This is a genomic window from Crocosphaera sp. UHCC 0190 (genome assembly GCF_034932065.1).
GTDB lineage: Bacteria > Cyanobacteriota > Cyanobacteriia > Cyanobacteriales > Microcystaceae > UHCC-0190.
In genome coordinates this window covers 115,344-170,104 of the sequence record NZ_JAYGHP010000010.1, presented here as the reverse complement: position 1 = coordinate 170,104, position 54,761 = coordinate 115,344, and the positions used below count along the sequence as shown (strand labels likewise).

The following is a 54,761-nucleotide window of genomic DNA, read 5'->3' as shown; positions in this document are numbered from 1 at the left end:
GGTTATCTGTTTTATGCAAAAAAGTTAAGTTATATATTGACTCCGCAACGGTTCGGTTTATTTGTTGGTCGCCATTCATCCCCAACTTTTTGAGAAGATGGGGTATTCTGGCGACATTGGGATAAAAAAGATACTATACTTATCTAAATCTTGGCAATATCTATAATCACGGATATGGGAAAGTTTAATTAGCTTTTCGTTCCGCTATTCTCAGCTTTGCAGAACGAGAACGGGGATTTTTAGCCTGTTCTTCTGGTTGGGAAATTAGAGGCTTTTTAGTAATAATAATTAACTCAGGAGAGTCCCGAAAGGCATATTTAACGATACGATCTTCAAGACTATGGAAACTAATAATGGCAATATGTCCTCCTGGTTGTAACCAATGGGGGGCTTTTTGCAGAAATTTCTCTAAAGATGATAATTCATCAAGTTCTGTGGTGGTGTTAAAAGGGCGTTTTTGCACAAGATGACGGGCCAGAGGACGCGCTCGCCTTTCTTCCCCATAGCGATAAAAAAGATCGGCCAGGTCTTTTTCTGACCAATAATTAATAATATCTTGCGCGGTAAGGGACTGTTGACGATCCATTCGCATATCTAGGGGAGCTTCATGGCGAAAACTAAAGCCCCTCTCTGGTACATCAAATTGAGGGGAACTGACCCCTAGATCCGCAATAATTCCCGAAAATTCTGCTTCTTGTCCTGAATAGTCCGCAAAATTTCCCTGCCAAAATCTTAATCTATCTTCCCCGAAGTGAGAGAGAGTCTCTTGGGTAGCGGCGATCGCCTCTTGATCTCGATCAATTGCGGTTACTCTGACATCAGGAAACCCTTCCAAGATTAAGCCGGTATGGCCGCCACGGCCAAGGGTAGCATCTAAATAATGACCACCTGGACAAATTTGTAAGCCAGAAATCAGTTCTTGAGACAAGACGGGAATATGGAGGAAAGGGGAGGTTATAGACTCAACCTTGCTTGTATTATTCATAGGAAAGAACCAGACTAGGATCAACCGGCCAAATACCAATATTCCGGTCTAAATTTTTTCTGGGGATCATAAGGAACTTATAATGCTTAAAATAATTCAAAAAAAAAGAAACCCAGGCGGGGATTTAGTTATTATTATATACTTGGCGGCTCAACGCATGGTGTTTATTCACTGTTCCCTCTTAAATTTGAACAGAACTTTGACTCGTTCTCTAATGTCTAGTTTACTAGCAATTCTCGGTATTCTTCATGGCTGTAATTTTGTTCCCATATTTTCCCCAAGAACTTCGCCGCCAGAGACAAACTTTAGTGATGAAGATATTACCAATTATGCCCAAACGGTGCTGAAGATAGAATTTCAGCGTCAAACCGCTTATCAGAAGATTGAGGAAATTATCGGTAATCCCCCACCGGAAATTGCTTGTGATCGACCACAGACTCTCAAACCGCTACCAACAGATGCCCAAAAAGTTGCGGTTGAATTTTGTAATCAATCCAAAAAGATTGCCCAAGAGAGCGGACTCACTTCAAATCAATTTAATACTATTACGGAAAGCGCGCAAAAAGACGAAACCCTGAAAAAACGCATTCAAAATGCTATGATCCGTATAAGACAGCCCCAGTAAAGAATCAGTAGAAAATGTTAAAAAAATGTGATTGAAAAGTCAAACTATATGAACCTATCCTGAGAATTGTAATTAATTGTAATTTATCAGTCTCTAAGTGTTGAAAATCAAGGCATATTAGAATAGAAGACTGTCTTCCCTTGTCTCTGGCCACCCAGTCCCCCATCTTAGCTCAATGCTTACCCTCCAACACTTTCTTCAACCGGTCCCTCTATGTCACCTGCCTGTGACTGTCCATCAGCTAATTAGCCAATTTCAATCAAGTCAGTATGATAGCGTTGTTTTGGTTAATGAGTATGAGATTCCATTGGGAATCATTTCCAGTCGTCAATTAATGCTGACTCTGATCGAACAGCCTCTGATCACACCCGATCAACTCGATATCAGGTCTTGGAAATGGAGTCAATCTCCAGCTTCCTTTGCGCCTTGGGATTGGCAGACTTGTTTAAGTCCACTGGTGCTGATTCCCTCTCATCTAGGTTTAGCTGAGTTTTTGCCCTACATACAAGACGAGGCAAGAACAGACCCCTCCCAAACTATCTATGGTCTGATCGATGAACGGGGTAGATTTTTAGGGTTGCTCGACAGTTGGCGCATTTTAAAAACTCTCCTCGCTCAAAAAAACACTGTAGGGTCAGAGTCGTTTTCAGTTAACTCGGCCAAGCAACTCCTAACAGAATTATTAGAAGAATTGCCCCTTCCGGTGATGTTACAGACAGAACAGGGCGATATTATTCAACAAAACCGGACTTGGCGGGAACAAATTGGGGAATTTATTCCCCCAGATGATGCTAGTGCCTGCCCTCTCCCCGCTGAACAAATGTTACCGTTACACACCCAGACTTCAAGGGTTAATCGATCTCCGGCTCACGGACAATTTTACTCGGAATGGGTCGCTCAAAATTCTGCCGCAGTGACAGATATTTCCCGTTCTCAATGGTTAAAGTCGCTTCCCTATGGTGTTACGGAATTAGAACCCTCTCCTTACGGAGACGAAATCTATCCCTCCTTTTCCCCAGATTTTAATACTATCCAACCCCAACCCGTTTCTTGTAAAGAACGGGTTTGGCAATTTGTGAAGTGTCCTCTGACCACAGACAAATTCTCGGCGACGATCTCCATTGTGGTTGCTACGGATGTTACATCACAACAACAATTATGTCAGGAATTAGCCGCCAAAAATGCTGATTTAGTGCAACTAAATCGCATGAAAGATGAATTCCTCGCTTGTATCAGTCATGAACTCAAATCCCCCTTAACGGCGGTTGTTGGGTTATCCAGTCTCCTCCAAGAGCAAAAAGTTGGCGAACTCAATGCGCGTCAAGTTCATTATGCAGAATTAATTTATCGCAGTGGTCGTCAACTGATGACCTTAGTCAATGATTTACTGGATTTAACTCGCTTGGAAACGGGGCAACTTCAATTATCATTTGTGCCGTTGACCATTAAAAATCTTTGTGAACGCGCTTATTATTCAATTCAGGAAAAATATCAAGCAAAAACTGACTCTCCTTTGTCTTTCAGTTTGGAAATAGAACCTGGTTTAAATTTACTGATAGCGGATGAATTACGAATCCATCAAATGTTGGTTCATCTGTTGGATAATGCCAGGAAATTTACCCAAGTTGGGGGAAAATTTGGACTGAAAGTCAATCGCTGGGAAAATTGGATCGCCTTTACAGTTTGGGATACGGGAATTGGTATTCCTGAAGAGTGTCAACATCTGATTTTTCAGAAATTTCAACAATTAGAAAATCCCCTGACTCGACAGTTTGAAGGAACGGGACTAGGTTTGGTTTTAACCCAAAGATTGGCCCGGGCCCACGGTGGAGAAGTTTCTTTTGTCTCTAAAGCGGGCCAAGGTAGTGAATTTACTTTGTTATTACCTCCGTCTCCTGGAAAACCAGAAATCAAACCGAATACACAATCTTGTAATCCCTTAGTATTAATTGTTGAAGCGATTCCCCAGGCGATCGAAGATTTACTAGGTAAGTTGACTCAATTAGGCTATCGTGTGGTGATTGCTCGCACGGGGACGGAAGCGGTGGAAAAAGCCCGACAATTGCGGCCTTATGCGGTTTTTCTCAATCCCTTATTGCCCTTATTATCAGGATGGGATGTGTTAACCTTACTGAAATCCGATCCTCAAACTAAAGAGATTCGCATTTTTGTAACGGCTACCCCAGAAAATCAGTCTTTAAAGGAACATAACTACGCGGATGGTTTCTTCCCTGTTGCTGCTGATTTACTAGCCTTACAGAAGATTTTAGAGAATGTACAGCCGACACATATCCCCCAGACTCGCGCTCTAACGATTTTGCGTCTGAACCCTAATTTTCCTCAAGGGAAAGAACAGGGAATGTCCTTGGGATCGCGGTTAGAGTGGACATTGATTGCTCAATTATCTCAGTTTAATCATCGCATTTTGGAAGCGGATGATCTCGAACAGGCAGAAATGTTGACCAATGTCTGGGATATCGATGTGCTGGTGTTGGATGGACAATTTCTTGAAAATCCGAGCCGTTATTTACAGTCCCTATCTCAACAACCTGAATTATCAGCACTACCTTTGGTGATTTTAGATGTCACCACCACAGAAGCGGCAAACCAAATTGACAATTTATCGGTCTTTCCTTGTTTAATTCCTGATAATAAACATCAAATTCAACAACTGTGGGAAGTGATTTCATTTGCTGCCCAAAGCCAAGTTTAATTTTCTGTTAGTTTACTAGCAGGATAATAAACCCATTGTCTATCATCTGGATTAAGTTCGGCCCTTACAATTTTTAAGGACGCGAGATCTTTTAGGCAATGTTGTATCATCGAAACGGGGCGATTTAAGCGATCGCTCAATCCTTTAACAGTGATGCCATGAGGGTGAGTTAAAATGAGTTCTAGAATGCGATCGCTTGTGGTTGGCCCTGGTTTGGGGGCAATAATAGTAAATGGCAAGGTGGAAAGGTTTATATCTGTTTAAATGAGATCATATTTGATGACTTGATGATTTTGTCAATTGTTCCAAACTCTCATATCTGCTTTGACAAGAAGTCTAGATTTCATTAAATGATCAAGAAAAAAAAGAAACTTACTCATTAATCATGAGAAGTTTCACATCCAACTTATAGGTGACAATTATTTAGTTTTGCTTCTTTCTTTTGATGAGCAAAGACAAACCACCAACTGTCAAGAGTCCAAGTAAGGTGCTAGGTTCAGGAACAGAGGTGATAGTAATTCTGAACACAGGAGAAGGAAGGTTAGTCGGACTGGTAAACCCTAATTGTTCTAAATTACCACCAGCAGTAAATCCGGGATGAACCGTAACGACACCACCTTCAGTAGTTCCTGCACCCGCAATACCACTTTGACCAGGAATTGCTGCATTAGGACTGATTTCGTCATTAACTTCTGTCCCTGCGTCCCAAATTTCAAAGGCTGGAACATCAATTATTTGAGAGATAAATTTCCCATTGATGTCAAAAATTTGATACTCTGTTTGGTCATCATTGCCGATAAATGCGTCATTACTGGGGACAAACATCGAAGCAAAATTAAAGTAGCGTCCAAGACTTGGATTAACTTCAAAAATCCCCGAAACAGTCACTCCTGCGGTAATAGGCCCTGTTCCGACACTTCCTGCGACAAAACCACTACTAATTGCATCAGCATTCAAGAATGAGCCATTTCCATCTTCAGCTATTCTTTCAATTCCCAGAGAAGCAGCTTCACCTAAATTAAAATTGTCAAAGCTACCATCATGAAAAATGCTACTAACAGGACTAAAAACACTGTTATTCGTGAGGTTAGTGACAGTGACTTGAATCCTTGCTGCTTTGGAGGGTAAAGTCAGAGAAAACAAGGAACTGAGTGCAACTAAACTGCCTATGATAATTTTATTCATCTTCTGATTATTTTGGTAAAAGCGGTTAACGACGAGATTCATTGACCCACAAGTATCTGAGAATTATCTGAGAATTTCATTAAGGGAAAATTTGTTATTGATTTTTTTAATTTATTCTTTACAATTAAGATAAAATTGCTTTATTTTAGGCTAATTATGTTTGTTTCCTTGCTTTCCAAATAAAAATCCAATCACTTTTAATCATGAATATCCTAGACATAATCAAAAAAGACTACCAAACATTTCCCCAGAACCAAACTTACTCAATTTATGCCGAAAATGTTTACTTTAAAGATCCCATGACTGAATTTACGGGAATTAAACGCTATCAAACTATGATTCAATTTATGTCAACTTGGTTCAAAAATATTGATTTAGAATTACACAATATTTATCAATCTGATAACATAATTCATACAAAATGGACACTCCACTGGACAACCCCCCTCCCCTGGAAACCCTCTATTTCTATCCCAGGAAGCAGCGAATTAAGCATTAATGACCAAAACCTCATTACCTCTCACATTGACTACTGGAATTGTTCCAAGTGGGACGTGGTGAAACAACATTTTTTCCCAAATCCTTCATAATAAAAATAAGTAATGTAAATTTTTCTGAAAAAATCATGCGTGTAATCCTCATGACTGGTAAAGGAGGGGTTGGTAAAACCTCCGTCGCTGCGGCCACTGGCCTGAGATGTGCGGAATTAGGATATAAAACCTTAGTCTTAAGTACCGACCCGGCCCATTCCCTTGCCGATAGCTTTGATCTAGAATTAGGCCATGATCCTCGTTTACTGCGTCCTAACCTTTGGGGGGCAGAATTAGACGCATTGATGGAATTAGAGGGGAATTGGGGGGCAGTTAAACGCTATATAACCCAGGTATTGCAAGCAAGAGGGTTAGATGGGGTGCAAGCGGAAGAATTAGCTATTTTACCAGGAATGGATGAAATTTTTGGCTTGGTTCGCATGAAACGCCACTATGATGAGGGAGAATACGACGTTTTAATTATAGATTCTGCCCCCACCGGAACTGCTTTACGTTTGCTTAGTCTCCCTGAAGTGGGGGGCTGGTATATGAGAAGATTTTATAAACCGTTACAAGGGATGTCCGTTGCGTTGCGTCCCTTGGTAGAACCTTTGTTCCGACCGATCGCCGGATTTTCTTTACCAGATAAGGAGGTAATGGACGCACCCTATGAATTTTACGAGCAAATTGAAGCATTAGAGAAGGTTTTGACGGATAATAAGCAAACTTCCGTCCGTTTAGTCACTAATCCCGAAAAAATGGTGATTAAAGAATCTTTACGGGCCCATGCTTATTTAAGTTTGTACAATGTTTCTACAGATTTAGTAATCGCTAATCGTATTATTCCTGACACTGTGACTGATCCTTTCTTTAAAAAATGGAAAGAAAATCAACAGATTTATAAGCAGGAAATTTATGATGATTTTCATCCTTTACCGGTTAAAGAAGTGCCATTATTTTCAGAAGAATTATGTGGCATGGCAGCTTTAGAAAGACTGAAAGATACTCTCTACAAAGATGAAGATCCTGCGAAGGTTTATCATGAAGAAAACACAATTAGAATTGTTCAAAAAGATCAGGAATATAGCTTAGAGTTGTATTTACCAGGAATTCCAAAAGAACAAGTTCAACTCAATAAAACTGGAGACGAATTAAACATCAGAATTGGTAATCATCGCCGTAATTTAGTGTTACCTCAAGCGTTAGCTGCTTTGAAACCTTCAGGGGCAAAAATGGAGGAAGATTACTTAAAAATTCGCTTTAGTAGTGGAGTTGGGGCCAAAGTTTAACAGGACTTACCCTCTCCTGTACTTATGGTGATAAGCGCATCTTATCGAACAAAGGGCGTATGCAATACGCCCCTACAAAAACGGAATTCATCCCACTGTAGGGCGCAATGCTTGCGCCCACAATGGTGTATTATCGGCAATATCGATTAAAAAAGGTTCTAATCCAGTAATCATATTTATCTTCATATTGACAAATAAGTAAGGTGGGCAATGCCCACCCTACAATTAATCAAACCAACCAATATCTTGATTAGTTAATTCTTTCTGTTGACTGGCAGAAGATGGAGCAGTAAATGCTTCTAATTCTCTCGCTTGTCTCGCTAAAGCAGATTCTTGATATACTTTTTTGGGTGCAACAATTTCCTGAGATTTAGGGGCAGGTTTGATCGTTTTTTGTACTTGATTTAGCTCAGCTTGCAAAGTCTCAATGATTTGTTCCTTTTCTGCCAATTGAGCCGCTATTTCGTCTTTTTGTTGCAGTTGAGCGTATAATTTTTCCACTAACTGTTTTTGCTCATTAACTTCAGTTTTATGTTGTTCCACTTGGGTTAATTGCTCTTGAAGATGACTGACTAATTCATCTTGTTGTTTAACAGTAGTTTCTAAAGTATTAATCTCAGTTTGTAAAGTATTAACTCGCTCTTTTTCAGCGTCCAAAGTCGTTGTTAATTCACTCACAAGCTCATCAAGTTGTGCTTTCGTCATACGACTACGACTGCTAGAAGAATTTGCAGAAATATCAACGGTTTCTAAGGTTTCCTGAACCCCTTGAGAAACCAAAGTTTCAAGTTTAGGATTTTGTGTCGCTTCGTTGCGAATTAAATCAGATAATCGTTGTTTTGTCATAATTTATTCCAATCTCGTTGTAATTCTTCTACCACACGGCGATAGTCTGCTTGAGCTTCCTTCGCATTTTTGCCGTGCCATTCTGTAATAGGAACCCCGTCTAAAACAGCCCGTTCATGAGCTTTATATTGACGTACAAAGGCATGACAAGCGGGAATGCCTAACTCTAAAAGGGTATTTTGAGCCTCTAGGGTTTCCTTTAAACTGCGGGAGTCCACCTTAGTTAATAATACCCGATGGGCGATCTTAAAAGGCATCACTGCTGTTCTCACCGTTTCAATCAGTGCCGTTAAATCCATCGCTGCGGGAGGCGTAGGCAAAACCAAGTAATCAGCAGAAGAAATAACCGCCTGTAGAGCTTCTGAACGCAATGCCGGAGGTGTATCAACCACAATTAAATCATAATCTTGTATTTGACGGAGTTTTTCTAACAGTGTTGGGTTAGTTTCTTCCGTTAAATCAAAATTAACCCCCTCTTTATGCCGTTGCGTCCACCAAGTCGCCGAAGCTTGGGGATCAGCATCGACAAAGAGAACGTTATGTTTCTCCGCTAAAATAGCCGCAATATTAACAGCAGTCGTCGTTTTCCCCACTCCACCCTTTCCATTGATAATGGCGACAACCGTTGTTGATGATGAATCTGATCTTTTGCTACTGTTCCCCTGACTCATGCTGCCTTCTCAACCCATGAGTGAATTATCCTACTTTATCACTAAACTATCCCTACACCCTACTACCTCATTTGCTATAGCATAGAAAAACGTGAGTGCTACAAATGAGCAACCTGGGAGAGCATCGTGAATAATTATCCCCCAAAACTATTATGGCTAAATAACTCTGGTTTAGGCTGTTTATTAAATTTGATTGTCTTGGGACTATTATTAGGGGCAGTGGGTTTAGGTTGGGTGGTCAACGGGTTTTTAATTCTGTTAGGGATTATTATTGTTACCCCGGCGATCGCCTTTTGGGTATTGCGCTGGTGGGTACAAAGGAACTTAGTGGAAGATCAGTGTCCTGTGTGTAGCTATGAATTTACTGGGTTTAATAACACACAATGCCGTTGTCCGAATTGTGGGGAAACCTTAGAAATACAAGACCGCCATTTTCAGCGCATTACCCCGCCAGGAACCATTGATGTCGAGGTGATCGATGTCTCGGTTAAGCAAATAGGAGATAGTGAATCATCTTAAATTTTCTGCCAACTGTTACATAATTTAAAGTTCTGTCACGATTTTCACAAGTATCTTCTACCTCTGCGGTAAACTAGCCCTTAATCCCGACTGTTTTAAGTAGGAGAACACTCGGTTAAGGAGCCGAAAACTCAATGTCACACAAAGTTAAAATCTACGATACCTGCATTGGTTGTACCCAATGTGTCCGCGCTTGTCCCCTGGATGTTTTAGAAATGGTTCCTTGGGATGGTTGTAAAGCCAGCCAAATTGCTTCTTCCCCTCGCACAGAAGACTGTGTGGGTTGCAAACGCTGCGAAACAGCCTGTCCTACCGATTTCTTAAGCATCCGTGTCTATCTTGGAGCAGAAACCACCCGCAGTATGGGACTGGCCTACTAACAAACATGGAATTAAGCGTGTCATCATTAACACACTTTTAAGTACCTATAAATTCAAGAGCATGAGGGAATCTTTTATTCCCTCTTTTTTTTGTTAGGAAATAGACAATAGAGAGTTCAATTCTGCTCGGTTAAGTCCAAAAACTCTATGAGATACGGAGTGTGGGGGGTGTGGGGGGAAAGAAGTTTATTGTCTTCCCACCCGAACCTATCCCTGTCAACAGTAGAAAAACTTGTTAACCTACGCAGTATTGGGGGTCAACGGCCGTTGACCCCTAGCTATATCAATCAAATAATCAAACCAAAGTTATTAAACATTGGAATAGACACTATTGCGTAAAATAGTGTAACCTTTGATTAATTCCCGAATACCCCGACCTAACGGCCATTCAGGTTCAAATCCAGTTTTGAGAATACGAGCATTAGAAACAATATAATCCCGTTTATCAGGATCTTCTCCAATAGGTGCTTCTAAATACACGAATTTTGGTAAATACTTTTTAATTTCAGCGCACAATTCCAACTTCGATAAATTGGCATCCTCTAACCCCACATTATAGGGTTTACCTTTCATGGTTTCAAAATTTTCAATCCCATGAACAAAGGCTTTCGCCACATCCCGAATATGGATATAATTGCGTTTAAAATGCCCTTCAAAAATGACAACTGCCCGATCATAAAAGGCACGGTAAACAAAATCATTCACCAATAAATCTACCCTCATCCGAGGGGACATCCCAAAGACAGTAGCGAGTCGGAAAGTGATACTATTTTCCCGATCTAAAACCGCCTTTTCTGCGTCAACTTTCGTCGTACCATAGAGAGAAATAGGACGTAAAGGAGACTCCTCGGTGCAGAATTTACCCGCTTCCCCAATACCATAACCACTATTGGTAACAGGCATTAAAATTCGTTGTTCTGGACTAGCCAAATCACAAATCATTTTAACCGCTTCATAATTAATGGTTTTGGTCCCAATTTCATCCCGACTACAAAGGGGCGCACCCACTAACGCGGCCAAGGGGATAATAATATCAGCATCTTTGAGTAATTCTTTAATCAAAGACTCCTTACGACAGTCACCCCGTACCACATTAAACGTATCGTAATGACAACAATCAGCCAAACTATTTTGACCAAAGATAAAACTATCTAAAACCGTTACTTCGTGGCCCTTAGCCAATAAGGTTGGGGTTAAAATTGAGCCAATATAGCCGGCCCCGCCTGTGATTAAAATTTTCATAGATGAGTCTGTAATCCTATGTCTGAACCTTCTTGAACTGCTGTGAGATAATGATGAATCGTTTCATCTGTATTACCAGCAAATCGAATTTTACCGCGATCTAGCCAAATTGCGCGATCGCAAGATTGTTGAATAAACTCTAATCCGTGGGAAACCACCAAAATAGTTGTATTGTTGCCCCAAAGTTTATCCATCCGTTTTTGGCATTTATTTTTAAAACTCTCATCCCCGACGGATAAGACTTCATCAAGAATTAAAATATCCGGTTTGATATCCGTGGCAATGGCAAACCCTAAACGGGCTGTCATCCCTGACGAGAGGGCTTTGACGGGGGATAATTCATAGTCAGTCAAATCCGCAAAGTCCAAAATTGAAGCAACACGGGCCTTCATTTCTTGACGAGAAAAACCTAACATCACCCCATAGAGAATAATATTATCTATGACCGATAATTCTCCGTCAAATCCTGCCCCTAACTCAATCAGTGGGGCAATTTCCCCTTTGACGCGAATTTGTCCCGATGAGGGTTGCAAAATTCCCGTAATGACTTTAAGCAAGGTGGATTTTCCCGAACCATTGGAGCCAATAATCCCGATTTTTTCACCGCAGTTGACCGTTAAATCAATCTTGTCAAGAATTAATTTTTTGGATGGTTGGCGGTACTTTCCCTCCAGCATGGATAAGACAGTTTTCTTCAAATCATAAGAAAACTCTTCTTGGGTTCTACGCCACAGAGAAACTTGATCCAGTCTAATTACTTCTATCATTTAACCTATTAAAGCAAATCCATAAAATTCTTTTCCCAGGCTCGAAAGCAAATCCAACCTAACCCCAAGAGAATAACCCCATTTAACAATGAATGTCCGATTAAAGAAAGCTCAGGTAAAGTACCTTTGAGAGAAATCTGGCGAATACTGTCAATAATAGGGATGAGTGGGTTAAGGAGTAAAAAGGGTTGCACCGCTTTGGGAACAATTTCAGACGGATAAAAAACGGGTGAGCTAATCCACAGAACAAAACAAACTAATTCGTAAAAATAGGGCAAATCTCGAAAGAAAACATACAAAGCACTGACTAAAAACCCGACTCCGGTACAAACCAGACTGAGAGCAATAATAGGAAAAATTAAGGCGATGACATTCAGGGGATTTTTAGAAATAAATAAGGTGACAATTGCTAATAAAGGTAAAGGCCCCATGACAAATTGAAAGACATTAGCCACAACCATAGAGACAGGAAAAATGGTCATAGGAAGGCGAACTTTATTAAGGAGTGAGCCATTCCCTACCACACTGGACAAGGCTTGAGTCGTAGCAGATGAGAAAAAATTGATAACAATTAGCCCCGTAAATGCCGCTAAAATATAGTTTAGGGTTGAATTATTAAAATAACTGGCAAAAGTTGCGCCAAAAATCGCCGTGTAGAGGCCTGTCATAATCAGGGGATTGAGCAATGACCAATAAACCCCTAAAAACGAGCCTCGATAACGTCCTTTTAAATTTCGTTCTACTAAAATGTGTAGTAGCTCTAGATATCGCCTCATCGACGATCCCTGGAGGCTTGCTTTTAGTGATAAGGTCATAATAGAGATTGATTAATGACAGGTCAGGATTTAAAGGCGTATTGTATTAAATGTCAGGTACATTTGTCGAGTTGTTCCCTCATGGTACGATAAAACTTTCTTCTTCACCCAACCCCCAAAGAGGGATAAGATGAGGCCAGATTCCGCTACACTTAGGAATGATTCATTAGCATATTAGTGTAATTGGGAATGGAAATCGGGCAGAAAGTTCAAGTAATTCGTCTTAGAGATCGTGTCTCCGGTGAAGTCGTCAATAAGCTTGGCAAACAAGGCATCATCAAAGACTTTAAAATGACAGATGGTAGCGGCATTGGTGCCGTGGTTGAGTTTGCCGATAAAACCGCCACTTGGTTTTTTGGGGATGAACTCAAACCCGTTGAATAATCACGAGAACCCTTATTAATTCTCATGGCTTTGATTTTGACCTTTTTAGGAAAAGGCGGTAGCGGTTGCTCTACAGTGGCGATCGCTACAGCTAAAAAGTTAGCATTAGCTGGCTCTCGCGTTCTGCTTGTTTCTCAAGATTTGACTCCGGTATTAACTACCTTACTCGGTACGCCAGTAAACTCCTCCCCTACGGAAGTGGCCAGCAATCTTCAGGTGGTTAGCTTACAATCCGCTCAACTCCTATCACAAGGTTGGGAAGATGTCAAGGATCTAGAGGCGAAATATTTGCGATCGCCGACTCTCAAAAATGTCTACGGGCAAGAATTGGGGATCTTACCAGGGATGGATGGGGCCTTAGCCCTTAATTCCCTGCGAGAATACGACAAAAGCGGCAAATATGATGTCATCATCTATGACGGCGATAGTGCCTTAAATACCCTGCGAATGTTTGGCATTCCAGAGATTTTCAGTTGGTATGTACGGCGGTTTCGTCAGATATTTACCGAGTCAGATGTGGGTAAAGCTTTATCTCCTTTTGTCCAACCCATTACCAGTGCCATTTTAAATGTGTCTTGGAGTGCGGATGATTTAGCCAATACCCAGGCTAATGATATCCTAGAGGCCGGAAAGGCTGCTTTGGGGGATGGCCAGCGCGTCGCCGCTTATTTAGTGACCACAGAAGATGAACTGGCGATCGCATCAGCTAAATATTTTTGGGGAGGGGCCCAACAAGTGGGCTTAACAGTGAAGGGCGTTATCCTCAACCAAGAGCAAGGAAACAACCCCTTAGCCGCAGAATTTGACCCCTTAAAGGTGTCTAACCTACCCCAAAGGTCAGGTGATAACTGGCAACCTTTAATGGATGCCCTACCGGACTTTTTCGGGGAATCTCAAGTCCCTAAACCTGTGACCATTGATCTTGCAGCCCGTCAAGTTAAGGTGTTTTTACCTGGATTTGCCAAAAACCAAGTCAAGTTAACCCAATATGGCCCAGAATTAACCATTGAAGCGGGAGATCAGCGGCGCAATATTGAGTTACCCTCTCCTCTCGCGGGACAGTCGGTAAAAGGGGCAAAGTTCCAAAATCATTATCTAATTGTTTCTCTGTGAAGTGTTCTCTAGGGGCATCATTGCCCCTAATATTATTATTACAATTAATCGTTTATGTCTGACTCTTCTACCACTAATGGGACCGAAAAAAGCGGAAAAACCCGCCAATTATTAGGCATGAAGGGGGCCACCTCTGGGGAAACCTCTATCTGGAAGTTAAGGTTACAGTTAATGAAGCCTATCACCTGGATACCCTTAATTTGGGGTGTTGTCTGTGGTGCAGCTTCTTCGGGGGGCTATAGCTGGACACCAGAAGATTTTCTGAGGGCTGCGGCTTGTATGTTATTGTCAGGCCCTTTGATGGCCGGATATACCCAAACCCTCAATGATTTTTATGACCGGGAAATTGATGCCATTAATGAACCCTATCGCCCCATTCCGTCGGGTGCTATTTCGGTGCCGCAGGTTGTCACACAAATTTTCGTGTTATTAGGGGCAGGGTTAGCCTTAGGCTATGGATTAGATGTTTGGGCGGGCCATGACTTCCCGATTATGCTTTGTTTGACCCTAGGGGGCGCATTTTTGGCCTATATTTATTCTGCTCCTCCCCTCAAGTTAAAGCAAAATGGTTGGTTAGGAAATTATGCTCTCGGTGCGAGTTATATCGCCTTACCTTGGTGGGCTGGCCATGCTTTATTTGGTGAGTTAAATTGGACAATAATTGTCTTAACTCTGTTTTATAGTTTGGCTGGTTTGGGTATTGCAGTGGTTAATGATTTTAAGAGTGTGGAAGGGGACAGTCAATTAGGCTTAAAATCTTTACCTGTGATGTTTGGAGTTAACACAGCAGCTTGGATTTGTGTGATTATGATTGATGTGTTTCAAGCCGGAATTGGAGCTTATTTAATTTATATTCATCAGAATCTTTATGCGGCAATTTTGCTGTTGTTGGTGATTCCTCAAATTACCTTTCAAGATATGTATTTTTTGCGTAACCCCTTAGAAAATGATGTTAAATATCAAGCCAGCGCACAACCTTTCTTGGTCTTAGGTATGTTAGTCGCAGGTTTAGCTTTGGGACACGCAGGAGTGTAACGAAGTCAGAAGTCAGAAGTCAGATCTAAAATCTATCATTAATAAAGAGTTTAAAATCGGTTCTCGTTTAATTATAACAATTGACCGAACACAATGGAAGGACAAAAATGTTTTTGTCGTAGCTGTCATTTGGAAGAAGCGAGCTTTACCTATTTATTGGCATCTTTTAGACAAAATATCTTGCTCGTCTAACTGAAAAATCAAGACGCGATAGAAGACACAGTAATTTTTGGATAGGACTTTATGGCAGCCTCTGGATTAATGCCTGGGATTTTTGCTCGGATTTTGTAAACATTATGATCATGAATAATCCCCAGAAATTAAGCAATTATCAAAGAGGTTTAAATGCCATGTCTTTGATAGAATTTTCTGCTTAATATTCTCTTCTTATTTTAACTTAAATTAACCTTTTTTGAGCTTGATATCTAGTTAAATATTTTTCCCATTTTTGAATTTTTTGCTAAAAAATTCAAGACATATTCAACCCCTTCGTGTTGACTAAAAAATCAACACGAAGGGGCGGCGGCGCACCGCCCCTCCATTCTCAATAATCTGCAAATTTTTGACAATTTTTTTAGGTTTCGCGGTTGGCTAAATCTCAGTCCTCCTCACGGTTTCAACGAGCTTGTCACCCCGTGAGATCAGGTTCTCTTGATATTTTTTTAAAGTTTAATGATGATGTGGGTTTAACACTGTTAAACCCCTACAATAGAATGATTTTTTAAAAGTTAAGTTTATCGAAAAAATGGCTAAACTTTGCCAAACCGTCGTTCCCGTTGTTGATAATCTAATAAAGCTTGATGTAGTTCTTCCCGATTAAAATCCGGCCAAAGAGTTTGGGTAACATAAATTTCCGCATAAGCTAATTGCCATAACAAAAAATTACTCAACCGCATTTCGCCACTGGTACGAATTAATAAATCAGGATGAGGAATACCTGTGGTGTATAAATACTTCTCAAATAAAGCCTCATTAATGTCTTCCAGATTAATCAACCCTTGTTTAACTTGATCGGCGATCGCCCGACAACTCTGGACAATTTCTTGACGGCCCCCGTAATTAGTCGCCACAGAAAATTGAATTCCCGTATTATTTTCCGTATCCTTCATCGAACGGTCAATTTCCGCCTGTAAAGAAGATGGTAAAGCCGCCAAATTACCCACAAAACGGATTCTGACATTTTCTGCCATCATCTCCTGTAATTCACGGCGTAACACCCGTTCAAACAGGGTCATCAAAAATTCCACTTCTTCTAGGGGTCGCCCCCAATTTTCCGTGGAAAAGGCATAAGCAGTCAGGGCCGGAATACCCCAATCTCGACAACAGCGCAGTAAATCTTTAAGGGTATCCACACCCCGTTGATGGCCCATAATGCGGGGCAGGCCACGATGCTTGGCCCACCGTCCATTGCCATCCATAATGACAGCAATATGTTTTGGTAGGCGAGTTGAATCGAGATCAATGGGTAAATCGTTTAACACAATAGGCTGTTTAACAGTCATTTCTTCTCTTCTGGTGAGTTAGATGACGAGATATGAAAGATAGATTCCCAAAAGCGTCTTCCCTGTAAGCCAAAGGTACGGCTGAGAAGACCCCAACCAGGGGCAACGGATTCTCGCTCAACCAGTAAGGAAAATCGTTGATCCAGTAGCTCTTTTAGTTTACTGCTAGTTAGGGGACGATCCAAGATACCCCCTTCCGCTAAGGAAATGGAACCCGTTTCCTCAGAAACGACAACACAAAGGCAATGATCTACCCTTTCCGTAATGCCCATGGCGGCCCGATGTCGCGTCCCTAATTGACGGGAAGCGGTTTTATCCGATAGGGGTAAAATCACTCCTGCCGAAACAATACGAGATCCCCGCATAAATACTGCCCCATCATGGAGTAGGGTTTTCGGTTGAAAAATCGTTTGTAAGAGTTCCTTAGAAATTTCGCCATTAACCGTTACCCCAGGATTCACAAATACCCTTGTATCTATCGAAGCCGAGGTTTCAATCACGATTAAGGCCCCAGTGCGGTTTTGAGAAAGTTCTCGAATCGCTTCCACCAGTTCATCTACCACACTATCGGGTTTAGCTGTTGGTCGCCGTCGTTTAAATAATTGCATAAGTTGTCCCCGTCCCAACAATTCCAAAAAGCGTCGAAACTCTCCTTGAAAAATGACGGCCATGGCCACGGCGGCCCCTAAAACTAATTTTTCCAGAACGAACTTCAGCAGTGTCAATTGGAGCTTTTCGCTGATTACTGCTGCGAGCATTAGAATAATTAGCCCCCGAACCATCCACAAGGTACGACGCTCCCCAATGGCGAGAAGCATCAAATAGGTCAATAACAACACTAACCCAATATCAAGGCCGTTATGAATTAGCCCAGGGGGTATCCAGTGATGGTCAGGAGGCTCACCCGACATGATGGAGGATGGCAAGATGAATGATGAATCAGAACAAGGACAATAATAGAATAGGAACTCAGTTAGGCTAGAAGCCTTTGGGGTAAACAATCTTGTCGAATTAGATCCTCATAGGTTTCCCTCTGTAGGATCAGGTTAGCTTCTCCGTCATGAACTAAAACGGCAGCCGGCCGCGACAAACGATTGTAATTAGAAGCCATACTATAGTTGTAGGCTCCTGTCCCCATTACTACCAGGATATCCCCTGGGTGAGTTTGAGGCAACTGAGCATCTTTAATTAAAATATCTCCAGATTCACAATGTTTGCCGGCCACTGTGACAGTTTCTGTGATGGGGACTGACATTCGATTGGCAATAACGACACGATAAAGGGATTGATAGGTGATAGGCCGGGGATTATCGGACATTCCTCCATCCACTGCAATATAGGTACGCAGTTGGGGAATTTCTTTGCGACTGCCTACGGTGTAAGCGGTAACACAAGCGGGACCAACTAGCGATCGCCCTGGTTCAGCAATTAGTTTCGGTAGGGCAATTTTCTGCCCTTCACAGGCTTTCATGACGGCTTCACTGACGGCTTTGACCCATTCTTCGATACTGGGGGGATCATCGGCTTCTGTGTAGCATATTCCTAAGCCTCCGCCAATGTTTAATTCTGTTAAGGGCAACCCGTAATCTTGTGCTTTTTTCAGCCATTCCACCATCACACCTGCTAAGTCTTGATGGGGTTGACGTTCAAAGATTTGGGAACCAATATGGGCGTGTAATCCTCGACAATTAAGACAAGGGTATTGGGCAACATAGGTGAATACGGCTTCAATTTGATTGGGATCAAAGCCAAATTTACTGTCAAGGTGTCCGGTACGGATGTATTCGTGGGTATGACATTCAATACCTGGAGTGAGCCGCAACAAAATGGGAATGGTGACGTTTGGGGTGGCATTGCCTAATTTGACTAGGGTTTCTAGTTCTAGCCAATTATCCACAATAATTGTGCAACCGATGGCAATGGCTAATTGTAATTCTTCTAGGGATTTATTATTACCATGAAAGTAAATTGTTTGAGCAATTTGTTGAGGAGAATAACCCATTTTTTCTAAGGCTTTTTGGGTGGTATACAGTTCTCCTCCTGACACGACATCAAAGCCTAATCCTTCACTGGCAATGACACTAACGACGGCGAGACTACTCCAAGCTTTTGAGGCATAAATGACTTGAGATTCTCCTTGATAGTAGGTTTTAAAACTGTCTCGATACTGTTCACAAGCAGTTCTTAGGGTGACTTCATCCAGAATATACAAAGGTGAGCCAAATTGTTCTACTAGGGTTTTGAGATCACAGCCTCCAATTTCTAACAGATCCTTATCTTTGATCTTGGCTGTTAGGGGAAGTAAAGACTGGTTAGGCGATCGCCTCGGAGATTCTGTCGCGCTTTTCTCCAAATAATCTTGTCCCGAATGGGGCGTTCTGATCTCTGTAGATATCATAGTTTACCCTTGGTCTTAGGTGATGAGACGGTTAAGTATTTGGGGAGACTTTGAGGACAATGGATCACTCACACTCAATGATGCTTGAAAGACTCATCAAGTCACAGCCGTCTAATCATGGGTTAGGACATCGGTAAAAGTTGAAACCTTTGTGGAGTCATCTTTTGCCTTTTGCCTTTCCCGTAGCTGTATACTCCCTTTACCAGTCTACATCTAACTTTCTGAAACATTGTCATCTATTGCCTAGATTTCCACGGCTTAACAAAATTTTCCACTTTTTTCTGCTTCAATCCATTGTCTAATGACGTTAGATTTGGGGATTTCTTGGGCAACCTAAAGTTGTAGTCAAAATCTTGGTCAACTGGGTAAGTCAGAGAAAACTTGGTTTTTATGGAACCAGGATCATGATCTTGAGCCTACGTTAATAACGCCCAAACCCTATGAAGTCTGCGCTCTTAGAGGAGAAACCCCATGAATAATACCCCTGATACTTCTACATCGATTTCCCCAACCCCCCATGATGCTACTAAAGATGTCCCTTGGTGGAATCGTAATGTGATTGGTGAAGATAGTCTGGTTGATGAGCTATTTGGCAAATTGAGTAAGCCAGAAGTGTCTGAGAGTGCTAAGTTTCTTCATAATCGGGAAATGACGGATGTGCTGGTTTTTGCCAAAACGGCCCAAGCGATCGACAATGAGAAATTTGGTAAAGAAGAATTTCTGATCTTTGTCAAAATGAAATATTTGCTTGGACGAGATCTGAACGAGTATGCTGGACTTTATCGTAGTTTACAACTCCTGAAAGTGGCCATTGAAGCCAAAGATAGTTTCATTTCTATTGACCAAACTGAATTACGCTATCGTGGTACTAAACAACAAGAATTTTATCAATTAGTTGAGAACTTATTAAAAGATCACGAAAATAAAGAAGCCTTTCGTCAACAATTACAAGAAAGCCTAGCTGATCTGCTCCCCCAAGTTAAAACAGAAGAAGGAAAAACTGCTTTACAATCTTACGCCAAACACCTGGATAAATTATCAGAAAGTGAACTGGGATTACAATTGCTTTCTCTCTTCAAAACCTATCAACTAGCTGACTATTCTATTTTGCGGATCATTTCGGAAATGATTCAAAATTTGGGCAAAAGTGATTTACAGGATTTTAAGAGTTTAATGGCTTTGGTGGTAGTTAATTATAGTGTTTTTGAAAAACTAAGACAGATTATTGGGCTGGCTGAGCGACAAAGTAACCCAGAAACTTATACGTTGATGATTCAATTTATTGCTCTTTCTAACAGACACGCGATTTCTTATCTCAAGTTTGATGAGTTGATCAAGGTGATGCGGAAATGGTTTAAGCCTTATCATGCCATCATCAGTATTCGTCTAGAACATCCTCCCACAGAATATAAACAACCCAAAGAATTCCAGGAACCCATTCCGGGGATTGAAATTTATGAAAAGTATCAAAAATGGCTTACCGACAAGAAAACAGGAATGTCTTATATTGATTTTGGTGACGAGAATTAAATAATCGTTTAACTTGACATCTATCAAAATTATCTAGGATAATAAGGGATTGTGTGTCTAATTCCTGCTCGGATCAGGTATGGCATCGATAAAAAGCAGTCTGTGATCGTTAAATCTTTCCCTTTCTGCTACCTGTACGGCAACTGACCAAGGATAAATTTATGAGTTACGCAATTATTGAAGCGGGTGGTACACAACTCCGCGTTGAAACAGGGCGTTTTTATGACCTTAATCGTCTCTTCTCTGATGAGGGCGATTCTTATACCATTGATAAAGTGCTGTTGATTAACAATGATGATGAAATCACCATAGGACAGCCTTTTATTGAAGGAGCAACCGTTGAAGGAACCATTTTAAGACATCGACGGGGACGTAAAGTGATCGTCTATAAAATGCAACCCAAGAAGAAAACCCGCAAAAAACGGGGACATCGTCAGGAATTAACCCGTCTGATGATTACTTCCATCACCCTTAACGGTTCCGTCATTGCAGAAAGTTCTGTAGATCAATCAGAACCAGTCTTAGTGACAACAGTAACCGATGAGGAAGAATAAATCTACAATAGAAACAATCAACAGGAAATAGATAAGAAGGAATTATGGCTCATAAGAAAGGAACGGGTAGTACCAGAAACGGGCGTGACTCTAGATCTCAGAGACTAGGGGTTAAACGCTATGGTGGCCAAGTTGTTAAAGCTGGCAATATTCTAGTTCGTCAACGGGGAACCAAAGTTCATCCTGGGAATAATGTAGGACGAGGCAATGATGATACCCTGTTTGCTTTGATCGATGGTATCGTCACCTTTGAACATAAAACCAGAAGTCGCAAACAGGTCAGCATTTATCCTGTGGCCGCTGAATAACTTAAGTTAGCCTCTTTGTCGAAGCAATAAGACACCCTAATTAGGGTGTCTTTACGTTTATTAACGGGTGTGACAGGACTCGAACCTGTAACCGACGACTTAGAAGGTCGTTGCTCTATCCTTTGAGCTACACACCCATGTTTCCCATTGTAACCTGTTTTTTAGCGCAATCAGAGCTAAAACTCAAATTCATTTAACCGTTGTTGTAGCATTTGGGGGAACTTTCTATAATATCGTTGATTGAGGGGGGAAGGGTGAGGCAAAGGAAGTAGATAAACTTGACGCTGACACGACTTTCCTTGATCATCGCTCCCTTGGAGGGTAATAGGGAGTTTAGCTTCATAGCGATCGCTGCGTTGCCAAAAGTTATCCATCTCTGCTTTTGTCGTATAGGGGGTAAACCATTTAAACGCTTCTGTCCCCAGAGTAATAATTTGAGTGCCTTGCCAATACAGGACTAATAGTTGGGCCACAAAAGGGCGAAATCTTTCCTTAACTTCGGTAGAATAGGCTTTATTACCTGGGGGTTTGTAAGGAACTGTGTTGGTCAATAAAACGCGATCGCAAACAGTTTGTAAGTCAGCTAGATTGGTGGGGGTTTCTTTATTCATGGCCCAATAAAAACCTTTGCGTACCAGGGTTCCTGCTGCGCCAATTAAGGGTTGTCCGGCGTGAACTTCATCCCGTCCCAAATCTCGGCCAAAAAAGCAGATCTGACTCTTAAGATTTCCCGCATATAATATAGCATCAGCAGGGTTTTTCCCTGCCGCCTGATAAATAGGAAGATCAACGGGAAAGGGTTTTCGTTCTGCTTCTTGACGAATTTGCACTAACAGGGTTTCAATCTCGGACATTAATTTATTAAGTCTAGAATGACGGCAATCAGTACCATACCATGTTAGGTTACATTGATCATTATAAACTTTATTGATGAGGAAATATGAACAATATCATGGGTTTTATTCTGAAAATTTTAATGATCTCTTTGGGATTTTCTCTGATAATTAAATATCTTGCTCCTTTGATTCCTGTGGTTCCTAATCATATTAATGCCACCATTTTTGTCATGGTTCTTCCCCTAAGCATGACTTTATTATTGGTGTGGCGAATCAAGGAGAAATCTTCTCATCTATAAATCCTTTCTTAGACAAACACTTAATCTCTAAGTTGCTTATGACGTTCTCTCAATGGCTTGGCTTTATTATCCTAGCAATTTCCCTCTATATACTCTGGCAAATTCGTCAGTTATTGCTGTTATTATTTACAGCAGTTATTATTGCTAATTCCCTAAATCATGCTGTTCAAAGGTTCCAAAAATGGGGCATAGGTCGCAGTTATGCTGTTCTCTTAGCTATGAGCCTTTTAATCGCTACTTTAACGGCATTTTTCTGGATTATTATTCCTCCTTTTGCTGAACAATTACCTGAGTTATTAAAATTAGTTCCCCAAGGTATTGATCAATTAATTATTACCCTAAAAGAATTTGTTTCTCGCCTCGATCCTGAATTAATTCAATCCTTACCAACCACAGACCAATTGCTCCAACAATTACAACCATTAGTACAGCAAATTGCAGGTCAAGGTTTAAATGTTTTCTATATGACATTAGGAATCCCTTTGACTTTTTTATTGTTATTAGCTCTTAGTTTAATGTTATTAGCAAATCCTCACGCCTATCGTCAAGGATTTATTCGTTTATTTCCTTCATTTTATCGACAGAAAATTGATCAGGTTTTAACGGAATGTGATGAAGCATTACAAGGATGGCTATTAGGGATTTTATTTAATATGACAGTTATTGCTATTTTGAGTTTTATTAGCTTGTCAATTTTGGGAATTCGCCTCAGTTTAGCTCAAGCAATGTTAGCTGGAATTTTAACTTTTATTCCTAATATTGGCCCAGCTTTAAGTGTGATTCCCCCCATGGCTATCGCTTTATTAGAAGCTCCTTGGAAATCCCTGACAGTGCTAATTCTTTATATTACTATTCAGCAGATTGAAGGGAATATTTTAACGCCTTTAGTCATGGCTCATCGAGTATCTCTACTCCCTGCTATGACCTTACTCTCTCAGGTATTTTTTGCAACAATTTTTGGATTTTTAGGATTATTTTTAGCTCTACCTTTAGCAGTTGTTTGTCAAGTATGGTTAAAAGAAGTGTTAGTTAAAGATGTTTTAGATCAATGGCAACTTGAGTCAAAAACATCAAAAAATACAACTGAATCCTTTCAACTATCTTCGAGAGAAGAAGAAGCAGAAAATAAAAATATTGAATAATATTATTGTGGTATAACTTTTTTATTTCATTTAACCAATAAGCAGTTTAAATACACAATGGCTTATCAATAAGCTATGATGTAGATCGTAATCAAAAATGACTGTTCATTACTTCCTTTTTATCAAATGATCGTAAATTATGATTTAATGACTGCCAAACATAAAACAAAAGGTTTTATTGCCTTAAAATATATGTTAGGAATTGTCAGTGCTTTGGTGTTGAGTGTTGCTCCTCTCTTGGCTCTAGAAATAGGCAATGGTGTTACTATATTTAATAAATCCCCTCGTCTTGTTGATGTGGCGACAACTTTAAGTAGCATTAGAGTTAGAGGTGCTAACTATTATTTCACCCTAGAATTACCCGAAAATGTAGGTGAACCCTTACAAAAATTGACGATTCAACAAAGTCAAGGCCCAGATACAATATATTTTTATCTGGAGGAAACTTTTGCCTTTGAAGGTAAACCCATTAATAGAGGTGAAAATTTAACTGTTGCTGAAGTGAAACGGAATCTTGACAATAATAAAATTACGATTAATTTTGAGCCACCTATCCCACCAGGAAAAACTTTTAGCATTGGACTTAAACCTCAAAAAAATCCTCAAATTGCTGGAAATTATCAATTTGGTATTACTGCTTATCCAGTGGGAAAAAAAGCCCAAGGTTTGTATCTTGGCCCTGGAAGATTAAGATTTTACCCCCATAGCGATCGCTTTCCTTAAGGGAGATCACATAGATTGCTTAATAGTCAATTCAGCTAACAGTTCATCCCAGGAATAAGGAAAGATATTGGGAAAATCAAAGTCATATTTTTTCTCTTAATTTAACTAACTGCCCTATTTATCCATATACTTTTTGATAATAGTCTTGATATTCTTGGGATAATAGAGGTTGCCACCAAACTTGATTATCTAAATACCATTGAATGGTTTTTCTTAACCCTCCTTCTACGGTTTCTTGAGGTGTCCAACCTAATTCTGTTTTAATTTTAGTGGCATCAATAGCATAACGGCGATCATGGCCTGGCCGATCTTTAACAAAGGTAATTAATTGTTTAGCAGGTTTAACGGGTAAATTAGGGGCTAATTCATCCATTAACTCACATAACATGGTCACTAAATCGATATTTTTAACCTCATTATTTCCCCCAATATTATAGGTTTCTCCTGGTTTTCCTTGATTAATTACTGTCTCTAAAGCTGAACAATGATCCCCTACATATAACCAATCTCGAATGTTTTGTCCATCTCCGTATACAGGTAAAGGTTTCCCTAATAAGATGTTAATACACATCAAAGGAATTAACTTTTCAGGGAAGTGATAAGGGCCATAATTATTAGAACAATTAGTAATAATTGTTGGCACACCATAAGTATGATAATAAGCTCGTGCTAGGTGATCACTCCCTGCTTTTGAGGCAGAATAGGGACTATTAGGAGCATAAGGCGTAGTCTCTGTAAAAGCTGGATCATCAGCTTCTAAACTACCATAAACCTCATCAGTAGAAACGTGAAGAAAACGATAATCTTCTGGCTTATTTTTATCATTCCAATAATGACGAAAACTCTCTAATAAGGTAAAAGTTCCGATCACATTGGTTTGAATAAAGGCATCAGGGCCAAGAATAGAACGATCAACGTGAGATTCTGCGGCAAAATGGGCGACAATCTTGATATTTTCTTCTTTTAAAAGCTCAGCAATTAAAGAGCGATCACAGATATCTCCCTTAACAAATTTAAAGTTTTCTCTGTCTTCTAAACTGGCTATATTTTCGAGGTTTCCCGCATAAGTTAAGGCATCTAAAACGACAACATGAGCATCAGGATATTGGTGACACCAATGATGAACAAAGTTAGAACCGATAAATCCCGCGCCGCCAGTGATTAGGATACTTTTTTTGTCTTCAGATAATAACATAAGCTAACTCAAAGATTTTTTTTTCTTTTCGACAGAAGCTATCAATTCATGATAGATTTGGGCTATTTTTTTTGCTTTTTGACTCCATTCAAATTCTTGAACTCGTTCGTAACATTTAGCTGACATTTGATGTCTTAACTGTTCATTTTGTACTAAAATTGTTATTTTGTCTGTTAACTCCGTAATTAAATATTCTCTTGATTTGGGATCAATACTAAATCCGGTTTCTTGATTTACATATTCACCAATTCCTCCATTATTAGCAACAATACAAGGTAAACCACAAGCCATAGCTTCTAAGACAACAGCACCTCCAAATTCTCTAATAGAAGGAAAGCAAAAAATATCTGAATTCTGATAATATTCTAAGGTTTCATGTTGTTTTACCCAACCTGTAAAATTGACAATATTTTCTAATCTCAAATTTTTAACTTGATCGACTAAAATATTCTTTTCTGAGCCATCTCCGACAATGGTTAATTTTACTTTATTTTTAACCTCTTCTGCTAAATTATTAATGGCCTCAATTACCATATCAGCACCTTTATAGGGAACTAAACGACCGACAAATAAAAGATTAATATATTGAGCATCTGCGTTGACTTGTTGCTTCTTAAAAAAATCTTGAGAAATACCATTTTCATAGAAAAGATTAATCTTATCATCTGAAATAGCGAACAAATCTTTTAATAAGTTTAAGGTATAAGTTGAGCCAGCTAAAATTTTATCAGCTTTTTTATAGGTTTCAACATAACCCGGTATTAAATATCTTCCAATAGCTCTGAGAAAATTAAAATAAGCAAATTCTTGTCTAGCTACTTTTTGGAAACCAGTAGGAAAAGGTACACCCCCATTAACTGGGCCTAATAAAAAAGGCGTATTTTGACAAGCATTAATAATTTTGACTGGATATCTGGGCATCATTGGAGTGATAACATGAACAATATCATATTCCTTTTCTAAAACTTTATCTTTGAATTTCTGATAAACTTGCTGATTAAACTCCCCATAAATGGGATAACTCAATGCTATATATAGTGGCCAATTTTTTCTACCGATAGAAGTTAGTGTTGCTATGATTTTATGATAAATTTTGCTAAATTTACTTTCGTAAATATAAACAATATTTTGATGTTCTGGATGTTTTTCTAATGCTTTTTTATTTCTCTCATGAGTGACTAAAGTAACATCAGAAAATCGACTAATTTCTTGATAGAAATTATAGGCAAGTAAGGGGACTGATGACCAATCAGGATTACATTGTTCAATAATTAGTAAGACTTTTAGTCTTCTGTTATTCATAAATAATGCCTCAAAATTGTTTCGAGTATTGACAATTTTTCATTAATTATATTTTTACCTGATTAAACTAACTCAATATGAGAATCATCTCCCACCATAAACCTCAGGGCTTTCGGCCTTTGAGGAGCCATTTCCAGTTTAGCACGTCGCCCAATTAAACTGTCAACAATTCGTTGATGAATTTCTAAGATTTTTGCTCCTTCTAAAATTACGCTGTGTTCAATATCGGCATCAATTAAAGTCGAGTTATCGCCAATACTTGTATAGGGCCCAACAAAACAGTTTTCTATATGACAATTCTGACCAATAATGACAGGACCGCGAATGGTACTATTAATGATTTTAGAACCCTTGTCAATATGTACCCGTCCACTTATTTGACTTTTATCATCAACTTCTGCTTCAATAATTATCTCGAATTTGTTATCTAAGATAATCCGATTTGCTTCTAATAAATCATCTTTTTTACCTGTATCTAACCACCAGCCTTGAAGTTGTAATGCTTCAACATTGTTTTGAGTGTTAATCAATTCTTGAATCGCATCAGTAATTTCTAATTCTCCCCGTGCTGAAGGCTGAATTGAAGCAATAGCTTTATGAATGGTAGGGGAGAAAAAATAAACCCCTACTAAAGCTAAATTGGAAGGGGGGACTTTGGGTTTCTCAACTAACTTTAAAACTCGCCCTTTTTCATCGACTTTTGCTACACCAAATGCCGTAGGATTAGGCACGGAACGGAGTAAAATTAAACTATCAAGCTGTTTACTTTTAAACTCATCTAAAAAGCTATTTAAACTGTCTTGAATTAGGTTATCTCCCAAATACATAATAAAGGGAGAATCACCTAAAAAGGGCTGAGCAACTTTAACAGCATGAGCTAACCCCAAAGGATGATCCTGGACGATATAAGTAATCTTAGCCCCAAATTGTTCACCTTTTCCGGTTTGATATTCAATTTCTTCCCCAGTTTCGGGACTAATAATAATACCAATATCGGTAATTCCTGCTGCTACAATTGATTCAATTCCATACCATAAAATTGGTTTATTTGCCACAGGTACTAATTGTTTGGCTCCCGTATAGGTTAGGGGCCGCAATCTAGTTCCTTTTCCACCGGAAAGAATTAATGCTTTCATTGAAAAAATCCTCTATTGTGTTTTTTGTCGTTTAGTTAAGTAGGGCATTTTCAGGGGCATTCCAGGCATCTATTTGTCTACCTAGTAAGTTAAATAAATTTTGATTCTCTTGTTCATAAACCTTGTATAGTTTTTCCCTGGTAGCTTGACTCACAGATAGACTATAGGTTTTATGTGGTAATAGTCGGTCAAGCTTCATAATCGTTGGCCTAACAGAAGAAGGCAGATAATAGGCTAAGCTCATTCCTAAGAATGATTGATCATGTTTGTGAGTTTTTCGATTAGCATTTTCAAAGTTAAATTGTGGATCAATTTCTAAAAATTTACAAGTTTTTGTCAATGCAATTGAAGGATCAATTGCAATATCTTCTTCATTGATTAAAATTAGTACATCTTCCGGTTTAAAGAACTGATAATAATTAGTCAGATGTTGATAGTAAAATCCTCTCTCAATAATTGTTGATTTCGGATCAAAAATTAGTTCATCAATGTTTTGATGGGGGGAACATACCCCTGAGCGAAACAAATGATTAAGATGTGATAAGGCACGGGTAACAGGATTTCTGAGGACAGCAATTGATTTGAGATGAGGTAAATAATCAGCAATGACTGAATGTATATGTTTTTTAAACATATATTCAGGAGTTTTTTCTCCAATTGCTAGGTAATTTTCCGACCCTGAAAAATGACTTTGATACCAATTTAATCCTTGATTAAAGTTGTGAGGTTTATCAAAAAAGTGAACTTCATCATCAGCTAAAAATACCTGTGGATGTTGTTCTAATTTATCTACCAACCAAGTTGTGCCTGCTTTTTGTGCTCCAATAATCAGAAAATTAGGTAATGTCATTAATTGCTCCTCTTAAGTATTTTAAATTCTATCTTTTCAGTAAATTTCAACAAAATTTATTGAGCATTTGTTTAAGAGAATTACGCCAATAAGGGGGATAATTCCCTAAGATAGAGGTAATTTTTTGTCCTGATAAAACTGAATAAGCAGGACGTTTAGCGGGGGTGGGATAATCAGCCGTTGTAATCGGAATTACTTGCTTAACCTGAATGGGAAAACCCAGGTTTTCAGCTTCCTCAAAAATGGCTACAGCAAAATCATACCAGCTAGTGACCCCACTATTCGTAAAGTGATAAATTTCTGAGGTTTCTGTTAAGTTAACGGTTAACAATAATTGAGCGATCGCCTCGGCAATATCTCTGGCCCAAGTCGGACTACCTACTTGATCAGCGACGATACGCAGTTCTTCTCTTTCTTGCCCTAACCTTAACATCGTTTTAACAAAATTTCCCTTACCATAGGTTCCATAAACCCAAGCCGTTCTCAAAATTATATAGCGATCGCTCGCCTTTTGTATTCCCGTTTCTCCGATAAGTTTGGTTTGGCCATAAACACTCAAAGGATGAGTCAAATCATCTTCTAGATAGGGAGTATTTTTTGTCCCATCAAAGACGTAATCTGTAGAAATATGCAGGAGAAATGCACCAATTTTTTGTGCTTCTTCTGCCATAATAGTTGGGGCAGTACCATTAATAGCTAAAGCCAAATCGGATTCACTTTCAGCACGATCAACGGCTGTGTAAGCTGCCGCATTAATAATAATATCGGGTTTGGCTTCTATAATGACTTGACGGATCTGATTGGGATCAATTAGGTTCATTGTTTGACGGTTGACACTGATCACTCTTCCCAGAGAAGTAAGTGTGTCTTGTAACTCTCGCCCCACTTGTCCATCACTACCTATCAGCAAAATTGTTTTCATTGATTATTAAGGCAAGAAGTTAACGACAAGTCTACAAGATTTGGGGACATTTTGTGAACAACTAGTGCAGGTTGGCGAAAATAACCCGCCAGTTGCCAAATTCTCAAATCCTTACTAATCCATCCTTTTGCCTTTTGACTTCGGCGCAGCGGCACTAGACGGCTAGATGTCAATGATCAGGAAAAAGTAGGGGTCAACGGCCGTTGACCCCTACAAATAGGTTTCAGTTGTCATAGGGGTAATTCATGAATTACCCTAATATTTAATCCCTAAGCATCAGCGGCCACATAACAGAAACTCAGATGTAAAAGATTGCGTTTCCAGGGATGGGCTTGAATTTCTTTGATGACAGCATTACCATTCCAAGAAAGATCGGGAATTGTCACCTCAATCACTGTTTCATCGACTTTCACACCCCTCAACATCAGGGCCGCTTCTTTTTGATTGACCATCAACTGCATTGATTCTGTGCCATCATGGCCATATAAGGTGGCGGGTATTAAGCCTTCACGACGTAAGGCGTTAGGTTTGCTGCCTTCGGGTCTTTTTTGACATTCAATGGTTAAAGACATAGGATTTACTCACTAAAAGGTTAATAAAGTTTATTCATCAGTGGTGACACTAAGGGGATCACCATTCACATCAAGCAAGGCCCGTTTAGGCCCATGAATCGGATCTTCAACGATAATCGTTTGATCACGACTGGCCCCCAAAGAAACAATGGCAATGGAAACTGCCATCAGTTCGGCCAAAAACTTGAGATAGTTCAAGGCTTCCTTGGGTAAGTCTTCTAAGCTTCGGCAATCTTCCGTCGATTGTTGCCATCCTGGTAAGGTTTCATAAATGGGGTTACAACGGGCAAATTGACTGGCATTACTGGGAAAATGATGACAGATTTGGCCATCGAGTTCGTAAGCAACACAAACTTTGATTTCTGCTAACTCGTCTAGGACATCAAGTTTGGTAATGGCTAAACAGTCTAATCCATTGACCCTCACTGCATAGCGACCAATCACCCCATCAAACCACCCGCAACGTCGTGGACGGCCGGTGGTAGTGCCAAATTCAGCCCCGCGATCGCCTAATAATGCGCCGATTTCCCCATGTAATTCAGTGGGAAAGGGCCCTTCACCGACACGGGTTGTATAAGCCTTAGCCACCCCAATCACGCGATCAATCACTGTTGGGCCAACACCCGCCCCCACACAAGCCCCACCCGCAATGGGATTTGAGGAGGTAACATAGGGATAGGTTCCGTGATCGAGGTCTAATAGAGTTCCTTGCGCCCCTTCAAATAGAATATTTTTACGTTCTATAATGGCTTCGTAGATTTTCAGAGAACTATCCACCACATAGGGCCGTAATTGTTCTGCATAATCTAGATATTCGTCAATGACGCTTTGAGGGTCAAGGGGTGCTAGGTTATAAAGCTTTTCTAAAATAGCGTTTTTATAGTTAATTGTCCATTCCAGTTTTTCTTTGAGTTCATCAGGGTTCATTAAATCGACGACCCGAATGCCTGTCCGTTCTGATTTATCGGCATAAGTTGGGCCAATTCCCCGTCCCGTTGTCCCAATTTTTCGTTTACCCCGTCTTTCTTCGGATGCTTGATCCAAGAGACGATGATAGGGCATGGTAACATGGGCGGTCTGGGAGATAAAGAGATTCTTGGTAGAAACTTTTAGGGTGTGGAGTTGGGCCAATTCTTGGAGTAGGACTTTGGGATCAATAACTGTCCCTGAACCAATAATACATTCCGTATCAGGATAGAGAATGCCTGATGGAATGAGGTGCAATTTAAAGGTTTGTCCCTGAACAACGATGGTATGGCCGGCATTTACCCCCCCTTGGGGTCGCACCACTACATCCGCTGAACGGCTCAATAAATCGGTGATTTTTCCTTTTCCTTCGTCGCCCCACTGAGCGCCGATGACAATTACATTAGCCAAGAGTTTATAAATAGCTAGAGTTCACACAATCTACTATTATTGATAATTTATGGCCTTTTTGTCAAGTTAATTTGTGAAAGATAGGGATTTAACAAGCTTAAAAGAATATTTAGATAAATAATGCCGGAGAAACATGAAATATTTCAGCCAAAGTTTTCGCCTAAGACTTACTAATAGAACGTTTTCCATACTCTTGATATTCTGCTTCAGTTTCAATGACTTTTGGTTGAAATTTAACTAAGAGTTGGCTATAGAGAGCTTTTAAGAAACCCTAGTTATCTCTGGACTAGAAGTGGCTAATGCTGCTAGTTTTAACACAGTCTTGACTTTGGATACTCCCAGTGGTACACCTACTGTAGATTCAGCAGTAATCATGTGGTCAACCTCCTTACTGGCATTACTTATAATTTTGGTGGGAATATCTCAAATCTTTTTATAGATGCTTTACAAGATGGTGTAAGAACTAATTTGGTTTTCATTGGTGGTTCACAACTGACAACCCCGAAAGAGACTCAATCTGTACCTGAACCTAGCACAGTGGTAGGATTAGGATTATTGGGATTAGGTTTATTAGGAAGCAAGAAAAAGAGCAAAGTTTAATTAACGTAGGGTGGGCAATGCCCACCTAAACCCCTAAAAATTGCTATCATTAAGAGAAAAGCATTTTAGACTGAAAACTAATGATAACTAATATTGAAAAAACGGTTCTTGATAAGTTTCGTAAACTTTCTAATGAAAAGCAAAAGGATGTTTTAGAGTTTTTAGATTTAATAGAGCAAGATGTATCAGAAAAAGCCACCAACTTAGATAGAGAAGAAGCTACAGCAATTCTAAAGAGGGCAAAAGAACGCACTCAATCTAATGTTTCTAAATCTGTTGATGAATTATGGAATGATTTTAATCAAGTTAAAGATCAGATTGCTTCAGAATTTGAAAATAAACAAAGCTAAATATTGATTACTTTTTTAAATGTTAAAAGTCGTTTTAGATACCTCAGTTTTTGTATCAGCTATTTTGAGTAAAAATAGAGAAACATCTCCATCAATTATTTTAAATAAATGGCAACAAGGAAGTTTTAGTTTAGTGATTTCTCCTCAGTTACAAGAAGAATTAATTCTTGTTCTTTTACGAAAAGGAATTAGCTCAGAATTGATTGAAAATTTAGTGATTATTATTGAAACTTTAGCCTTAAAGATAGAAGGCGTTTATCAAGCAACTATTTTAGATAAAATAGATCCCAAAGATAATATGTTTTTAGCAGCGTCTTATGAAGCTAAAGCTGATTATTTGGTATCCCTTGACAATCATTTACTATCTTTAAAGTTTTATCATGGAACACAAATTTTAACCCCAAGTTTATTTTTAAAAGTTTTGGAAACATAGAATTAAATTATTAGTAAAGTAGGGTGGGCAATGCCCACCTAAACCTCTAAAAATTACTATGATTAGTGATAGCATCGGTTAACTTTTCTATCACTTCATCAACAGTCATTATTCCTAATTCTCCTGATGCACGAGTCCGAATACTTAAACTATGAGACTCCACTTCTTTGGCCCCAACAACTGCCATAACTGGGATCTTTTCTTTCTCCCCATTGCGAATCATTTTACCCAGTCTTTCACCAGAAGTATCAGCTTCAGCACGAATGCCTAATAATTGCATTTTCTTGACCACTTCTTTAGCATAATCTAACTGGACATCACTAACAGGTAAAAGACGTATTTGAATGGGTGATAACCACAAAGGAAAATCCCCTGCATACTCCTCAATTAGAATACCAATTAACCGTTCTAAAGACCCAAAAGGCGCACGGTGAATCATTACAGGCCGTTGACGAGTGCCATCTTCTGCTACATATTCTAACTCAAACCTTTGGGGTAAATTATAATCAACTTGAACAGTTCCGAGTTGCCATTCTCTTTCTAAAGCATCTTGGAAAATAAAGTCAAGTTTTGGCCCATAAAATGCCGCCTCTCCTTCAGCTTCAAAATAGTTCATATCCAAAGTTTGCACAGCGCGACGGATGGCATTTTGTGACTTTTCCCAAGCTTCATCTGACCCAATATATTTATCAGAATTAGGATCACGAAAACTCAATCTTGCCTTAAAATTCTTCAGTTGCAAACTCTTAAAAACGGAAAGAATTAAATCCACAACACTGAGAAATTCATCATCCAATTGATCGGGAGTTACAAACAAATGGGAGTCATCAACGGTAAACCCGCGAACACGAGTTAACCCTCCTAATTCTCCTGATTGTTCATAACGATAAACCGTTCCAAATTCTGCTAATCTCATCGGTAAATCACGATAAGATCGTAACTCACTTTTATAAATTTGGATGTGAAAAGGACAGTTCATCGGTTTTAAAGCAAACCCAATTTCTTTGAGTTTTTCCTCCTCATTTTCGGCCATCATCGGAAACATATCTTCCTTATAATTTTGCCAATGACCAGAAATTTTAAACAAGTCAACTCGACCAATATGGGGAGTCACCACCTGAAGATAACCCCGTTTAAGTTGTTCTTGCTTCAAAAAATCTTCCAAAGTAGAGCGAATAATAGTCCCTTTAGGAGTCCAGAGGGGTAAACCAGGCCCAACGGGGTCAGAAAAGATAAATAACCCTAATTCCTTCCCTAACTTGCGGTGGTCACGCTTTAATGCTTCTTCCTTGCGTCGTTTATACTCGGCCAACTGTTCGGGAGTTTCCCAAGCAGTCCCATAGATGCGTTGTAGTTGCGCTTTCGTTTCATCTCCTCTCCAATATGCTCCTGCAACCGATTCAATGTCAAATGCTTTGGGGTTTAACTCTGCGGTGGTTTCCACATGAGGCCCCGCGCATAAATCCCACCATTGATCCCCTAAATGATAGAGGGTGATGGGGGGTTGTAAACCTTCCAGGATTTCCAGTTTATAGGGTTCTTTAAGCTCTGTAATCCGTTTTTTTGCTTCTTCAAAGGTAACTTCTTCTTTGAGGACGGGAAGTTTTTTGTTGATGATTTTGATCATCTCTTTTTTGATGGCCTTTAAGTCTTGTTCGGTAAAGGGTTCAGGAACATCAAAATCATAGTAAAACCCTGTTTCAGTCCAAGGGCCGATGGTGACTTGCGCTTTCGGAAACAATTTTTGTACGGCCATGGCCATCACATGGGACATGGTGTGACGGATACGCTTTAGGGTATCAGATTCGCTGGTGCGCGGTAGTTTGATGGGTTGTTGTTCGGATACTTCCGGTGATGCAGTCTGTTTAACCATTCACATTTACTCTATTTAACGCTTTATCTAGTTTATTGTGTATTAGGGAATAGGGAATAGTTAACTAGAGGTTTAACTCTTCTCGCAAAACTCGGCGAAATGTCTCTTCTAAGGATTCATTGTGCTGTTGAATATGTTGACGTAATGCTTCATTAATTAGGGTTTGATAATTTCCTCCTCCTGTTAAATGAATTTGTTGACGAAACCAGTCAATAATATCATTATCTAAATTAAGAGTAATCCGTGTTTGATTTGATGATATAGGATCAATTGCTCCTCTTTTACCTTTGCTAAAATCGTATTCAGTTTCCATATTTATCTATCCATATATTGTTGACGTTCAGTACGAGTGGCTTTACGGGCTGAAATTAGACGGATATCACTACCTCGCCAAGTGTGGACAATAACAAGAATTCTTCCAAAAAAATCAACCCCAATGGTGATAAATCGCTCTTCGTTAAACCTTTCATCTTCTATAGTAATAGCAAGATCATCAGAAAAGACAGAAACTGCATCAGCAAAGTCAATCCCATGCTTACGCAAATTAGCATTAGCTTTATCTGGGTTCCACTGATAGGTCATTAATTTTTCACTTTCCTTTGATCATGGTTGTTATAATACTTTGGTTAATACAGCTTGTTTAACCATTCACATTTATACAATAACTCTTTATCTAGTTTATTGTGTCTGGGGGAATATTTGTTTTTAAAATAATAGGACGCTCCGATATTGTTGTGTATAGTTTGACTTCTATGTTTACCTTAGAATTATCAATTATTTCCTCCTCTGATATAGATGAGAATGCAGACAAAGTAACCATTCCTGGACCTCTGATAATTATCTCATTGGTTGTATGTTCCATCATTAAATTTTTTGAGTTGGCTCGATAAACTCCTCCTCCTAGTGCTTTTGGTGGCAAGACTGATCCACCAAAAGCAACTATATTTAGCTCATTACATAAAATATTTTGATCTATATTTCTAGTCGAAACAGAAATGATTGCTTCACAACGATGAAAAGGAATAGAAAATATAGTCATATTTTTAGGGTTAATATATAATTGAAGCTCACAGTTTAAAGAAACAGTTCTATTTATTTGCATAGAACCAGGACAAATTTCAAACTTTTTACTAACTATCTCAACATCGGGTAACTTTTCTATAGGAGACAATAACAAAATTAAATCAGAACGACGCGCTGATCTAACTCTAGTGCCTTCTCGCCAAGGAACCTCATTAAAATTCGTATCTTTTTGATTTTTGACAACAAAAGGACTGCGATCTGTTTCAAACCCTAACGCTAAGATAATCTTGTCATCTATGGGAACATTAACAGTAGTTAATTTAGGAGAAAGTTCAATAAAATGTTTTTGTACAGAAGGATACCAGTTAGCGAGATCAATATCATTATTAATCCCTTTTATTTTATTTATTTCTGATTTTTCATCAATACCAATTAACCATAGTATATTTTCACCCCTAGCTGCATTAGCGTGTCCAGCAATACGACGAGCAATTTTAAAATTATCTTCAGGTAATACTGTTTTTAATTCTACCAAATCATCTTCTTGATAATTACCTGATTTAACGAGATCAATAACATTTAATGCCCAAATTTCTAGTTGTCTTGGATTCATATTAATATCTCTCTTATATAGGTTTATTTTTTATGCTGATCTATCCATATATTTTTATTATAGAAGTTTCTTAAACTCTTGAACTGTCATTCCTGAACCTTTAATAATTGCTCCCATTGTATAACCATTAATCGGATTTGCTCTAGGAATGATTAAAATATGTTCTCCATCAGTCATAGTAATATGTTTACCCTGTCGAATAATCTGAAAACCTGCTTTTTCAAATGCTTTGATTGCTCGTTGATGATTAATTCCAGGAACATTAGGCATGATTTAATTCAACTTCTACATAAAAAGATTCAATCCCATTATTTAATTCTTTAGACACTTCTAAATAAGAAATAATTGCATCTTGAATATTCTCAAGAGCTTCTTCTTTTGTTATTCCTTGAGAAGCACATCCAGGTAAACTAGGACACCAAACTGCATACCCTTCTTCTGTTTGTTTGAGGTTGACTTTATATTGCATATTTATTTATAATCTGAGACTATGATACCAACTAAATCATTATAGCCTATACTATAAATATAAGTTATGGTAATCACCTTTAAATTATGGGAATGCGTTCTTTATCTTATCAAGAAGCAGAAAATACTTTCACAAACACCCTAAATCATGTAGCTTGTGGTTTAGAACATATTAAAATTCAACAGCCTGGACAAGAACCAGTTTACATGATTCCCGCAAAAGACTATGAACTCTTTATCAAACTTGTAGAACAAGCAGAAGACAAAATTGATCTTGAAGAAGCAGAAAAAAGGATGAATAATCCTGAAGAAGAAAGACTGACCTTTGAGCAATTTTTTAATGAATTAGAGGTTAAAAGTGAGTCTGCACAGAATAGAATTTGATAAGCGTGTTAAAAAAGATTTCCGTAGCATTACCATTGTTCCAAATAAAACAAAGTCGCCACTGTAGTATAAATGATTTAAAAAACAAATCCTTTAGTATTCTAGATAACATCCTGTCACAAAATCCCCCAACTTTTGTTACAGTGATAAAATAAACAAGCAATCTACCATTGACTTATGAGTGACTTAATTGCGATCGCTTACGATGATGAATACAAAGCAGAAGAAGTCCGTCTGACTTTAGCGAAACTACAAAAAGCGCATTTAATTGAACTTGAAGATGCTGCGGTTGTAGTCAAAAACGAAAAAGGTGAAATTAAACTCAAACAGGCCATTAATTTAACTGCTGCGGGTGCGGCCAGTGGAAGTTTTTGGGGTCTTCTCATCGGAACCTTGTTTTTGTCCCCCTTGGTTGGGGTTGCTGTAGGTGCTTTAAGTGGTGCTTTAAGTGGTGCTTTAAGCGATATTGGGGTCGATGATGACTTTATGCGGGAATTAGGAGAAAACCTCACCCCAGGAAGTTCTGCTTTGTTTGTTTTACTCACCAAAGTTACCCCGGATAAGGTACTCGAAGAAGTTGCACCTTTTGGGGGAAAAGTGTTAAAAACATCCTTAAGTAAAGATGATGAAACTCAGTTACAAGAGGTTTTAACTAACCGAGGAATTAAACCTCAAGCCATTGATATGTAGTTTGTTAAACTGTCAAAAAATGTAGAGACCTTCTATACAATGTCTCTACATAATATATACCTAATTTTGTATTCCTTTAACTTCCCATGTTCCTCCATCAAATATTTCTAATAATTGTTGATGGTATTGGGTTAAGGTTGGCCGATGACCGACACTAATATAAGTCGTTCCCATGTGGGATAATTCTTGATAGAGTGCTTCTTCATTTTTGACATCTAAGGCACTTGTCGCTTCATCTAAGATAGCATAGCGAGGTTTAGTAATCAAAATTCTCGCAAAAGCAACCCGTTGTTGTTCGCCTAAAGATAGCACATTTTCCCAGTTTTCTTCAGCATCAAAACCCCCAACTTGTTCCATTAAATTAGGTAAATTAACTGTTTTTAAAACGCTGTTTAATTGTTCATCATTAATCTCATTTTTGGGATTAGGATATAACAATTGTTCCCGCAAAGTTCCGACGATCATGTAGGGACGTTGGGGTAGAAATAGGATGTCTTCGGGTTGGGGACGCAGAATTATGCCATCTCCTGAATTCCATAATCCTGCAATGGCCCGCAGTAGGGAACTTTTTCCTGTTCCACTTGCTCCCATAATTAATAAATTGTTGTTAGAACTAACAGCTAAGGACAAATTTTCAATTAAAATCCTGTCAGAATTTGGCGGCTGTAATGTAACGTTTTCTAGAGAAACGTTAGACGAATCTTGAGTATTAATAAAGCTAGTTTGTGACTTCTCTTTCTTGAAAGATTCGGGGTTTAAAGACTCATAAAATTCTCCTAAACGGTTGATACTAGCAGCAAATTCTGTAATATCTTGAATTCTATTTGTAACTAAAGAAAGGGCCCCTAAAACTAAACTAAAAGCCACACTTGCTTGAGCGATCGCTCCAAAATCTAAGTCTCCCTTTAAGTATAAAGGAGCGATAATAATATAGGGGATTAAACGAGTAAAATAATTATATCCCAACTGAAACAAACTAATAATTGATTGCCAAATAATTAACAAATCAAAGTTTTTAATAGCGGCTGTCAATTGTTCAATAACTTGCCGTCTTTCTAATCCTTCCCCCCGGTAAAATGCAATAGATTCTGCATTATCTCTGACCCTTACCATACCATAACGAAAGTTTGCTTCTAACCGTAATTGATTATAATTGATACGCACTAAACGACTCCCCACGATTAACGCAACTGCTGTTCCAAACGCAGCATAAACTAATAAACCCCAAGTTAATTCTTTGGAGATACTATAGAGAATGACTGTAAAGGATAAGAGAGTTAAAATTGAGTCAAGAATATCGAGAATAAAATCTAATGTAACCCCCGTAAAAGCTTTAATATCTTGGGTAATTCGTTGATCGGGGTTATCTACTTCTGTATTAATAGAATTGGAATCTAATTCATAATAAGCTCGATGTTCAAAATATCGTTTTATAAAATGCTTTGTTAGCCATTCTCGCCATAATAAACCTAATTTTTGGCGTAAATAACGGTAAGAAACAATAATGGGAACAGCCGCCACTAAAACAATGCCATAAAGGATCATAAATTGCCAGAATACGGTAGCATCTTTTTCATTTAAAGAAGTATCAATAAACCGGAAAACATAACTGAGTATTACATTTAATCCATTAACGACAAATAACAGAAATAAGAGACACCATAAAAGTGACCATTGTTTCCACTTATCTCCTATTTTAGATTTTTGAGAAAGGAAAATCAACCCACTAATTAATAAACCTGCTATGGCAAGATAAGGAACATTAGAATTAATCAGATCATTAACATTTTTTACCAGTCCATCAGCAACAGCACTAAAAAAATCAGGAAAAATAACATTACCTAATAAAGTCAATCCAACTGTTAAGAAAAAAGTAAAACTAATAACAGCAATGACTAAAACCCCTAACAGTCCAAAAAATACCCAACTTTGTCGGAAGTCAGTGGGGAAAAAATAGGGTTGTGCAGTCTCAATAAAATGAAAGACAAGTTTACGATTAAATTCAAAACGGGGCTTGGGCATTTTGGTAAAATAATTGTTTGGTGTCTATTATAATACAAAACTATTCAGAATTAACATTACAGACTATTTAGGTCTTTTTGTCATTTCAAATAAATTGTTGCTCTGACTATTCAGAAACCATTGAAATAAATATTTTTGACCATTAACATCAGTTAAATATAGTTTTATAATAGGTGATTTATAGAAAAAATCCCCCTAATAAAATCATGAAAATTTTAAGTTTGTTGTCATTTTTACTATTTTAGATAACCAGGGTTTATCTTGTCGAAATTCAAGCATAACCCAGATATTTAAACCAATGCAAACCGTAGACAAAGCGAGTAAAATAAAGGTAGGAGCTTGTATCACCCCTACTATCCACCAACTGACTACATGAAGGGATAAAATAAGAGCAAAACTCATCGCTATGACGACAGAAGTCATTAACTTCCAACGGGAAGGTTTAATCACAACAAAAATCAAGCTGAGTAGGGTAGTAAGTAAGTTTGCTGGAACTAAAAAAGCGCAAATCCCAACACAATTATTACGAGAGAATTCACCAAGAGAGATAATATCAAACATTAATTTAACCCAAGGGGTAATAGGCAAAGTCTTTAGTTATATTATATAGTAAGTTTGCCAAAATTATTGTCAAAAATCAGGCAAAACTTTCAGAAATTAAAATGATCCTAAGAATTTGTAGCTATTTACACCATCGTAGCGGATTGGGGAAAAGTCAACTATTTTTGATGATTCATTCCTTAAAAAGATGAACAATTCTTGAAATTCTATATACACTAGGGACAGGATAAATAATGGACATCAAACAAAATTTCTGATTTCATCATGACTTATACGACTCAACAACTGATTAAAATTCTCGATCAAGAATTACGGGCCACCTGGAAAGGGGAACGGGTTGTCTTATCCTGTCAAGATCGTATCAATAATCCTGTGATTGCCAAAGCCTTGAATCAAGATAAAATAAATCAAGTTTTTGCTTATCAAGACTTTCGCCGTCAAATTCATAAATATCAGATACAGCATCGGGTTTCAGGTATTATTTGGCGTAGCTGTACCTATCAAGGACAATCTATCCGTTATCCTGAATTACATAATCAATTAATTGCTGTTCCAGGGGATAAAGAAATTCTACTGAATGCTAAAGAATCTGTCATCAATTTTTGGTGGGAAATGACCCAAGGGATGAATTTTTGGCTGTCGGCCCATCATCGTCGTCCTATTTCTTGTGATTCTATTGAAGACTTTATCACAGAGGTGGAATGGGCCGAAATTGATGCCGCTAGAACTGAATTATACTTAGGATTATGTTGGGGAAATCCCCAAGAATATCAGTATCAATGGGCTAAACCTGATTCCGGTTGTCATCGGATTATTGCTGCGGTAGATGAACCAAGTTCTATTAAAGTTTAGTCGGAAAAAATGACTGAAACTACTGTGATTCTAACGACGGATAATCATCAAGAATGTTCTTTTAATCGATATCAGTTAAATACAACCCCAACACTCAAGACTTGATATCCTATAATATAGGATAGTCTTTCTAGGACTTGTTTGACTGTTCTTTTTGGGTGCTACGGTTTTCCCAACACCCTAATTATCTAGCCAAAACCCTGCCCCACGGGAACAATTGCTGTCATGACAGAAACTGTGGCAACCACTCAATGTTCTAAACCTGAATGCCAAGCTGCAAACTCGCTAGACAACAAATTCTGCGAACAATGCGGAACACCTTTGCTTAAGCGTTATTTATGGCCCTTAGGTAATTGGATAGAATCCTACCAAGTTGGTCAACTCATTGATGAACGGTATCTCCTCAAGGCCGAGAAGATTGTTTTAGACACCAAACCAGGAATTCCCCCCACATTTAACGAAGACATCCCCGATAAACTCAGGAATTATTTAAGATTATTTCCCTATCGTCTCCATTTGCCGCAAATTTATAGTTATTATTCTTTAATCAGCGAACCCGAAACCGTTGAAGAAACTCCCCCTCCGGTAACGGAAGAAACTCCTCCTCCAGTAACGGAAGAAACTCCTCCTCCAGTAACGGAAGAAACTTCCCCCAAGAAAGCGAAAAAGAAAAAATCGAGAAAACCGCCAAGAATTCTCCTTCAAGAATTTGATCCTGCTGCAGTGTGTTTACTGGAATACGGGACTATTCCCTTAGATGAGGCAGGAGAACCCTGTTATCCTACTTTATTACCTCAATTAACCGAAGTTTGGGCAGATTATCAAGACAATCCTTTGCGACAATTAAACTGGTTGTGGCAAATGGCCAAATTGTGGCAACCCCTAGAAGGACAGCGCATGGTGTCTAGTTTACTCAATCCTTTTCTCGTCAGGGTTAATGGGGGCAATATTCAACTGTTGGAACTCCACAAAGACGAACATAACTATCACAGTATTAAAGAATTAGGTCAGTTTTGGTTATCCTTGGTTGACGACGCATCTCCCCTGATTGTTGATTACCTAAAAACCCTTTGTGAATACCTGCAACGGGGTAAAATTCCCCATCCTGAATATCTTCTCCATTACTTTGACAATGCCTTAACCTATTGCGGACAATGGTACGAACTACAATATCAAATTTTTACCCAAACCGATGCCGGGCCAACGCGCCATCATAACGAAGATGCTTGTTATCCCCAGTCAGGAGAATTTAACCAACCCTCTCCAGAGTTTCCCAATTTTACTTTGGTTTGTGATGGCGTTGGTGGACAAGATGGGGGAGAAATTGCTTCTCAATTAGCCATTGATACCTTAGTCCAGGAAATTCCTAAACTCCCCGTTTTCCGAGAAAGTTGGAATTCTCAACACTGTCTACAACAGTTGGGAGAGGTGATCGCTTTAACTAATAATCTCATTAGTAAACGCAATGACGCAGAACACCGTCAAGATCGACAACGGATGGGAACTACCCTAGTTTTAACTTTAGCTCGTGGCCCTGAAATTTATCTAGCTCATGTGGGAGACTCCCGCATCTACCAAATCACTACCACCGGTTGTCATCAAGTCACCATTGATGATGATTTAGCTTCTAGAGAAGTTCGTCTAGGCTATTTATTCTATCGAGATGCTATTAAATATCCCAACTCAGGGGCCCTGGTGCAAGCTTTGGGCATGAGTAATTCCACCAATTTGCATCCTAATGTGGAACGTCTCATCATTGATGAGGATTGTATCTTTTTATTGTGTTCCGATGGGTTAAGTGATTATGATCGGATCGATCAATATTGGGACAGTGAAATTGCCCCTATCCTCAAAGAAAAAAAAGATCTCTCGACAGTTGGTAAACAATTAATTGAGTTAGCTAATGAGAAAAATGGCCATGACAACGTGACTATTGGCTTAGTTTATTGTCAAGTAAAATTAACTAATCTTAACCCAACGCCTCTGATGATGGCAGCCATAGAAACATCCCTCGCCAGTTTAACGGAAGGAGAACCGACCGAAGACAGCCTAGATGATACTTCCCAGGATCTCATCCCTACAGAACCCCTTAGCCCGTCTGCGGTTGCTCAACCTCAACCCCAAAAAATTTCACCACTTTTACTCAGTGCCTTCGGGCTATTAATTCTTATTATCGCTGCTGGTGCTTATGGCTTTGGACAACTTTTCAAACCCAATGACACCCCCTCCCCTAACCCATCCCCTTCAAACTCTGTAATCTCCCCTGTTCGGCCAAACTCTGGGAAGTGAAGTACCCCAACTAAACTTCATTGTTGATCTTTTTGTAGTATTTTTAGGTAGGGACTTCTGCCAACATTCTGTTAAACAGTTAATCGATAATTTGGATATCTTCTAGATTATTTATAACTCTAAGTTTGTTCGCTTTTTTTTATTGTATAGAGATAACTTTTCGATTTCGCACCCATAGGGCAAATACTGCGCTGGTGACAAACATTAGTAAACTATATATCCCGGCCGGAATCGCCATACTGGGTGTGTTTAGCAAGGTGCTGGCAATGGCGATCGCTAATGTCCCATTTTGGATACCGACTTCCACCGTGATTGCTTTAGTAATGCTATCATCAAGCTTGGCCACGGTGCCAATTCCATAACCAATAAGCATCGTCACTACATTCAATGTTAATGTTACTCCCCCCACTTGTCGTAAAGAATGAAGAACATTAGCACGTTCTTTTAGCAGTAAACCAAAGATGATTAAAGCTAAGAAGAATAGAGATAGCCATTTAACTGTTTTTTCAACCTTAGTAGCAAATTGGGGTGTGTAGTAGTTCAGCAACATCCCTAAAGAGACAGGAATTAGGGTGATCACCGCAATTTGCATAACGGTTTTTAAGATAGGCAACTGTAGGGCCGCTTCTCCTCCCATAAAGCTCTCCATGGCTAAGTTAACAACCAAAGGAATTGTAAAGACAGTAATTAAACTACTAATAGCCGTCAACGTAATTGATACGGCCACATTGCCTCGAACTAAATATGTGATCATATTGGAAGTAGCACCCCCAGGACAAGCAACTAAAATCATTACTCCTACGGCTAATTCTGGGGTGAGGGGGAAAATTCCCGCTAACAAAAAGCCCACTATGGGCAGCAGAATTAACTGAGCAATTAGTCCCAGTATTACGGCTTTGGGTTCAACCAATACCCGTTTAAAATCATCCACTTTCAGCCCTAACCCCATGCCCATCATAATGATAAACAGGGCAAGAGGGAGAAAAACCGCAGTAAGAAAATTAGACTCCATAATCACTCCACACACAGACGACTGCTGGCTATTTTACAATAACTTTCACTACAACGTCCCCTTAAACAGTCCTTGAGGACGCACCAACAACAGCACAATCATGATCAGGAGGGCCACCCCTAATTTGTAATTAGACCCCAACCAAGGCACACTTAACTCTTGGGCCACCCCAATGACTAACCCCCCGGCGATCGCCCCGTAAGGGTTGCCAATGCCCCCTAAAATAACGGAAGAAAACATCGGTAAAATCAAAAACCAGCCCATATTGGGGCGCACAGTAGTAGTAATTAAGCCAAACATGACACCCCCTAAGGCCGTCAAAATTCCTGTAATTACCCAAGTCCAGCGCACTACTTGTTCCACATTAATACCTGAAACCCTTGCTAAATCAAGATTATCCGCCACGGCCCGCATCGCTTTGCCAATTTTAGTCCGTTGCAATATCAAGTGTAAAATAAAGATAGCAACCACAGCCAAGATAATGGCCCATAGACGATCTGTTGCTAATTTTAAGCCAAAAATTTCCTGAGCCTGCACAATAGGGATATTATATCTTTGGTTATTGGCTCCCCAAATCATTAAAATACCATTGCGAAGAAACAGAGCTAAGCCAATAGAGATGATAATGAGGGTGGTTGATGTCGCTCGGCGATCGCGCATCGGTTTCCATAACAGATATTCCGAGATTAACATGGCCAAAACCGTACCCGCGGCCCCAACCACCACCGACAGTCCTAAATTTAGCCCTTGACTATTGACTAACCAAGTTAAATAAGCACCCAGGGTCAAAAAATCCCCGTGAGCAAAGTTAGACAGTCGCAAAATGCCATAGGTTAGGGTTAACCCTACGGACGCTAAAGCGATCACACTGCCAATGGCTAACCCGTTAAATAGGTTCTGTGCTGTCTCTAAAATGAGTTGTGATGTATCCATTCCCCAAATTGTCAATCCATATCTGTCTCAATGAACCATACACCATCTTGGGGAATTTCGGAGGAAATAACCAGCTATCGAGCCAGCAAAGATGATTGAAACCGCAGTTTTAAGGATGTTCCTTCTCCTGGGGGGGGATAGATGCAGATTTTAGTATTTGGGGCAAATTCTGCTAAATATTTCCTTAAAGATGGGAGAACTTTCAAGATTTCCCAATTACGTCTGTTATCAGGACAAATGATCACCAGAGTTAACGCATTGCTACAGGTGGTAAGATACCATCCACATTGGGATAATGGGGCTTTGGTATAGCGATCGCAGATGTCAGAGAAATATTGGGTGACAGCTTGATCAAGCTTCCGTTGTAGGGAGTCGTCTACAGGAACTTGGGAGGGCAAGTCTTCGGGAGGAAGGTAAGAATAGCTCATAGGAGCAATTGTCAGCAATTGATTACTTTTATAATTAAAATATTTACCTCTAAGTGTCACTGCTGTCAATCCCTACAAATTCAAGGGAACGGGGAACGGGGAACAGCCTCGGTGAGCAAATGCCCACACTTAAAAGACGCGATGCTCTGTGTGCTTGATCCTGTAAAATACAATGTGGCAGACAATTGATACTTTCTTGCCCCTGCTATCTTCAGCAGCAATATCAATAACGCTTTAACACTGTAATTTGGGAAGGCCGCTCCATGATTCACGACATCTTCATGCCTGCTTTAAGTTCCACCATGACCGAAGGAAAAATCGTCTCCTGGGTTAAGTCTCCAGGGGATAAAGTCGCCAAAGGGGAAACAGTGGTGGTGGTAGAATCCGATAAAGCAGATATGGACGTAGAATCCTTTTATGAAGGTTATCTCGCCATTATTTTAGTCGAAGCCGGACAAGAAGCCCCCGTGGGACAAGCGATCGCTTTAATTGCAGAAACCCAAGAAGAAATCGCTCAAGCGCAACAAAAAGCCCCCTCTAGCCCCTCAAAAACGGCTGAACCAACTCCACCCCCACCCCCAGAAACAAAGGCGGAGACGACCCCAACAGTCATCCCTAGCGCAGCCCCGGCTCCTTCCCCCAATGCTCATAATGGCCGCATTGTGGCTTCTCCCAGAGCCAAGAAATTAGCACAAGAATTAAAAGTCAACCTCAACGCCGTTGAAGGTAGTGGCCCCTATGGCAGAATTGTGGCTGAAGATATTGAACGGGCCGCAGGAAAAACCCCAACCCCTACCGCTACCTTACCTCAGTCTCCTGCACCCATTGCTACCCCGAAACCAGCACCCGCGGCCTCTCTACCCGTAACAGCAGGAGAAACTGTACCCTTAACCACGTTCCAAAAAGCAGTGGTACAAAACATGGTAGCTACCCTACAAGTGCCGACCTTCCATGTGGGTTATACTATCACTACCGATGGCTTAGATAGGCTTTATAAACAAATTAAGTCCAAAGGCGTGACCATGACGGCACTCCTTGCTAAAGCGGTGGCTGTGACTTTACAAAAACATCCTCTCGTTAATGCTAGTTATAGCGATCAGGGCATTCAATCTCCTCAATCGATCAATGTGGCGATCGCCGTGGCGATGGATGATGGGGGCTTAATTACACCCGTTTTACAAAATGCCGATCAGGTTGATATTTATTCCTTGTCCCGCACTTGGAAAGATTTAGTGGAGCGGGCCCGCACGAAACAATTACAACCCCAAGAATACAATAGCGGCACCTTTACCCTTTCCAACTTGGGAATGTTTGGGGTAGATCGCTTTGATGCTATTTTACCCCCAGGACAAGGCTCTATTTTAGCGATCGGTGCTTCTCGTCCCCAAGTCGTAGCAACACCAGAAGGGTTATTTGGGGTGAAACGTCAAATGGCAGTCACTATTACTTGTGATCACCGTGTTATCTATGGGGCCCATGCCGCAGCCTTTTTACAAGATTTGGCTAAGTTAATTGAAACCAATGCTCAATCTTTAACGCTTTAATCATTAAAGCCTGACACACAAACGAGTATCAATTGTCCCACCAATAGCTTGAAAAAGGCAGAAAGTCTTGCTCAGCTTAGGTGGGTTTTCTTTCAAAATGTTTGTTAAATTTCTTGAGTTTGTTTCACACTTGCTCCCTGAAAAATGAGAAGGTAAGTTGTATTAGCGATCGACACAGCTTTGCTATTTCATTATTGATGGCCGCAAAATTCTATGACAGCAACTTCATTTCAATCTCAACCTAATTTAGCCTCTCGCTTAGTTAATGGCATTTTATCTATTAAACCTCTCGCTAAGTTGGCTAAACATCAAGCGAGATCCATGATGATTAACCGGGCCGAAAAAATTGGGGTTCCTTGGCGGGAAAATGTGCGTCAACTTCGTACCCACAACTGGGAAAAGGAACTCGTTAGGGTGGAAAATCCTAATTTAGTCTACCCTGACTATTATCTTTGTTCTTTCCATGCCTATGATAAGGGTAATTTAAGCTGGGAATCTGCCCTAGAAGTGGAATCTGCAGCTTATGCGGTTCATGCTAGTATTTGGCCTGGGGCCGGGGTTAATGGTGATCCTCGGTTGCGTCAAAATTATCATGAAATATTGAAGCAACAATTACCTCTCACACCTCAAGCGATCCTTGATCTCGGATGTAGTGTGGGAATGAGTACCTTTCCCTTACAACAAATTTATCCCCAAGCTCAAATTACAGGAGTAGATTTATCTCCTTATCATCTTGCGGTTGCTCAATATCGCAGTCAACAACGGGATCTTTCTATTAAATGGTTACACGCAGAAGCAGAATCTACGGGTTTACCGGAGACATCTTTTGACCTGGTTTCTACCTTTTTGTTGTACCATGAATTGCCTCAAAAAGCAGCTAAAGCTATTTTTCAAGAAGCCTATCGCTTGTTACAACCAGGGGGCTATTTTACCATGATGGATATGAACCCTCGTGCGGAAGCTTACCAGAAAATGCCTCCTTATATTCTGACTTTACTCAAGAGTACGGAACCCTATTTGGATGAATATTTTTCCTTAGATATCGAAACAGCTTTGAGGGAAACCGGGTTTGAGTCTCCTAAAATTACTCCTATTAGTCCCCGTCATCGGGCCATTGTTGCTAGGGTAAAAAAATAGATAGTCAGTAGTCAGTAGGTTGGGTTTAAGCATCAAACCCAACTCAAACTCAATCTTCAACAATTATCAATTATCAATTGATAACTCAAGCTCCTTTATCATTAAAATAAGTTCATTATTTTCTAACCATGATTACCACACAAGCTAAACTGATAACTGATACTTGGATAACTATTACTTGGGAAAACTATTTACAATTATGTGATGATCCCAACTATGAAAAAGCTAGGTTTTATTATTATAATGAACAAGGAAGAATTGAAATGACACCTATAGGAAATGATCACTCAAGAGATCACTCAATTATTACCTATGCTATTCATCTTTACGCTGCACTTAAAGGACTTTATTTAAACGGTAATGATAATTGTAGTTATCGTAAAGCAGGAAAAAAAGAAGCACAACCTGATTTATCTTTTTATATTGGAGATAATGTTAATGTTATTCCTTATGGCACTTCTATTGTTGATTTAAACATTTATACTCCCCCTAATTTAGTCATTGAAGTCTCTAATACTTCCTTGGCAGATGATAAGGGAGAAAAACGTCTTTTATATGAAGATTTAGGGGTACAAGAATATTGGATAATTGATGTGAAAAATGTCAATATTATTGCGTTTCAAATGGAAGAAAAAGGCAGCAGACGCATTACTCAATCTCAGGTTTTACCAGATTTAGAAATGAGTATCTTAGTTGAAGCTTTACAGAAAAGTAGAGAAAGTAATCATTCTGAAGTTAGTCGCTGGTTACTGCAACAATGGCAAACAAATTAATCCATAAATCCCTCTGTTTTCAGGGCAAACCGCCGTTTGCCCCTACAGGTGAAATCTATCCGAGACGACGACGAGAAGCCACGCCTAACGCACCAAGAGCAATTAAACTGATGATACTACTGGGTTCGGGTACTGATTCGCTTACAATAGGATTAACATCCCCATTAATAGCTACAAATCCACCCCCGTCAACATTGGCGGAATTTTCAGCGATGAAGAAAACAGTGTCAGTATCCGCATTAATTCCATAGAAACGGAATTGCACAGGGCCTGTTTGGGGTGCTAAACTACTCAAATCTAGGGTATAGGTTGCAAAACTGCCAGTCAAGTTGATACTCCCTAAGTCACTGGTGAAACCATCAATACTAGAGCGCAACACTAAATCTAGATTAGTCTCATCCATTTGCGCGTTGAGTTGCAAATTGCTGAAGTCCATCTCAAACCCAGCATTAGCCTCTACCTGAAATTCTAGGTATTGACTGAGATCAACTGTAGCACCAGTATTCCAACTGCCAGATGAGCCATCAGAAGCCGTACCCGCTCCACCGAGTCCAAATGCCGGTAAGAACAGATGTTGTATATTAGCAGTATCTAAGCCTGTGGTGGATATATTCCCATCACTGGTATCTGCTGCCACTGGATAAGTTGCTCCCCCTGTTAAAAATTGATTCCAACCAGCTATGACAGCAGCGTTGGCGGGTGTCGCTCCTGCTACCCCAATTAAGGCTAATGGCGTTAAAACTGTCAGTAATTTTTTCACCGATTTCACTCCTCTTAAGTTAAAACAATTTTGGCTAAATTTGGGTAAATTCACCTAAATTTACTACCAGACACTAGCAGAAATCGGGGGGGGGTCAAGAGGTGTTTGATATAAATTTTAAATGTTTTGATATTAAAGCAATAAAAAATAATTATACAATATGGTTGTTCTAATTATTGGGAAGGATAATCTAGCCAAATTAACGACCATTACAGTCTAAAGCCTGATACTATAAGAACAAAGGCTGTCTGCACAGCCTCATTAAGCGTTACGGCTCAGAGATTCTTCCTAGAGCCTCGCGCGGTACACAAAATCATTGTTTTTGTCTCTAAATCTCAAAAAAAAATTGCCAAATTTTAGCTTCAATGATCCAAAGGGGCAAGTTTTATGATATACTATTTTATAATGGGAAATAGTGGCTTTTTTGCTTTTTGAAGGTTATGTTTCCACTATGAAGTATTATTTTTAATAATTGCACAAACTTTCCCAAAAGTCAAATAAATCTAAGTCTCAATCTCAGTAGATCAAAAACTCCCAGCTTAAAAAACCCGATTTTTAACCAAACAGTAACGAAGTCATGCTTGGTTTGCTGTCTTTAAAAATCGGGTTTTTGTGATTTTTTCATCATGCTTAGGGCTTAACTAATCTTGAGCCACAATCACCACAGTAATATTATCAGAACCGCCGCCATCCTTAGCCGCTTCAATTAAGTTTGTGGCAATTTCCTCGCAAGATTTACCATGCTCAAAAATCTCTTGAATAGCTTCATCGGCAACTTCTTCCGTTAACCCATCACTACACAATAATAGTTGATCCCCTGGCTGTATATCTAACTTGGCAATTTCCACCGTATTAGTATCCTTACGCCCCAAACATTGGAATAAAACGTGCCGCCAGGGATGAGTTTTTGACTGTTCTGGGTCAATATCTCCCATTTTTAAGGCCCTTGCCACCCAAGTATGATCTTCCGTAATTTGCTCTAAATTGCCGTCTCGGAGACGATAGAGGCGAGAGTCTCCTACATGGCCCCGTAAAGGTTGCTCTCCCCGGAACAACACTACCACTGCGGTCGTTCCCATTTCCCGTCTTTCAGGATGACTTTGTTGGTCTTCTAAAATACCCTGATTAGCCTTTAAAATCGCTTCTTCGAGAATCTGATGGGAGGAAGCTTCAGATTCCCAGTAACTATCAAGGTGGGTTTTAATCTGTTGTGTAGCAATGAGACTAGCTTCTTGTCCCCCTGCATGGCCACCCATCCCGTCGGCTACAATGAAAAAACGCCCATCAGGGTCGATATAAAAGTTATCCTGATTGACCGATCTCAACAGTCCTGGATCAGTAAGACCCTTGAAACGACGATTTATCATTGGTGAGTTGGTTAGTAACGATTAACAATAGTAACGCTGCTTTTAGAACATCCGATCTAAGCGATTGATGCGACGAAGCAGGCGAATTAATGCCCATGCTGGAGCTAACCCTATTATAATAGCGGCGATAGCAACTTGAACATAAGCATTCACAAACAAAATAGTAGCACAAACCCCTAAAGCACTGATAAAAAGGGCATAATTTGTTGCCATTTGCATCATGCTTAAGCGGCGTAACAGGCGATCAGACTCGACTGAGCGCACCCGTAAGCGAATGTCTCCCCGATCTAACTTTTCAATGGTATCCTCAATCCGTCGTGGTAATCCCAAAGCGGTATTACTCACTTGAGTTGCTTGACGGGTAATTTCATCAATAATACTGTTGGCCGTGTTTCCATCCATATCAGCAATTAAGTTCATAGCAAAGGGTTGGGCGACTTCCATAAAGCTAAAATCCGGATCTAAGCCTTTACCAACTCCTTCTAAAGTTGAAAAGGCCCGCATCACAAAGGTAAAGGTGGCCGGAAAGCGAAAGGGTTGATCGTAAGCAATTTCGTACAAATCATCACTAATTTGGGCCACAGACTGTTCTTCAAAGGGTTTATCCATGAAGTTATCCAGCATAAATTGAACGGAACGACGCACTGGCCCCATGTCATCCGTGGGACTCAAAGCACCCAGAGCAACGAGAGATGTTACCACGCGATCGCCGTCTTTTTGTGCGACACCAAAGAGGGTATCCATCAACTTTTCTCTGACATTGGTTTCAATGCGTCCCATCATGCCGAAATCATAGAAAATCAAGGCCCCATCAGTATCAACGGCAATATTACCAGGGTGGGGGTCAGCATGGAAAAAGCCATCATTGAGCAGTTGACACAAATAAGCTTTGGCTCCTAATTTCGCCAACAACTTGCGATCTAACCCTGCTGCTTCTAATCCTTCATAATGACTGATTTTGATGCCGGGAAGATACTCTAAGGTGAGAACACGGGGGGAAGTATAACGCCAGTATACCCTGGGAACTTTGACCCAATTTTCTCCCCGAAAATTGCGGCGAAAGGTATCAGCATTTTGCCCTTCATTCAGATAATCAGTCTCTAACCAAAGAATGCGACAACATTCTTCATAAATACCGAGCCAGTCCCTTCCTTTACCCCAACGGGGATGATTTTGGAAATAATAAGCGATTTTTTTGAGAATAGCTAAGTCGATGGTAAATAATTGTTTCAGGCCGGGACGTTGTATCTTAACAACGACTTCTTCGCCACTATGAAGTTTGGCTTTATGAACTTGTCCTAAACTTGCTGCTGCAATGGGAATGGGATCAAAACTCCGATACAGTTTTGAGAGGGGTTTGGCAAAATCTTTTTCAATAATGGCGGTAACTTGCTCGTAAGTAAAAGCAGGAACCTCGTCTTGAAGTTTGGAGAGTTCATTGACATATTCAACAGGGAATAAGTCGGCACGGGTTGAGAATAATTGCCCTGCTTTAATAAAAGTGGGGCCCAGGTTGAGCAAGTTTTGTCTGATCCAAAGAGCTTGTTTTTCTCGCCGTACTGCTAATTTTTCTTCTGTGTAGCCCCCTCGATAACTCCATTTCTTGCCATTGAGCCAAAATTGAGATAGCAAGGTGAGAACGAACCGCCAAATATCAAGACGACGACGGGTAATAGAGTAGTTTTCTTGATTCCAACGGTATTTTTGGGCCGTTTCTAATGGGGTCATACTTTTGGAGACAGAGGAACTTTTCTGGGCAGCAAGAGCGGGGTTGACGTTTGAAGACAGGGCAGACACTCGGTTTCTGGTTGATGCTAACTTAGGTTTTTAAGGGATGAGAGGTAGAAAAATCGGGTTAAACTTGTTGACTACGATAATTTTTGAGTTCTGCTTTGAGACGGGCAATTTCTGCTCGTAAATCATCAATAGTCTCTTGGAGATCTACAGGGGAACCGTCCTCTGTGGTTGTGGAACTTGTGCTGTCTTGAGATACATCTCTCTGGGCCCGATACTGCACTTCTTCGATAAACTGGCGCAGTTGTTCCCGTTGCTCAGCATCAAATTTTCCCAGTTCACTGAGGGCGTTGGTTAAGGAATCTTCGACTTTCTCACTGAGGACTTCAGCGAAAGCTCGACCTAAAAAGAAGGCATGAAGAACAGGATTACTCATTTAGCAAATTTTGTTAACGCTTTTGTAACAAATTATATACTGCTTCTTGGAAGTGTGGGAAGTTTGAGGAATAAGGGAGCAGCGATCGCAGTATGAAAGAGTTGGGCTAAATGAGTTAAATTAAAGTTGAGGGTTACAATTATGAGAAAATACGATTGGGATGGCTACACAATTAATCTCTATCGTGATGATGATGGTGATTGGTTAGCTTATCTGGTAGATTTTCCGAATGTCTCAGCCTTTGGTGATACACCAGAAATTGCCCTTGATGAACTTTATGAAGCATGGGAAGGAATGAAAGATTGCTACAAAGCGGACGGCGAAGATGTCCCTATAGCACCACGCAGCAAAGAATACATTAATTCAAGTACCATCTAACAAAATAGAAACCTAAGTCATAAGTCTTAGGTTTCTTCTGAATTATTAGGGAAAGATGGTCAAATTTGACGCTTCTCAGGATCAACGGGAATAAACACTTTGGATTTTCTCAGATATTTCCAGGCAATGCCATCAGGATCTTTACTCTGACTCCACTCAGAAAAATTGGCTTCTCCTTTACGCCGACCAATGGTACTGGGGGTTGTATCTAACCGCTTCGCCAAATCTACTTGAATTAGGGTAAATTTCTGTTTTGTCTCAGGGTTAGTAACTGTTTCCGTTTCCTGGGGTGGCGGTGGTTCGGGGGTTTCTTCGATGGGGAGTAAATGGTCTGATGAGATCTCTGAAACGGGGGT

At 39.7% G+C, this 54,761-nt stretch carries 61 protein-coding genes and 1 tRNA gene (1 of these 62 only partly in view); 26 read left to right on the top strand and 36 right to left on the bottom strand.

Translation table 11 applies throughout. The annotated features are described in order from the left end of the window. Positions 1-184 precede the first annotated feature (184 nt). The gene (gene rsmH, locus VB715_RS15315) at positions 185-958 is read right to left on the bottom strand and encodes a 16S rRNA (cytosine(1402)-N(4))-methyltransferase RsmH (protein ID WP_323302089.1); all 774 of its coding nucleotides are present in this window, start codon (positions 956-958) and stop codon (positions 185-187) included. Between the two features lie 109 nt (positions 959-1,067). Here rsmH and VB715_RS15310 point away from each other — a divergent pair, with 109 nt between their 5' ends. Beyond that, a complete protein-coding gene (locus tag VB715_RS15310; protein ID WP_323302082.1) occupies positions 1,068-1,610 on the top strand; it encodes a DUF4168 domain-containing protein in 543 nt (180 codons plus the stop codon). 226 nt (positions 1,611-1,836) lie between these two features. Then, positions 1,837-4,323 carry an ATP-binding protein gene (locus VB715_RS15305; RefSeq protein WP_416336941.1) on the top strand — a complete coding sequence of 829 codons (2,487 nt, stop codon included), beginning with the start codon at positions 1,837-1,839 and terminating at the stop codon, positions 4,321-4,323. Here the strand turns inward: VB715_RS15305 and VB715_RS15300 are convergent. Then, positions 4,320-4,562 (bottom strand): helix-turn-helix domain-containing protein, encoded by a 243-nt coding sequence (locus tag VB715_RS15300; protein ID WP_323302080.1) that lies wholly within the window; start codon positions 4,560-4,562, stop codon positions 4,320-4,322. The two genes, VB715_RS15305 and VB715_RS15300, sit on opposite strands and share 4 nt — an antisense overlap. Positions 4,563-4,746: 184 nt before the next feature. Beyond that, positions 4,747-5,550, bottom strand: a complete 804-nt coding sequence (locus tag VB715_RS15295) for a PEP-CTERM sorting domain-containing protein (protein ID WP_323302079.1) — start codon at positions 5,548-5,550, stop codon at positions 4,747-4,749. 161 nt (positions 5,551-5,711) lie between these two features. On the opposite strand from VB715_RS15295, the gene VB715_RS15290 reads away from it, so the two are divergent. After that, positions 5,712-6,098: a DUF2358 domain-containing protein gene (locus VB715_RS15290; RefSeq protein ID WP_323302078.1), complete on the top strand. Its 387-nt coding sequence runs from the start codon at positions 5,712-5,714 to the stop codon at positions 6,096-6,098. A 35-nt stretch (positions 6,099-6,133) separates the two neighbouring features. After that, positions 6,134-7,327 (top strand): TRC40/GET3/ArsA family transport-energizing ATPase, encoded by a 1,194-nt coding sequence (locus VB715_RS15285; protein ID WP_323302077.1) that lies wholly within the window; start codon positions 6,134-6,136, stop codon positions 7,325-7,327. A 225-nt stretch (positions 7,328-7,552) separates the two neighbouring features. On the opposite strand, the gene VB715_RS15280 is transcribed toward VB715_RS15285, so the two are convergent. Both VB715_RS15280 and VB715_RS15275 read right to left on the bottom strand, forming a co-directional pair. Further along, positions 7,553-8,173 (bottom strand): hypothetical protein, encoded by a 621-nt coding sequence (locus VB715_RS15280; protein ID WP_323302076.1) that lies wholly within the window; start codon positions 8,171-8,173, stop codon positions 7,553-7,555. Next, the gene (locus VB715_RS15275; RefSeq protein WP_323302075.1) at positions 8,170-8,844 is read right to left on the bottom strand and encodes a ParA family protein; all 675 of its coding nucleotides are present in this window, start codon (positions 8,842-8,844) and stop codon (positions 8,170-8,172) included. Before VB715_RS15275 ends, VB715_RS15280 begins: the two co-directional genes overlap by 4 nt. Positions 8,845-8,970: 126 nt before the next feature. Between VB715_RS15275 and VB715_RS15270 the strand changes: the two genes are divergently transcribed. Together VB715_RS15270 and psaC are read left to right on the top strand one after the other, a co-directional pair. After that, positions 8,971-9,363, top strand: coding sequence for a hypothetical protein (locus tag VB715_RS15270; protein WP_323302074.1), 393 nt, complete (start codon positions 8,971-8,973; stop codon positions 9,361-9,363). Between the two features lie 134 nt (positions 9,364-9,497). Further along, on the top strand, positions 9,498-9,743 hold the full coding sequence (psaC, locus tag VB715_RS15265) for a photosystem I iron-sulfur center protein PsaC (protein ID WP_008276077.1): 246 nt from the start codon (positions 9,498-9,500) through the stop codon (positions 9,741-9,743). Positions 9,744-10,052: 309 nt separating this feature from the next. Here the strand turns inward: psaC and VB715_RS15260 are convergent, their stop codons facing one another. From VB715_RS15260 to VB715_RS15250, 3 genes are read right to left on the bottom strand one after another with little or no spacing between them, the layout of a single operon-like run. After that, a complete protein-coding gene (locus VB715_RS15260) occupies positions 10,053-10,985 on the bottom strand; it encodes an NAD-dependent epimerase/dehydratase (protein WP_323302073.1) in 933 nt (310 codons plus the stop codon). Then, a complete protein-coding gene (locus VB715_RS15255; protein WP_323302072.1) occupies positions 10,982-11,752 on the bottom strand; it encodes an ABC transporter ATP-binding protein in 771 nt (256 codons plus the stop codon). The genes VB715_RS15260 and VB715_RS15255 overlap by 4 nt, the downstream gene beginning before the upstream one ends. Positions 11,753-11,760: 8 nt before the next feature. Further along, positions 11,761-12,567: an ABC transporter permease gene (locus VB715_RS15250; protein ID WP_323302071.1), complete on the bottom strand. Its 807-nt coding sequence runs from the start codon at positions 12,565-12,567 to the stop codon at positions 11,761-11,763. A 189-nt stretch (positions 12,568-12,756) separates the two neighbouring features. Between VB715_RS15250 and VB715_RS15245 the strand changes: the two genes are divergently transcribed. Genes VB715_RS15245 through chlG form a run of 3 tightly spaced genes read left to right on the top strand, consistent with a single transcriptional unit; the run spans position 12,757 to position 15,099 of the window. Next, entirely contained in the window at positions 12,757-12,951 is a 195-nt protein-coding gene (locus VB715_RS15245; RefSeq protein WP_323292820.1) for a DUF2862 domain-containing protein, read from the top strand. Positions 12,952-12,975: 24 nt separating this feature from the next. Next, positions 12,976-14,064 (top strand): ArsA family ATPase, encoded by a 1,089-nt coding sequence (locus VB715_RS15240; RefSeq protein ID WP_323302070.1) that lies wholly within the window; start codon positions 12,976-12,978, stop codon positions 14,062-14,064. 54 nt (positions 14,065-14,118) lie between these two features. Further along, complete coding sequence (gene chlG / locus VB715_RS15235; protein WP_323302069.1) at positions 14,119-15,099, top strand: chlorophyll synthase ChlG; 981 nt, start codon at positions 14,119-14,121, stop codon at positions 15,097-15,099. 749 nt (positions 15,100-15,848) lie between these two features. On the opposite strand, the gene VB715_RS15230 is transcribed toward chlG, so the two are convergent. The 3 genes from VB715_RS15230 to lysA form a co-directional block, all read right to left on the bottom strand. Beyond that, the gene (locus VB715_RS15230) at positions 15,849-16,601 is read right to left on the bottom strand and encodes an isoprenyl transferase (protein ID WP_323302068.1); all 753 of its coding nucleotides are present in this window, start codon (positions 16,599-16,601) and stop codon (positions 15,849-15,851) included. Beyond that, entirely contained in the window at positions 16,598-17,512 is a 915-nt protein-coding gene (cdaA, locus tag VB715_RS15225) for a diadenylate cyclase CdaA (RefSeq protein ID WP_323302067.1), read from the bottom strand. Before cdaA ends, VB715_RS15230 begins: the two co-directional genes overlap by 4 nt. Positions 17,513-17,574: 62 nt before the next feature. Continuing rightward, positions 17,575-18,999 carry a diaminopimelate decarboxylase gene (gene lysA, locus VB715_RS15220; protein ID WP_323302066.1) on the bottom strand — a complete coding sequence of 475 codons (1,425 nt, stop codon included), beginning with the start codon at positions 18,997-18,999 and terminating at the stop codon, positions 17,575-17,577. Between the two features lie 471 nt (positions 19,000-19,470). On the opposite strand from lysA, the gene VB715_RS15215 reads away from it, so the two are divergent. The 3 genes from VB715_RS15215 to rpmA all read left to right on the top strand — a co-directional run bounded on the left by VB715_RS15215 (position 19,471) and on the right by rpmA (position 21,391). Then, the gene (locus VB715_RS15215) at positions 19,471-20,529 is read left to right on the top strand and encodes a hypothetical protein (RefSeq protein WP_323302065.1); all 1,059 of its coding nucleotides are present in this window, start codon (positions 19,471-19,473) and stop codon (positions 20,527-20,529) included. 161 nt (positions 20,530-20,690) lie between these two features. Next, positions 20,691-21,083, top strand: a complete 393-nt coding sequence (gene rplU / locus VB715_RS15210) for a 50S ribosomal protein L21 (RefSeq protein WP_323302064.1) — start codon at positions 20,691-20,693, stop codon at positions 21,081-21,083. Between the two features lie 44 nt (positions 21,084-21,127). After that, positions 21,128-21,391 carry a 50S ribosomal protein L27 gene (rpmA, locus tag VB715_RS15205; RefSeq protein ID WP_323302063.1) on the top strand — a complete coding sequence of 88 codons (264 nt, stop codon included), beginning with the start codon at positions 21,128-21,130 and terminating at the stop codon, positions 21,389-21,391. 64 nt (positions 21,392-21,455) lie between these two features. Here the strand turns inward: rpmA and VB715_RS15200 are convergent. Further along, a tRNA-Arg gene (locus VB715_RS15200) sits at positions 21,456-21,528 on the bottom strand. Between the two features lie 39 nt (positions 21,529-21,567). Continuing rightward, positions 21,568-22,245, bottom strand: coding sequence for a uracil-DNA glycosylase family protein (locus VB715_RS15195; protein WP_323302062.1), 678 nt, complete (start codon positions 22,243-22,245; stop codon positions 21,568-21,570). An 86-nt stretch (positions 22,246-22,331) separates the two neighbouring features. Here VB715_RS15195 and VB715_RS15190 point away from each other — a divergent pair, with 86 nt between their 5' ends. The 3 genes from VB715_RS15190 (at position 22,332) to VB715_RS15180 (ending at position 24,391) form a co-directional block, all read left to right on the top strand. Next, positions 22,332-22,526, top strand: coding sequence for a hypothetical protein (locus VB715_RS15190; protein ID WP_323302061.1), 195 nt, complete (start codon positions 22,332-22,334; stop codon positions 22,524-22,526). Positions 22,527-22,564: 38 nt separating this feature from the next. Then, entirely contained in the window at positions 22,565-23,668 is a 1,104-nt protein-coding gene (locus VB715_RS15185; protein ID WP_323302060.1) for an AI-2E family transporter, read from the top strand. Positions 23,669-23,815: 147 nt separating this feature from the next. Continuing rightward, complete coding sequence (locus VB715_RS15180; RefSeq protein WP_323302059.1) at positions 23,816-24,391, top strand: DUF2808 domain-containing protein; 576 nt, start codon at positions 23,816-23,818, stop codon at positions 24,389-24,391. Between the two features lie 118 nt (positions 24,392-24,509). Here the strand turns inward: VB715_RS15180 and rfbB are convergent, their stop codons facing one another. The 7 genes from rfbB to VB715_RS15145 form a co-directional block, all read right to left on the bottom strand. Continuing rightward, complete coding sequence (gene rfbB / locus VB715_RS15175) at positions 24,510-25,586, bottom strand: dTDP-glucose 4,6-dehydratase (protein ID WP_323302058.1); 1,077 nt, start codon at positions 25,584-25,586, stop codon at positions 24,510-24,512. A 3-nt stretch (positions 25,587-25,589) separates the two neighbouring features. Continuing rightward, positions 25,590-26,888, bottom strand: coding sequence for a glycosyltransferase family 4 protein (locus VB715_RS15170; RefSeq protein ID WP_323302057.1), 1,299 nt, complete (start codon positions 26,886-26,888; stop codon positions 25,590-25,592). 62 nt (positions 26,889-26,950) lie between these two features. Beyond that, entirely contained in the window at positions 26,951-28,024 is a 1,074-nt protein-coding gene (locus VB715_RS15165; RefSeq protein WP_323302056.1) for a glucose-1-phosphate thymidylyltransferase, read from the bottom strand. 31 nt (positions 28,025-28,055) lie between these two features. After that, complete coding sequence (locus VB715_RS15160) at positions 28,056-28,874, bottom strand: sulfotransferase domain-containing protein (protein ID WP_323302055.1); 819 nt, start codon at positions 28,872-28,874, stop codon at positions 28,056-28,058. Positions 28,875-28,920: 46 nt separating this feature from the next. Next, complete coding sequence (rfbD, locus tag VB715_RS15155; protein ID WP_323302054.1) at positions 28,921-29,796, bottom strand: dTDP-4-dehydrorhamnose reductase; 876 nt, start codon at positions 29,794-29,796, stop codon at positions 28,921-28,923. A gap of 269 nt (positions 29,797-30,065) precedes the next feature. Further along, the gene (rplY, locus tag VB715_RS15150) at positions 30,066-30,368 is read right to left on the bottom strand and encodes a 50S ribosomal protein L25 (RefSeq protein ID WP_323292227.1); all 303 of its coding nucleotides are present in this window, start codon (positions 30,366-30,368) and stop codon (positions 30,066-30,068) included. A gap of 30 nt (positions 30,369-30,398) precedes the next feature. Beyond that, positions 30,399-31,745 carry an adenylosuccinate synthase gene (locus VB715_RS15145; RefSeq protein ID WP_323302053.1) on the bottom strand — a complete coding sequence of 449 codons (1,347 nt, stop codon included), beginning with the start codon at positions 31,743-31,745 and terminating at the stop codon, positions 30,399-30,401. 375 nt (positions 31,746-32,120) lie between these two features. Between VB715_RS15145 and VB715_RS15140 the strand changes: the two genes are divergently transcribed. The 3 genes from VB715_RS15140 (at position 32,121) to VB715_RS15130 (ending at position 33,128) form a co-directional block, all read left to right on the top strand. Next, entirely contained in the window at positions 32,121-32,345 is a 225-nt protein-coding gene (locus VB715_RS15140) for a PEP-CTERM sorting domain-containing protein (RefSeq protein WP_323302052.1), read from the top strand. A gap of 80 nt (positions 32,346-32,425) precedes the next feature. Beyond that, entirely contained in the window at positions 32,426-32,695 is a 270-nt protein-coding gene (locus tag VB715_RS15135) for a hypothetical protein (RefSeq protein WP_323302051.1), read from the top strand. A gap of 19 nt (positions 32,696-32,714) precedes the next feature. Beyond that, positions 32,715-33,128, top strand: a complete 414-nt coding sequence (locus tag VB715_RS15130; protein ID WP_323302050.1) for a putative toxin-antitoxin system toxin component, PIN family — start codon at positions 32,715-32,717, stop codon at positions 33,126-33,128. Positions 33,129-33,174: 46 nt separating this feature from the next. Here VB715_RS15130 and thrS read toward each other — a convergent pair whose 3' ends face one another. The 6 genes from thrS to VB715_RS15100 all read right to left on the bottom strand — a co-directional run bounded on the left by thrS (position 33,175) and on the right by VB715_RS15100 (position 37,106). Continuing rightward, entirely contained in the window at positions 33,175-35,001 is a 1,827-nt protein-coding gene (thrS, locus tag VB715_RS15125) for a threonine--tRNA ligase (protein WP_323302049.1), read from the bottom strand. A gap of 64 nt (positions 35,002-35,065) precedes the next feature. Further along, entirely contained in the window at positions 35,066-35,314 is a 249-nt protein-coding gene (locus VB715_RS15120; protein WP_323302048.1) for a BrnA antitoxin family protein, read from the bottom strand. A 2-nt stretch (positions 35,315-35,316) separates the two neighbouring features. Beyond that, complete coding sequence (locus tag VB715_RS15115; protein ID WP_323302047.1) at positions 35,317-35,583, bottom strand: BrnT family toxin; 267 nt, start codon at positions 35,581-35,583, stop codon at positions 35,317-35,319. Positions 35,584-35,674: 91 nt separating this feature from the next. Further along, the gene (locus VB715_RS15110; protein ID WP_323302046.1) at positions 35,675-36,637 is read right to left on the bottom strand and encodes a hypothetical protein; all 963 of its coding nucleotides are present in this window, start codon (positions 36,635-36,637) and stop codon (positions 35,675-35,677) included. A gap of 57 nt (positions 36,638-36,694) precedes the next feature. Then, positions 36,695-36,907, bottom strand: a complete 213-nt coding sequence (locus VB715_RS15105) for a type II toxin-antitoxin system HicA family toxin (protein ID WP_323302045.1) — start codon at positions 36,905-36,907, stop codon at positions 36,695-36,697. Next, positions 36,900-37,106: a type II toxin-antitoxin system HicB family antitoxin gene (locus VB715_RS15100; RefSeq protein WP_323302044.1), complete on the bottom strand. Its 207-nt coding sequence runs from the start codon at positions 37,104-37,106 to the stop codon at positions 36,900-36,902. The genes VB715_RS15105 and VB715_RS15100 overlap by 8 nt, the downstream gene beginning before the upstream one ends. A gap of 86 nt (positions 37,107-37,192) precedes the next feature. Between VB715_RS15100 and VB715_RS15095 the strand changes: the two genes are divergently transcribed. Both VB715_RS15095 and VB715_RS15090 read left to right on the top strand, forming a co-directional pair. Continuing rightward, positions 37,193-37,489 carry a type II toxin-antitoxin system Phd/YefM family antitoxin gene (locus VB715_RS15095; RefSeq protein WP_323302043.1) on the top strand — a complete coding sequence of 99 codons (297 nt, stop codon included), beginning with the start codon at positions 37,193-37,195 and terminating at the stop codon, positions 37,487-37,489. Between the two features lie 177 nt (positions 37,490-37,666). Then, complete coding sequence (locus VB715_RS15090; RefSeq protein WP_323302042.1) at positions 37,667-38,179, top strand: DUF1269 domain-containing protein; 513 nt, start codon at positions 37,667-37,669, stop codon at positions 38,177-38,179. A gap of 60 nt (positions 38,180-38,239) precedes the next feature. Here VB715_RS15090 and VB715_RS15085 read toward each other — a convergent pair whose 3' ends face one another. Next, complete coding sequence (locus VB715_RS15085; protein WP_323302041.1) at positions 38,240-40,201, bottom strand: ABC transporter ATP-binding protein/permease; 1,962 nt, start codon at positions 40,199-40,201, stop codon at positions 38,240-38,242. A 204-nt stretch (positions 40,202-40,405) separates the two neighbouring features. Next, positions 40,406-40,762, bottom strand: coding sequence for a hypothetical protein (locus tag VB715_RS15080; protein ID WP_323302040.1), 357 nt, complete (start codon positions 40,760-40,762; stop codon positions 40,406-40,408). Between the two features lie 264 nt (positions 40,763-41,026). On the opposite strand from VB715_RS15080, the gene VB715_RS15075 reads away from it, so the two are divergent. Then, positions 41,027-41,614 (top strand): hypothetical protein, encoded by a 588-nt coding sequence (locus VB715_RS15075; RefSeq protein ID WP_323302039.1) that lies wholly within the window; start codon positions 41,027-41,029, stop codon positions 41,612-41,614. Positions 41,615-41,839: 225 nt separating this feature from the next. Next, positions 41,840-43,903: a PP2C family serine/threonine-protein phosphatase gene (locus VB715_RS15070; protein ID WP_323302038.1), complete on the top strand. Its 2,064-nt coding sequence runs from the start codon at positions 41,840-41,842 to the stop codon at positions 43,901-43,903. A gap of 139 nt (positions 43,904-44,042) precedes the next feature. Here the strand turns inward: VB715_RS15070 and VB715_RS15065 are convergent, their stop codons facing one another. The 3 genes from VB715_RS15065 to VB715_RS15055 form a co-directional block, all read right to left on the bottom strand. Next, positions 44,043-44,915, bottom strand: a complete 873-nt coding sequence (locus VB715_RS15065; protein ID WP_323302037.1) for a bile acid:sodium symporter family protein — start codon at positions 44,913-44,915, stop codon at positions 44,043-44,045. Positions 44,916-44,963: 48 nt separating this feature from the next. Next, positions 44,964-45,848 carry a branched-chain amino acid ABC transporter permease gene (locus VB715_RS15060; RefSeq protein ID WP_323302036.1) on the bottom strand — a complete coding sequence of 295 codons (885 nt, stop codon included), beginning with the start codon at positions 45,846-45,848 and terminating at the stop codon, positions 44,964-44,966. A gap of 74 nt (positions 45,849-45,922) precedes the next feature. Next, entirely contained in the window at positions 45,923-46,276 is a 354-nt protein-coding gene (locus VB715_RS15055; protein WP_323302035.1) for a hypothetical protein, read from the bottom strand. 263 nt (positions 46,277-46,539) lie between these two features. Here VB715_RS15055 and VB715_RS15050 point away from each other — a divergent pair, with 263 nt between their 5' ends. From VB715_RS15050 to VB715_RS15040, 3 genes are all read left to right on the top strand, one after another. Continuing rightward, complete coding sequence (locus VB715_RS15050; RefSeq protein WP_323302034.1) at positions 46,540-47,820, top strand: dihydrolipoamide acetyltransferase family protein; 1,281 nt, start codon at positions 46,540-46,542, stop codon at positions 47,818-47,820. 213 nt (positions 47,821-48,033) lie between these two features. Next, the gene (locus VB715_RS15045) at positions 48,034-48,957 is read left to right on the top strand and encodes a class I SAM-dependent methyltransferase (RefSeq protein ID WP_323302033.1); all 924 of its coding nucleotides are present in this window, start codon (positions 48,034-48,036) and stop codon (positions 48,955-48,957) included. Positions 48,958-49,085: 128 nt separating this feature from the next. Continuing rightward, a complete protein-coding gene (locus tag VB715_RS15040; protein WP_323302032.1) occupies positions 49,086-49,730 on the top strand; it encodes a Uma2 family endonuclease in 645 nt (214 codons plus the stop codon). A 55-nt stretch (positions 49,731-49,785) separates the two neighbouring features. Here the strand turns inward: VB715_RS15040 and VB715_RS15035 are convergent, their stop codons facing one another. The 4 genes from VB715_RS15035 to VB715_RS15020 form a co-directional block, all read right to left on the bottom strand. Continuing rightward, positions 49,786-50,490: a PEP-CTERM sorting domain-containing protein gene (locus tag VB715_RS15035; RefSeq protein WP_323302031.1), complete on the bottom strand. Its 705-nt coding sequence runs from the start codon at positions 50,488-50,490 to the stop codon at positions 49,786-49,788. A gap of 641 nt (positions 50,491-51,131) precedes the next feature. Continuing rightward, a complete protein-coding gene (locus VB715_RS15030; RefSeq protein WP_323302030.1) occupies positions 51,132-51,857 on the bottom strand; it encodes a Stp1/IreP family PP2C-type Ser/Thr phosphatase in 726 nt (241 codons plus the stop codon). Between the two features lie 42 nt (positions 51,858-51,899). Beyond that, the gene (locus tag VB715_RS15025; RefSeq protein ID WP_323302029.1) at positions 51,900-53,585 is read right to left on the bottom strand and encodes an AarF/ABC1/UbiB kinase family protein; all 1,686 of its coding nucleotides are present in this window, start codon (positions 53,583-53,585) and stop codon (positions 51,900-51,902) included. 127 nt (positions 53,586-53,712) lie between these two features. Next, positions 53,713-54,027 carry a DUF6825 family protein gene (locus VB715_RS15020; protein ID WP_323302028.1) on the bottom strand — a complete coding sequence of 105 codons (315 nt, stop codon included), beginning with the start codon at positions 54,025-54,027 and terminating at the stop codon, positions 53,713-53,715. A 126-nt stretch (positions 54,028-54,153) separates the two neighbouring features. Here VB715_RS15020 and VB715_RS15015 point away from each other — a divergent pair, with 126 nt between their 5' ends. Then, positions 54,154-54,405 carry a type II toxin-antitoxin system HicB family antitoxin gene (locus tag VB715_RS15015; protein ID WP_416336940.1) on the top strand — a complete coding sequence of 84 codons (252 nt, stop codon included), beginning with the start codon at positions 54,154-54,156 and terminating at the stop codon, positions 54,403-54,405. Positions 54,406-54,464: 59 nt separating this feature from the next. Here the strand turns inward: VB715_RS15015 and VB715_RS15010 are convergent, their stop codons facing one another. After that, positions 54,465-54,761: the final stretch of a hypothetical protein gene (locus VB715_RS15010; RefSeq protein ID WP_323302027.1), read on the bottom strand. 621 nt of this gene lie beyond the right edge of the window; 297 of the gene's 918 nt are visible here — the last part of the coding sequence; the start codon falls outside the window, past its right edge; its stop codon occupies positions 54,465-54,467.

What these genes read in the sequence shown, in the direction of transcription:
- VB715_RS15055 (WP_323302035.1), bottom strand. Translation starts at nt 46,276, where the DNA reads ATGAGCTATTCTTACCTTCCTCCCGAAGACTTGCCCTCCCAAGTTCCT.
- rplU (WP_323302064.1), top strand. Translation starts at nt 20,691, where the DNA reads ATGAGTTACGCAATTATTGAAGCGGGTGGTACACAACTCCGCGTTGAA.
- VB715_RS15255 (WP_323302072.1), bottom strand. Translation starts at nt 11,752, where the DNA reads ATGATAGAAGTAATTAGACTGGATCAAGTTTCTCTGTGGCGTAGAACC.
- VB715_RS15260 (WP_323302073.1), bottom strand. Translation starts at nt 10,985, where the DNA reads ATGAAAATTTTAATCACAGGCGGGGCCGGCTATATTGGCTCAATTTTA.
- VB715_RS15095 (WP_323302043.1), top strand. Translation starts at nt 37,193, where the DNA reads ATGGGAATGCGTTCTTTATCTTATCAAGAAGCAGAAAATACTTTCACA.
- VB715_RS15025 (WP_323302029.1), bottom strand. Translation starts at nt 53,585, where the DNA reads ATGACCCCATTAGAAACGGCCCAAAAATACCGTTGGAATCAAGAAAAC.
- cdaA (WP_323302067.1), bottom strand. Translation starts at nt 17,512, where the DNA reads ATGTCGGGTGAGCCTCCTGACCATCACTGGATACCCCCTGGGCTAATT.
- VB715_RS15185 (WP_323302060.1), top strand. Translation starts at nt 22,565, where the DNA reads ATGACGTTCTCTCAATGGCTTGGCTTTATTATCCTAGCAATTTCCCTC.
- VB715_RS15090 (WP_323302042.1), top strand. Translation starts at nt 37,667, where the DNA reads ATGAGTGACTTAATTGCGATCGCTTACGATGATGAATACAAAGCAGAA.
- VB715_RS15020 (WP_323302028.1), bottom strand. Translation starts at nt 54,027, where the DNA reads ATGAGTAATCCTGTTCTTCATGCCTTCTTTTTAGGTCGAGCTTTCGCT.
- VB715_RS15240 (WP_323302070.1), top strand. Translation starts at nt 12,976, where the DNA reads ATGGCTTTGATTTTGACCTTTTTAGGAAAAGGCGGTAGCGGTTGCTCT.
- VB715_RS15040 (WP_323302032.1), top strand. Translation starts at nt 49,086, where the DNA reads ATGATTACCACACAAGCTAAACTGATAACTGATACTTGGATAACTATT.
- rfbD (WP_323302054.1), bottom strand. Translation starts at nt 29,796, where the DNA reads ATGAAAACAATTTTGCTGATAGGTAGTGATGGACAAGTGGGGCGAGAG.
- VB715_RS15080 (WP_323302040.1), bottom strand. Translation starts at nt 40,762, where the DNA reads ATGTTTGATATTATCTCTCTTGGTGAATTCTCTCGTAATAATTGTGTT.
- VB715_RS15250 (WP_323302071.1), bottom strand. Translation starts at nt 12,567, where the DNA reads ATGACCTTATCACTAAAAGCAAGCCTCCAGGGATCGTCGATGAGGCGA.
- rpmA (WP_323302063.1), top strand. Translation starts at nt 21,128, where the DNA reads ATGGCTCATAAGAAAGGAACGGGTAGTACCAGAAACGGGCGTGACTCT.
- thrS (WP_323302049.1), bottom strand. Translation starts at nt 35,001, where the DNA reads ATGGTTAAACAGACTGCATCACCGGAAGTATCCGAACAACAACCCATC.
- VB715_RS15115 (WP_323302047.1), bottom strand. Translation starts at nt 35,583, where the DNA reads ATGACCTATCAGTGGAACCCAGATAAAGCTAATGCTAATTTGCGTAAG.
- lysA (WP_323302066.1), bottom strand. Translation starts at nt 18,999, where the DNA reads ATGATATCTACAGAGATCAGAACGCCCCATTCGGGACAAGATTATTTG.
- VB715_RS15195 (WP_323302062.1), bottom strand. Translation starts at nt 22,245, where the DNA reads ATGTCCGAGATTGAAACCCTGTTAGTGCAAATTCGTCAAGAAGCAGAA.
- VB715_RS15065 (WP_323302037.1), bottom strand. Translation starts at nt 44,915, where the DNA reads ATGGAGTCTAATTTTCTTACTGCGGTTTTTCTCCCTCTTGCCCTGTTT.
- VB715_RS15135 (WP_323302051.1), top strand. Translation starts at nt 32,426, where the DNA reads ATGATAACTAATATTGAAAAAACGGTTCTTGATAAGTTTCGTAAACTT.
- VB715_RS15160 (WP_323302055.1), bottom strand. Translation starts at nt 28,874, where the DNA reads ATGACATTACCTAATTTTCTGATTATTGGAGCACAAAAAGCAGGCACA.
- VB715_RS15170 (WP_323302057.1), bottom strand. Translation starts at nt 26,888, where the DNA reads ATGAATAACAGAAGACTAAAAGTCTTACTAATTATTGAACAATGTAAT.
- VB715_RS15165 (WP_323302056.1), bottom strand. Translation starts at nt 28,024, where the DNA reads ATGAAAGCATTAATTCTTTCCGGTGGAAAAGGAACTAGATTGCGGCCC.
- VB715_RS15285 (WP_323302077.1), top strand. Translation starts at nt 6,134, where the DNA reads ATGCGTGTAATCCTCATGACTGGTAAAGGAGGGGTTGGTAAAACCTCC.
- VB715_RS15180 (WP_323302059.1), top strand. Translation starts at nt 23,816, where the DNA reads ATGACTGCCAAACATAAAACAAAAGGTTTTATTGCCTTAAAATATATG.
- VB715_RS15110 (WP_323302046.1), bottom strand. Translation starts at nt 36,637, where the DNA reads ATGAATCCAAGACAACTAGAAATTTGGGCATTAAATGTTATTGATCTC.
- VB715_RS15295 (WP_323302079.1), bottom strand. Translation starts at nt 5,550, where the DNA reads ATGAATCTCGTCGTTAACCGCTTTTACCAAAATAATCAGAAGATGAAT.
- VB715_RS15045 (WP_323302033.1), top strand. Translation starts at nt 48,034, where the DNA reads ATGACAGCAACTTCATTTCAATCTCAACCTAATTTAGCCTCTCGCTTA.
- VB715_RS15280 (WP_323302076.1), bottom strand. Translation starts at nt 8,173, where the DNA reads ATGACAAAACAACGATTATCTGATTTAATTCGCAACGAAGCGACACAA.
- VB715_RS15030 (WP_323302030.1), bottom strand. Translation starts at nt 51,857, where the DNA reads ATGATAAATCGTCGTTTCAAGGGTCTTACTGATCCAGGACTGTTGAGA.
- VB715_RS15130 (WP_323302050.1), top strand. Translation starts at nt 32,715, where the DNA reads ATGTTAAAAGTCGTTTTAGATACCTCAGTTTTTGTATCAGCTATTTTG.
- VB715_RS15060 (WP_323302036.1), bottom strand. Translation starts at nt 45,848, where the DNA reads ATGGATACATCACAACTCATTTTAGAGACAGCACAGAACCTATTTAAC.
- VB715_RS15070 (WP_323302038.1), top strand. Translation starts at nt 41,840, where the DNA reads ATGACAGAAACTGTGGCAACCACTCAATGTTCTAAACCTGAATGCCAA.
- VB715_RS15230 (WP_323302068.1), bottom strand. Translation starts at nt 16,601, where the DNA reads ATGACTGTTAAACAGCCTATTGTGTTAAACGATTTACCCATTGATCTC.
- VB715_RS15100 (WP_323302044.1), bottom strand. Translation starts at nt 37,106, where the DNA reads ATGCAATATAAAGTCAACCTCAAACAAACAGAAGAAGGGTATGCAGTT.
- VB715_RS15105 (WP_323302045.1), bottom strand. Translation starts at nt 36,907, where the DNA reads ATGCCTAATGTTCCTGGAATTAATCATCAACGAGCAATCAAAGCATTT.
- psaC (WP_008276077.1), top strand. Translation starts at nt 9,498, where the DNA reads ATGTCACACAAAGTTAAAATCTACGATACCTGCATTGGTTGTACCCAA.
- chlG (WP_323302069.1), top strand. Translation starts at nt 14,119, where the DNA reads ATGTCTGACTCTTCTACCACTAATGGGACCGAAAAAAGCGGAAAAACC.
- VB715_RS15215 (WP_323302065.1), top strand. Translation starts at nt 19,471, where the DNA reads ATGAATAATACCCCTGATACTTCTACATCGATTTCCCCAACCCCCCAT.
- VB715_RS15120 (WP_323302048.1), bottom strand. Translation starts at nt 35,314, where the DNA reads ATGGAAACTGAATACGATTTTAGCAAAGGTAAAAGAGGAGCAATTGAT.
- rfbB (WP_323302058.1), bottom strand. Translation starts at nt 25,586, where the DNA reads ATGTTATTATCTGAAGACAAAAAAAGTATCCTAATCACTGGCGGCGCG.
- VB715_RS15050 (WP_323302034.1), top strand. Translation starts at nt 46,540, where the DNA reads ATGATTCACGACATCTTCATGCCTGCTTTAAGTTCCACCATGACCGAA.
- VB715_RS15075 (WP_323302039.1), top strand. Translation starts at nt 41,027, where the DNA reads ATGACTTATACGACTCAACAACTGATTAAAATTCTCGATCAAGAATTA.
- VB715_RS15290 (WP_323302078.1), top strand. Translation starts at nt 5,712, where the DNA reads ATGAATATCCTAGACATAATCAAAAAAGACTACCAAACATTTCCCCAG.
- rplY (WP_323292227.1), bottom strand. Translation starts at nt 30,368, where the DNA reads ATGTCTTTAACCATTGAATGTCAAAAAAGACCCGAAGGCAGCAAACCT.
- VB715_RS15085 (WP_323302041.1), bottom strand. Translation starts at nt 40,201, where the DNA reads ATGCCCAAGCCCCGTTTTGAATTTAATCGTAAACTTGTCTTTCATTTT.
- VB715_RS15275 (WP_323302075.1), bottom strand. Translation starts at nt 8,844, where the DNA reads ATGAGTCAGGGGAACAGTAGCAAAAGATCAGATTCATCATCAACAACG.
- VB715_RS15245 (WP_323292820.1), top strand. Translation starts at nt 12,757, where the DNA reads ATGGAAATCGGGCAGAAAGTTCAAGTAATTCGTCTTAGAGATCGTGTC.
- VB715_RS15310 (WP_323302082.1), top strand. Translation starts at nt 1,068, where the DNA reads ATGCTTAAAATAATTCAAAAAAAAAGAAACCCAGGCGGGGATTTAGTT.
- VB715_RS15190 (WP_323302061.1), top strand. Translation starts at nt 22,332, where the DNA reads ATGAACAATATCATGGGTTTTATTCTGAAAATTTTAATGATCTCTTTG.